The sequence below is a fragment of the uncultured Kocuria sp. genome (assembly GCF_947500125.1).
Taxonomy (GTDB): domain Bacteria; phylum Actinomycetota; class Actinomycetes; order Actinomycetales; family Micrococcaceae; genus Kocuria.
Genome location: NZ_CANMRA010000001.1, coordinates 1 through 56,797 on the forward strand (window position 1 = coordinate 1; position 56,797 = coordinate 56,797).

The 56,797-nt window shown below is 71.7% G+C and carries 49 protein-coding genes, 2 tRNA genes, 2 pseudogenes and 2 riboswitches; of the genes and pseudogenes, 10 read left to right on the top strand and 43 right to left on the bottom strand.

Annotated elements, in window-relative coordinates; all coding sequences use genetic code 11:
* Nucleotides 1-515, top strand: a 515-nt coding sequence (locus Q0817_RS00005) for a hypothetical protein (RefSeq protein ID WP_298582362.1), incomplete at its 5' end; no start/stop codon positions are given.
* Nucleotides 516-536: 21 nt separating this feature from the next.
* On the opposite strand, the gene Q0817_RS00010 is transcribed toward Q0817_RS00005, so the two are convergent.
* The 9 genes from Q0817_RS00010 to Q0817_RS00050 form a co-directional block, all read right to left on the bottom strand.
* Nucleotides 537-1,304 (bottom strand): TSUP family transporter, encoded by a 768-nt coding sequence (locus Q0817_RS00010; RefSeq protein WP_298583033.1) that lies wholly within the window; start codon nucleotides 1,302-1,304, stop codon nucleotides 537-539.
* A 49-nt stretch (nucleotides 1,305-1,353) separates the two neighbouring features.
* Entirely contained in the window at nucleotides 1,354-3,153 is a 1,800-nt protein-coding gene (locus Q0817_RS00015; protein WP_298583034.1) for a proline--tRNA ligase, read from the bottom strand.
* Nucleotides 3,154-3,301: 148 nt separating this feature from the next.
* Complete coding sequence (locus Q0817_RS00020) at nucleotides 3,302-4,156, bottom strand: DUF4081 domain-containing GNAT family N-acetyltransferase (protein WP_298582365.1); 855 nt, start codon at nucleotides 4,154-4,156, stop codon at nucleotides 3,302-3,304.
* A gap of 18 nt (nucleotides 4,157-4,174) precedes the next feature.
* Complete coding sequence (ispG, locus tag Q0817_RS00025) at nucleotides 4,175-5,341, bottom strand: flavodoxin-dependent (E)-4-hydroxy-3-methylbut-2-enyl-diphosphate synthase (protein ID WP_298582367.1); 1,167 nt, start codon at nucleotides 5,339-5,341, stop codon at nucleotides 4,175-4,177.
* Between the two features lie 203 nt (nucleotides 5,342-5,544).
* A complete protein-coding gene (locus Q0817_RS00030; RefSeq protein WP_298582370.1) occupies nucleotides 5,545-6,879 on the bottom strand; it encodes an RIP metalloprotease in 1,335 nt (444 codons plus the stop codon).
* A 196-nt stretch (nucleotides 6,880-7,075) separates the two neighbouring features.
* Entirely contained in the window at nucleotides 7,076-7,735 is a 660-nt protein-coding gene (locus tag Q0817_RS00035) for a methionine ABC transporter permease (protein WP_298582373.1), read from the bottom strand.
* Nucleotides 7,732-8,811, bottom strand: coding sequence for a methionine ABC transporter ATP-binding protein (locus Q0817_RS00040; RefSeq protein WP_298582376.1), 1,080 nt, complete (start codon nucleotides 8,809-8,811; stop codon nucleotides 7,732-7,734). Before Q0817_RS00040 ends, Q0817_RS00035 begins: the two co-directional genes overlap by 4 nt.
* Nucleotides 8,808-9,701: a MetQ/NlpA family ABC transporter substrate-binding protein gene (locus Q0817_RS00045; RefSeq protein WP_298582379.1), complete on the bottom strand. Its 894-nt coding sequence runs from the start codon at nucleotides 9,699-9,701 to the stop codon at nucleotides 8,808-8,810. Before Q0817_RS00045 ends, Q0817_RS00040 begins: the two co-directional genes overlap by 4 nt.
* A gap of 99 nt (nucleotides 9,702-9,800) precedes the next feature.
* Nucleotides 9,801-9,916: riboswitch (SAM riboswitch) on the bottom strand.
* Between the two features lie 220 nt (nucleotides 9,917-10,136).
* Nucleotides 10,137-10,487 (bottom strand): hypothetical protein, encoded by a 351-nt coding sequence (locus Q0817_RS00050; RefSeq protein ID WP_298582382.1) that lies wholly within the window; start codon nucleotides 10,485-10,487, stop codon nucleotides 10,137-10,139.
* 523 nt (nucleotides 10,488-11,010) lie between these two features.
* Between Q0817_RS00050 and Q0817_RS00055 the strand changes: the two are divergent.
* Nucleotides 11,011-12,325, top strand: a pseudogene (locus tag Q0817_RS00055) (IS1380 family transposase); the annotation flags it as partial.
* A 235-nt stretch (nucleotides 12,326-12,560) separates the two neighbouring features.
* Here the strand turns inward: Q0817_RS00055 and dxr are convergent.
* The 10 genes from dxr to rpsB all read right to left on the bottom strand — a co-directional run bounded on the left by dxr (nucleotide 12,561) and on the right by rpsB (nucleotide 21,773).
* Nucleotides 12,561-13,835 carry a 1-deoxy-D-xylulose-5-phosphate reductoisomerase gene (gene dxr, locus Q0817_RS00060; RefSeq protein ID WP_298582385.1) on the bottom strand — a complete coding sequence of 425 codons (1,275 nt, stop codon included), beginning with the start codon at nucleotides 13,833-13,835 and terminating at the stop codon, nucleotides 12,561-12,563.
* Between the two features lie 128 nt (nucleotides 13,836-13,963).
* Complete coding sequence (locus Q0817_RS00065; RefSeq protein WP_298582388.1) at nucleotides 13,964-14,236, bottom strand: GlsB/YeaQ/YmgE family stress response membrane protein; 273 nt, start codon at nucleotides 14,234-14,236, stop codon at nucleotides 13,964-13,966.
* 222 nt (nucleotides 14,237-14,458) lie between these two features.
* The gene (locus Q0817_RS00070) at nucleotides 14,459-16,090 is read right to left on the bottom strand and encodes a cation acetate symporter (protein WP_298582391.1); all 1,632 of its coding nucleotides are present in this window, start codon (nucleotides 16,088-16,090) and stop codon (nucleotides 14,459-14,461) included.
* Between the two features lie 3 nt (nucleotides 16,091-16,093).
* Nucleotides 16,094-16,474: a DUF485 domain-containing protein gene (locus Q0817_RS00075; RefSeq protein WP_298582394.1), complete on the bottom strand. Its 381-nt coding sequence runs from the start codon at nucleotides 16,472-16,474 to the stop codon at nucleotides 16,094-16,096.
* A gap of 164 nt (nucleotides 16,475-16,638) precedes the next feature.
* Nucleotides 16,639-17,247, bottom strand: a complete 609-nt coding sequence (locus Q0817_RS00080; RefSeq protein ID WP_298582397.1) for a DivIVA domain-containing protein — start codon at nucleotides 17,245-17,247, stop codon at nucleotides 16,639-16,641.
* A 25-nt stretch (nucleotides 17,248-17,272) separates the two neighbouring features.
* Nucleotides 17,273-18,229 (bottom strand): phosphatidate cytidylyltransferase, encoded by a 957-nt coding sequence (locus Q0817_RS00085; protein WP_298582400.1) that lies wholly within the window; start codon nucleotides 18,227-18,229, stop codon nucleotides 17,273-17,275.
* Nucleotides 18,229-18,786, bottom strand: coding sequence for a ribosome recycling factor (frr, locus tag Q0817_RS00090; RefSeq protein WP_298582402.1), 558 nt, complete (start codon nucleotides 18,784-18,786; stop codon nucleotides 18,229-18,231). The genes Q0817_RS00085 and frr overlap by 1 nt, the downstream gene beginning before the upstream one ends.
* A 126-nt stretch (nucleotides 18,787-18,912) precedes the next feature.
* Complete coding sequence (gene pyrH / locus Q0817_RS00095) at nucleotides 18,913-19,686, bottom strand: UMP kinase (RefSeq protein WP_298582405.1); 774 nt, start codon at nucleotides 19,684-19,686, stop codon at nucleotides 18,913-18,915.
* Between the two features lie 230 nt (nucleotides 19,687-19,916).
* Nucleotides 19,917-20,747, bottom strand: a complete 831-nt coding sequence (tsf, locus tag Q0817_RS00100; protein ID WP_298582408.1) for a translation elongation factor Ts — start codon at nucleotides 20,745-20,747, stop codon at nucleotides 19,917-19,919.
* A gap of 111 nt (nucleotides 20,748-20,858) precedes the next feature.
* Nucleotides 20,859-21,773: a 30S ribosomal protein S2 gene (gene rpsB, locus Q0817_RS00105; protein WP_298582411.1), complete on the bottom strand. Its 915-nt coding sequence runs from the start codon at nucleotides 21,771-21,773 to the stop codon at nucleotides 20,859-20,861.
* A gap of 436 nt (nucleotides 21,774-22,209) precedes the next feature.
* Here rpsB and Q0817_RS00110 point away from each other — a divergent pair, with 436 nt between their 5' ends.
* The gene (locus tag Q0817_RS00110; protein ID WP_298582414.1) at nucleotides 22,210-22,785 is read left to right on the top strand and encodes a M23 family metallopeptidase; all 576 of its coding nucleotides are present in this window, start codon (nucleotides 22,210-22,212) and stop codon (nucleotides 22,783-22,785) included.
* Here Q0817_RS00110 and Q0817_RS00115 read toward each other — a convergent pair.
* The 8 genes and pseudogenes from Q0817_RS00115 to Q0817_RS00150 form a co-directional block, all read right to left on the bottom strand.
* Complete coding sequence (locus tag Q0817_RS00115) at nucleotides 22,767-23,003, bottom strand: hypothetical protein (protein WP_298582416.1); 237 nt, start codon at nucleotides 23,001-23,003, stop codon at nucleotides 22,767-22,769. The genes Q0817_RS00110 and Q0817_RS00115 overlap by 19 nt on opposite strands.
* A gap of 139 nt (nucleotides 23,004-23,142) precedes the next feature.
* Nucleotides 23,143-23,216, bottom strand: a tRNA-Ile gene (locus Q0817_RS00120).
* Nucleotides 23,217-23,249: 33 nt separating this feature from the next.
* Nucleotides 23,250-24,503: a glycosyltransferase gene (locus Q0817_RS00125; protein WP_298582419.1), complete on the bottom strand. Its 1,254-nt coding sequence runs from the start codon at nucleotides 24,501-24,503 to the stop codon at nucleotides 23,250-23,252.
* A complete protein-coding gene (locus tag Q0817_RS00130) occupies nucleotides 24,500-25,495 on the bottom strand; it encodes a DMT family transporter (RefSeq protein WP_298582422.1) in 996 nt (331 codons plus the stop codon). The genes Q0817_RS00125 and Q0817_RS00130 overlap by 4 nt, the downstream gene beginning before the upstream one ends.
* Nucleotides 25,496-25,661: 166 nt before the next feature.
* On the bottom strand, nucleotides 25,662-26,516 hold the full coding sequence (locus tag Q0817_RS00135; protein WP_298582425.1) for a phage holin family protein: 855 nt from the start codon (nucleotides 26,514-26,516) through the stop codon (nucleotides 25,662-25,664).
* 180 nt (nucleotides 26,517-26,696) lie between these two features.
* Nucleotides 26,697-27,131 (bottom strand): hypothetical protein, encoded by a 435-nt coding sequence (locus Q0817_RS00140; protein ID WP_298582427.1) that lies wholly within the window; start codon nucleotides 27,129-27,131, stop codon nucleotides 26,697-26,699.
* Between the two features lie 316 nt (nucleotides 27,132-27,447).
* On the bottom strand, nucleotides 27,448-29,595 hold the full coding sequence (locus Q0817_RS00145; protein ID WP_298582430.1) for a Pls/PosA family non-ribosomal peptide synthetase: 2,148 nt from the start codon (nucleotides 29,593-29,595) through the stop codon (nucleotides 27,448-27,450).
* Nucleotides 29,596-29,857: 262 nt separating this feature from the next.
* Nucleotides 29,858-32,218: pseudogene (locus Q0817_RS00150) on the bottom strand (amino acid adenylation domain-containing protein); the annotation flags it as partial.
* 18 nt (nucleotides 32,219-32,236) lie between these two features.
* On the opposite strand from Q0817_RS00150, the gene ectB reads away from it, so the two are divergent.
* Nucleotides 32,237-33,556 carry a diaminobutyrate--2-oxoglutarate transaminase gene (gene ectB, locus Q0817_RS00155; RefSeq protein ID WP_298582433.1) on the top strand — a complete coding sequence of 440 codons (1,320 nt, stop codon included), beginning with the start codon at nucleotides 32,237-32,239 and terminating at the stop codon, nucleotides 33,554-33,556.
* Between the two features lie 59 nt (nucleotides 33,557-33,615).
* Here the strand turns inward: ectB and Q0817_RS00160 are convergent, their stop codons facing one another.
* Nucleotides 33,616-34,767 (bottom strand): heparan-alpha-glucosaminide N-acetyltransferase domain-containing protein, encoded by a 1,152-nt coding sequence (locus Q0817_RS00160; RefSeq protein WP_298582435.1) that lies wholly within the window; start codon nucleotides 34,765-34,767, stop codon nucleotides 33,616-33,618.
* Between the two features lie 461 nt (nucleotides 34,768-35,228).
* Here Q0817_RS00160 and Q0817_RS00165 point away from each other — a divergent pair, with 461 nt between their 5' ends.
* On the top strand, nucleotides 35,229-35,492 hold the full coding sequence (locus Q0817_RS00165; protein WP_298582438.1) for a hypothetical protein: 264 nt from the start codon (nucleotides 35,229-35,231) through the stop codon (nucleotides 35,490-35,492).
* A gap of 84 nt (nucleotides 35,493-35,576) precedes the next feature.
* On the opposite strand, the gene Q0817_RS00170 is transcribed toward Q0817_RS00165, so the two are convergent.
* From Q0817_RS00170 to Q0817_RS00220, 11 genes are all read right to left on the bottom strand, one after another.
* Nucleotides 35,577-35,649, bottom strand: a tRNA-Asn gene (locus Q0817_RS00170).
* A 79-nt stretch (nucleotides 35,650-35,728) separates the two neighbouring features.
* Nucleotides 35,729-37,609, bottom strand: a complete 1,881-nt coding sequence (gene dnaG, locus Q0817_RS00175; RefSeq protein ID WP_298582440.1) for a DNA primase — start codon at nucleotides 37,607-37,609, stop codon at nucleotides 35,729-35,731.
* A gap of 105 nt (nucleotides 37,610-37,714) precedes the next feature.
* Complete coding sequence (locus Q0817_RS00180) at nucleotides 37,715-39,043, bottom strand: aromatic acid/H+ symport family MFS transporter (protein ID WP_298582443.1); 1,329 nt, start codon at nucleotides 39,041-39,043, stop codon at nucleotides 37,715-37,717.
* 116 nt (nucleotides 39,044-39,159) lie between these two features.
* Entirely contained in the window at nucleotides 39,160-40,491 is a 1,332-nt protein-coding gene (locus Q0817_RS00185) for a deoxyguanosinetriphosphate triphosphohydrolase (protein WP_298582446.1), read from the bottom strand.
* A gap of 31 nt (nucleotides 40,492-40,522) precedes the next feature.
* Complete coding sequence (gene dusB / locus Q0817_RS00190; protein ID WP_298582449.1) at nucleotides 40,523-41,701, bottom strand: tRNA dihydrouridine synthase DusB; 1,179 nt, start codon at nucleotides 41,699-41,701, stop codon at nucleotides 40,523-40,525.
* 79 nt (nucleotides 41,702-41,780) lie between these two features.
* Complete coding sequence (locus Q0817_RS00195; RefSeq protein WP_298582452.1) at nucleotides 41,781-42,521, bottom strand: maleylpyruvate isomerase family mycothiol-dependent enzyme; 741 nt, start codon at nucleotides 42,519-42,521, stop codon at nucleotides 41,781-41,783.
* Between the two features lie 10 nt (nucleotides 42,522-42,531).
* Nucleotides 42,532-43,368: a fumarylacetoacetate hydrolase family protein gene (locus Q0817_RS00200; RefSeq protein ID WP_298582455.1), complete on the bottom strand. Its 837-nt coding sequence runs from the start codon at nucleotides 43,366-43,368 to the stop codon at nucleotides 42,532-42,534.
* A 108-nt stretch (nucleotides 43,369-43,476) separates the two neighbouring features.
* Nucleotides 43,477-43,674: a hypothetical protein gene (locus tag Q0817_RS20040; protein ID WP_366139842.1), complete on the bottom strand. Its 198-nt coding sequence runs from the start codon at nucleotides 43,672-43,674 to the stop codon at nucleotides 43,477-43,479.
* A gap of 16 nt (nucleotides 43,675-43,690) precedes the next feature.
* Nucleotides 43,691-44,671 (bottom strand): GNAT family N-acetyltransferase, encoded by a 981-nt coding sequence (locus Q0817_RS00210; RefSeq protein WP_298582458.1) that lies wholly within the window; start codon nucleotides 44,669-44,671, stop codon nucleotides 43,691-43,693.
* The gene (locus Q0817_RS00215; RefSeq protein WP_298582461.1) at nucleotides 44,671-46,053 is read right to left on the bottom strand and encodes a glycine--tRNA ligase; all 1,383 of its coding nucleotides are present in this window, start codon (nucleotides 46,051-46,053) and stop codon (nucleotides 44,671-44,673) included. The genes Q0817_RS00210 and Q0817_RS00215 overlap by 1 nt, the downstream gene beginning before the upstream one ends.
* 233 nt (nucleotides 46,054-46,286) lie before the next feature.
* Entirely contained in the window at nucleotides 46,287-47,255 is a 969-nt protein-coding gene (locus Q0817_RS00220) for a DMT family transporter (RefSeq protein ID WP_298582464.1), read from the bottom strand.
* A 50-nt stretch (nucleotides 47,256-47,305) separates the two neighbouring features.
* Between Q0817_RS00220 and Q0817_RS00225 the strand changes: the two genes are divergently transcribed.
* Entirely contained in the window at nucleotides 47,306-47,548 is a 243-nt protein-coding gene (locus tag Q0817_RS00225; protein ID WP_298582466.1) for an RNA-binding S4 domain-containing protein, read from the top strand.
* On the opposite strand, the gene Q0817_RS00230 is transcribed toward Q0817_RS00225, so the two are convergent.
* On the bottom strand, nucleotides 47,532-48,218 hold the full coding sequence (locus tag Q0817_RS00230; protein ID WP_298582469.1) for an alpha/beta hydrolase: 687 nt from the start codon (nucleotides 48,216-48,218) through the stop codon (nucleotides 47,532-47,534). The genes Q0817_RS00225 and Q0817_RS00230 overlap by 17 nt on opposite strands.
* Nucleotides 48,219-48,299: 81 nt before the next feature.
* Between Q0817_RS00230 and Q0817_RS00235 the strand changes: the two genes are divergently transcribed.
* Complete coding sequence (locus tag Q0817_RS00235) at nucleotides 48,300-49,151, top strand: SGNH/GDSL hydrolase family protein (RefSeq protein ID WP_298582472.1); 852 nt, start codon at nucleotides 48,300-48,302, stop codon at nucleotides 49,149-49,151.
* Nucleotides 49,152-49,160: 9 nt separating this feature from the next.
* Here Q0817_RS00235 and Q0817_RS00240 read toward each other — a convergent pair whose 3' ends face one another.
* Nucleotides 49,161-50,339, bottom strand: a complete 1,179-nt coding sequence (locus Q0817_RS00240) for a homoserine O-acetyltransferase (protein ID WP_298582475.1) — start codon at nucleotides 50,337-50,339, stop codon at nucleotides 49,161-49,163.
* Nucleotides 50,336-51,748: a bifunctional o-acetylhomoserine/o-acetylserine sulfhydrylase gene (locus Q0817_RS00245; RefSeq protein ID WP_298582477.1), complete on the bottom strand. Its 1,413-nt coding sequence runs from the start codon at nucleotides 51,746-51,748 to the stop codon at nucleotides 50,336-50,338. The genes Q0817_RS00240 and Q0817_RS00245 overlap by 4 nt, the downstream gene beginning before the upstream one ends.
* A 76-nt stretch (nucleotides 51,749-51,824) precedes the next feature.
* Nucleotides 51,825-51,940, bottom strand: a riboswitch (SAM riboswitch).
* 142 nt (nucleotides 51,941-52,082) lie between these two features.
* Here Q0817_RS00245 and Q0817_RS00250 point away from each other — a divergent pair.
* Nucleotides 52,083-52,721 carry a VOC family protein gene (locus tag Q0817_RS00250; protein ID WP_298582481.1) on the top strand — a complete coding sequence of 213 codons (639 nt, stop codon included), beginning with the start codon at nucleotides 52,083-52,085 and terminating at the stop codon, nucleotides 52,719-52,721.
* A 61-nt stretch (nucleotides 52,722-52,782) separates the two neighbouring features.
* Here Q0817_RS00250 and Q0817_RS00255 read toward each other — a convergent pair whose 3' ends face one another.
* Complete coding sequence (locus Q0817_RS00255) at nucleotides 52,783-53,562, bottom strand: CPBP family intramembrane glutamic endopeptidase (RefSeq protein WP_298582484.1); 780 nt, start codon at nucleotides 53,560-53,562, stop codon at nucleotides 52,783-52,785.
* A 144-nt stretch (nucleotides 53,563-53,706) separates the two neighbouring features.
* On the opposite strand from Q0817_RS00255, the gene Q0817_RS00260 reads away from it, so the two are divergent.
* Both Q0817_RS00260 and Q0817_RS00265 read left to right on the top strand, forming a co-directional pair.
* Nucleotides 53,707-55,878, top strand: a complete 2,172-nt coding sequence (locus Q0817_RS00260; protein WP_298582487.1) for a S9 family peptidase — start codon at nucleotides 53,707-53,709, stop codon at nucleotides 55,876-55,878.
* A 95-nt stretch (nucleotides 55,879-55,973) separates the two neighbouring features.
* A complete protein-coding gene (locus tag Q0817_RS00265) occupies nucleotides 55,974-56,780 on the top strand; it encodes an alpha/beta fold hydrolase (protein WP_298582490.1) in 807 nt (268 codons plus the stop codon).
* Nucleotides 56,781-56,797 lie beyond the last annotated feature (17 nt).

Below are 56,797 nucleotides of genomic sequence, written 5' to 3' on the forward strand. Positions count from 1 at the left end.
CGGCGGCCCGGCAGCTGGACGGGCCCGGGCCCCCGGTGCCGGAGGGCACCGGCCTGTGCGACGCGGCCGCGGCATCCGCGCCCGGTGGGACGACCGCGCCCGGCGCCGTCCTGTGGTCGGCGCTGGACCGCGCCGGCTACGCCTTCGAGGCGCTGGCCGCCCGCGCCGGCCCCTCCCCCGGCCACCCCGTCCCCGCCGAGCTGCTGGCCCGGGCCCGGGAGGACGTCGAGGACCTCCTGGCGGTCCCGGCCGCCCGGCAGGTGCTCGCGGGCGACCCGGGGCTGCCGGCGGGCGCCTACGTCCTGCCCGGCGACGTGCGGGAGCACCCCGGCCGGGTCGCGGACACGGCGGCCCGGGACGTCCAGGAGGCGGCCGCGCACCTCCTCGCCCGGGGGGACGCCGGCACGCGGTGCTGGGCGCTCGCGGCGCTCGAGCACGCGACCGGGCTGCGCGCCGGGCTCACCGGGGACGTCGGGGCCCTGCCCGGCGTGGTCCGGAACGACGGCCCGCGGTGACCCCGCGCACCAGCGCGCGGCTCAGGCCCCCCGCAGGACGTCGACGCCCAGTTTGAGGATGAGCAGCGAGACCACGGTGAGGAACACGACGCGGATGAAGCGGCTGCCGCGGGCCACGGCGGTGCGCGCCCCGAGGTATCCGCCGAGCATGTTGGACAGTCCCAGGACGAGGCCCAGCCCCCACAGCACGGAGCCGTGGCCGAAGAAGAAGACGAGCGCGCCCACGTTGGTGGCGAGGTTGACGATCTTCGCCTTGGCGCTCGCGGCCAGGAAGCTGTAGCCCAACAGCGTGATCATGGCGATGACGAGGAACGATCCGGTGCCCGGGCCCATCACGCCGTCGTAGAAGCCGATGACGGCCCCGATGACCATCGCGGTGCCGTAGTGCCTCGTCCCGCTGTGGCGCAGCTCGGTGAGCTGCCCGACGGTCGGGCGCGCCACGGTGAACAGGAGCACCGCCACGAGGGCGGCCAGGATGATGGGCCGGAACACCTCCTCCGGCAGGGACGCCGCGAGCGCCGCCCCGCCGAAGCTGCCGACCAGCGCGACGCCCGCCATGGGCAGGGCCGTGCGCAGGTCGGGGGACGTGCGGCGGTAGAACGTCAGGGCGCTCGTCGCGGTGCCGAACACGGAGCCCATCTTGTTGGTGGCCAGCGCCTGGACGGGGCTGATCCCCGGAACCATCAGCACCACGGGCAGCTGCAGCAGCCCGCCGCCGCCGACCACGGCGTCCACGAAGCCCGCGGCGAGCCCGGCGGCCACCAGCAGGGCGACGACGCCGGGCTCCATCTGCTCCAGGCCCGAGGGCCCGAGCCAGGCGCCGAGCCCCTCCACGGGCTCAGCCGCGCACGGCTGCGGCGACCACCGCGGCGACGCCCTCACGGGCCACGTCCTGGCTGCTCCCGCCGGCGCGGTCCTTGAGCTCGAGGACACCGTCCTTGAGGCCGCGGCCGACCACCAGCACGGTGGGCACGCCGAGCAGCTCGGCGTCCCCGAACTTCACGCCCGGGGAGACCTTGGGCCGGTCGTCGAAGAGCACCTCGAGCCCCTCCGCCTCGAGCTCGGCCACGACCTTCTCGGCCTCCTCCAGCACCTCGGGACCCTTGCCGGTGGCGACCACGTGGACGTCCGCCGGGGCGACCTGGCGGGGCCAGATCAGGCCCTTGTCGTCGTGGTAGGCCTCAGCCAGGGCCGCCACCGCCCGGGTGACGCCGATCCCGTAGGAGCCCATGGTGACGGTGACGAGCTTGCCGTTGCGGTCCAGGACCTTCAGCCCCAGCGCCTCCGCGTACTTGCGGCCCAGCTGGAAGATGTGGCCCATCTCGATGCCGCGGGCCGCCTCGAGGGGTCCGGAGCCGTCCGGCGCGGGGTCGCCCGCCCGGACCTCGGCGCACTCGAGGACGCCGTCCCAGGCGAAGTCGCGCCCGGCGGTGAGGTCGTAGACGTGCTGGCCGGCCACGTTCGCCCCGGTGACCCAGCGGGTGCCGCGGACCACGCGCGGGTCCACGAAGTAGGGGATGCCGGTCGAGGACTCCTCGCCGAGCACCGCCTGGTCGAGGGACAGGCCCGGACCGATGTAGCCCTTGACCAGCAGCGGGCAGGCGCGCAGGTCCTCTTCGCCGGCCTGCTCCACCAGCAGCTCGCCGGAGACGTCCAGGGCGGCACCGATGCCGGCCTCGATGCGCTTGAGGTCCACGGCGCGGTCGCCCGGCAGGCCGACGGCCACGAGCCGCCGCGCGCCGTCGGGCAGGACGACCGCGAGGACCACGTTCTTGAGGGTGTCGGCCGCCGTCCAGGGACCCTCGGCACGCGGGTGCAGCTCGTTCGAGCGCTCCACGAGCGTGTCGATCGTGGGGCTGTTCGGGGTTTCGAGCACCCGCGCCTCGGGGGCCCCGGCGAGCTCGCGCTCCTCGGGGACCACCGTGGTCACCGCCTCGACGTTGGCGGCGTAGCCGCCGGGCGAGCGCACGAACGTGTCCTCGCCGATGACCGTGGGGTGCAGGAACTCCTCGGACCGGGAGCCGCCCATGGCCCCGGACTGGGCCGAGACGGCGACCACGGGCAGGCCGAGGCGCTCGAAGATCCGGATGTAGGCCTCGCGGTGCTTGGCGTAGGACTCGTCGAGACCGGCGTCGTCGACGTCGAAGGAGTAGGAGTCCTTCATGACGAACTCGCGCCCGCGCAGGAGACCGGCGCGGGGACGGGCCTCGTCCCGGTACTTCGCCTGGATCTGGTACAGGGTGACGGGGAGGTCCTTGTAGGACGAGTACAGGTCCTTCACGAGCAGCGTGAACATCTCCTCGTGCGTGGGCGCCAGGAGGTAGTCCGCGTCCTTGCGGTCCTTGAGGCGGAAGAGGTTCTCGCCGTACTCCGTCCAGCGGTCCGTGACCTCGTAGGGCTCGCGCGGCAGCAGCGCCGGGAAGTGCACCTCCTGGGCGCCGATCGCCCCCATCTCCTCGCGCACCACCTGCTCGACCTTCCCGAGCACCCGCAGGCCCATCGGCAGCCAGGTGTAGATGCCCGGGGCGGCGCGGCGGATGTAGCCGGCACGGACGAGCAGCTTGTGGCTGTCCACCTCGGCGTCGACCGGGTCTTCGCGGAGGGTCCGCAGGAACAGGGAGGAGAGGCGCAGCGCCACGTGGGCTCCGTTTCTCCCGGGGAGCGCGGCGAGGTGCGGCCGGGCCCGGGGGTCAAGAGGGTGGGCGGCGCCGACGGCGCCGCTGATTCCGGTCAAATCTACACCCCCCGCCCGGCCCGCCGCGCCGGGATCGACGTCCCCGGGGGCCTCAGAGCAGCACGGTGGCGAAGGTCCCGACCCGCTCGAAGCCGACCCGCCGGTACGTGGCGAGGGCCCGGACGTTGTAGTCGTTGACGTAGAGGCTGACGACCGGCGTGCGCAGGCGGGCCAGACGCACGGCGGCGGCCATGCAGGGCGCCGCCAGCCCGCGGCCGCGGTGCGCCGGGTCGACCCACACGCCCTGCACCTGCGCCACCCCGCGCACCACCGAGCCGAGGTCGGCCTTGAACACCACGCGGCCACGGTCGTCGGTGAGCACGAGGCAGCGCCCCGCCTCGACGAGCGCGGAGACCCGGTCCCGGTACCCGCGGTCACCGCCCGTGTACGGGGAGTAGCCGACCTCCTCCTCGAACATGGCGGCGCTCGCCGGGAGCACGGCCGGGAGGTCCTCGGGGCGTGCGACGCGGACGCCGGGGTGCGGCGCGAGCACCGGGTCGCGGTCGATCGCCAGCAGGGGCTGGACGGGCCGCAGGTCGAAGGGCCGGGGCCAGGAGCGCTCCACCCGGGCCCACAGCCCGAGCACGAGCTCCGCGGGCCCGAACAGCGAGGCGTGCCGGGACCCGCCCCGCCGCAGGTGCCCGCCGACGAGGTCCAGGCCCTGGGCGTCCAGGGCCACGGGCACCACGTTGGTGCCCACCCAGCAGGCGCCGGTCAGCTCCCCGTCCGGTCCGGCGGTGCCGACCACGGGCGGGATCCGCGAGCCCCTGCTGCTGCGGTAGGACTCGACGTGGGCGGCCACGAAGGCGTGGGCGACGGGATCCGCCCCGAGCAGCCGGTCCAGCTGGGCCGGATCGACCTCCCCCGCCGGCACCAGCCGCGGCGCCGTCCTCCGCTGCGTCCTCAACCGCCCGTCACCGGCCCGTCAGCTGACGCTCACGACGGGACTGCCCGCCGTGCTCTCCCCGTCCTCGTCGAGATCCATCTCGGCGGCGATGCGGTTGGCCTCCTCGATCAGGGTCTCCACGATGAGGTCCTCGGGGACGGTCTTCACGACCTCGCCCTTGACGAAGATCTGGCCCTTGCCGTTGCCGGAGGCCACGCCGAGGTCGGCCTCGCGGGCCTCGCCCGGCCCGTTGACCACGCAGCCCATCACGGCCACCCGCAGCGGGACGGTGAGCCCCTCCAGGCCCGCCGTCACCTCGTCCGCGAGGGTGTAGACGTCCACCTGCGCGCGGCCGCACGAGGGGCAGGAGACGATCTCGAGCTTGCGCGGGCGCAGGCCCAGGGACTGCAGGATCTGGTTGCCGACCTTGACCTCCTCGACCGGCGGCGCCGAGAGCGAGACCCGGATGGTGTCCCCGATCCCCTGCGAGAGCAGGGCGCCGAAGGCGGTGGCGGACTTGATGGTCCCCTGGAAGGCGGGGCCCGCCTCGGTCACGCCGAGGTGCAGGGGCCAGTCCCCGCGCTCGGCGAGCAGCTGGTAGGCCCGGACCATGGTGACCGGGTCGTTGTGCTTCACGGAGATCTTGAAGTCGTGGAAGTCGTGCTCCTCGAACAGGGACGCCTCCCACACCGCGGACTCCACGAGCGCCTCCGGGGTGGCCTTGCCGTACTTGTCCATGATCCGCTGGTCCAGCGAGCCCGCGTTCACGCCGATCCGGATGGACACCCCGGCGGCCTTGGCCTCGCGGGCGATCTGCGCGACCTGGTCGTCGAACTTGCGGATGTTGCCGGGGTTCACGCGCACGGCCGCGCAGCCGGCCTCGATGGCGGCGTAGACGTACTTCGGCTGGAAATGGATGTCGGCGATCACCGGGATCGGGGACTTCATGGCGATGATGGGCAGGGCGTCGGCGTCGTCCTGGGACGGGCACGCCACGCGGACGATGTCGCAGCCGGTGGCGTTGAGCTCGGCGATCTGCTGCAGGGTGGCGTTGATGTCCGTGGTGGGGGTGGTCGTCATGGACTGCACGCTCACCGGCGAGTCGGAGCCGACGCCCACGGACCCGACCCGGATCTGCCGGGTCTTCCGGCGCGGGGAGAGGACGGGCTGGGGCGCGGCGGGCATGCCGAGGCTGACCGGGGTCAAGGAGTTCCTCCGAGATATCGAGAACGGGGATCGAGAACAGGTGTCGAGGGCAGGATCTGGAGCGGTGGCGCCGGGACCCGCTCGCCGGGTCCGTCGCCGGTTCCCATTGTGCCCCATGCTCCGGGGCGGACCCCGGCGCACGGGGCGCAATTCCTCCCTCGCCGAACGTCCCGCCGCCGGGTTCCGGGGCCCCGGGACCGGGCTCAGAAGAGCCGGACCGGCTTGACGATGTCCGCGTAGACCAGCAGGACGGACATCCCGATCATCAGCACGGCCACCGCGTAGGTCACGGGCAGCAGCCGGGCGGGGTCGAACGGGCCGGGGTCGCGGCGGCCGAGCAGCCGGGCGCTCCCCCGCCGCAGCCCCTCCCACAGGGCCCCGGCGACGTGCCCGCCGTCGAGCGGGAGCAGCGGGAGCAGGTTGAACACGAACAGGGCCAGGTTCACGGAGCCGACCAGGCCCACCAGGGAGGCGGCCTTGTCCCGCAGCGCGATCTCCTCGTGCGCGGCGATCTCGCCCGAGATCCGGCCGATCCCCACCACGGAGATCGGTCCGTCGGGGTCCCGCGGCGCGTCGGAGAACGCCGCCTCCGCGACCTCGTAGATCCGCTGCGGCAGGTGCAGGACGACCCCGGCGATCTGCTGCAGGCCGTCGAGCACCGCCGCGGGCACCGCGCTCAGCGGCTGCCGGACGGGCTCGGTGGTGGGGCTGATCCCGATGAAGCCGACCTCCTCGTAGCGGGGGGCGTCGTCCTCGCCGGTCACCGCGGCGCCGGAGTCGTCCAGCACGGGGCGCGAGGACAGGATCGGGGTGAGCTGGGTGGACACGGTCCGCCCGTCCCGCTCGACCACCACCGGGATCCGTTCCCCGGCCCGGTCGCGGATGCGGCCGGTGAGCTCGTCCCAGGAGGAGACCGGGGCGCCGTCGACGGCCGTGACGACGTCCCCGGGGCGCAGCCCGGCGGCGTTCGCGGGGGCCTGGGGGTCCTCCGGCCGGCACTCGGTCTGCCCCGCGGTCTGGCGCTCGGCGGCCACCACGCACTCGGAGACCCACGCGACCGTGGTGGTGGGCGTCGCCGTCCCGAAGCCGGAGAGCAGGACGGCGAGGCACAGCGCCCCGAGCAGCAGGTTCATCACCGGGCCGCCGAGCATGATCACGATCCGCTTCCACACGGGCAGGCGGTAGAACACGCGGTCCTCGTCGCCGGGGGCGAGCTGGTCGGCGGAGGCGCCGCGCGCCTCCGCCGCGAGCTGCTGGAACACGCCGGTGCTCGCGGCACGGGCCGTCGCTCCCGCACGCGCCGGCGGGTACATCCCCACCATCGAGATGTAGCCGCCCAGCGGGACCGCCTTGAGCCCGTACTCCGTCTCGCCCCGGCGGCGGGAGAACACGGTGCGCCCGAAGCCGACCATGTACTGCGTGACGCGCACGCCGAAGAGCTTGGCCGGCACCAGGTGACCGATCTCGTGCAGGGCGATGGAGACCGCGATGGCGACCGCGGCCAGCAGCACGCCCACGAGGAACAGCACGACGCCCATCCGTCGGACCTCCCGGGATCGTCGAAGGTCCCCGGCGGGCGCCGGGGACGGCGGGGCCGTGCGCTGGGCACGGCGAGGACCAGTCTGCACCACCATCCTGGACGGTGCGTGGCAGGCGCACCCGGGCACGACGACGGCCGGTGCGCCTCCCGGAGGAGAGGCACCGGCCGTCACGGGGCGCGCGGGGCGGCGGTGCTCAGCGCCGCAGGATCCGGCGGGCCAGTCGGTTGCCCACCACCTGCACGAGCTGGACCAGCACCACGATGACGGCGACCGCCGCCCACGTGACCTCGTCGTTGAACCGCTGGTAGCCCAGCCGCAGGGCGAAGTCGCCCAGGCCGCCGGCGCCGATGGCCCCGGCCATCGCGGACATGTCCGTGATGCCGATGACGAGGAAGGTGTAACCGAGCACCAGGGGGCCCAGCGCCTCGGGCAGGATCACCGTGGTGATGATCCTGCTGCGGGAGACCCCCATCGAACGGGCCGCCTCGACGACTCCGGGGTCCACGCTCATGAGGTTCTGCTCGACGATGCGCGCCACGGCGAACATCGCCCCGATGGTCATCGCGAAGATCGCCGCATTGGGCCCGAGCCGGGTGCCGACGACCTCCTGGGTCACCGGGCCGAGCGCGGCCAGCAGGATGATGAACGGGATCGGGCGGACGAAGTTCACCACGAGGTTGAGGCCCTCGTGGACCGCGCGGTTCTCCAGGATGTTGCCGCGGCGGGTGACGTAGAGGCCCACGCCCACGAGCAGTCCCAGCAGACCGGCGAGCAGCAGGGTGACGGCCACCATGTAGAGGGTCTCCCCGAGCGCGGCCAGCAGCTCGGGTCCCAGGACGGACCAGTCGTTCACGCGGCCACCTCTCTCAGGGTCGTGATGCGGGACATCTCGTCGACCACGGCCTGCACGGCCGTGTCCTCGCCCGTCAGCTCGAAGGTCAGGGACCCGAAGGACTGCTCCTGGAGCACGCTGATCCCGCCGTAGGCGATGGTGAAGCGGACCCCGCGGGCGGCGCCGTCGGAGAGCACCCCGCCGATGTCGACGCCGTCGCCGACGTCCACGATCACCAGGCGCCCGCGGTGGGCGCGGCGCAGCCGTTCCACCTCGCGGGCGTCGGGCTCCGAGTGCAGGACGGAGGAGACGAAGCGGTGGGCGGTCTCGGTGCGGGGCCGGGCGAAGATGTCCACGGTGGAGCCGTGCTCCACGACCTTCCCGTCCTGCATCACGGCCACACGGTCGGCGATCGCCCGGACCACGTCCATCTCGTGGGTGATGATCACGATGGTGATCCCCAGCTCCCGGTTGACCCGCTGCAGGACCTGCAGCACCTCCTGCGTGGTCTCGGGGTCGAGGGCGCTCGTCGACTCGTCGGCCAGCAGCAGCTTCGGGCTGGTCGCCAGGGCACGGGCGATGCCCACGCGCTGCTTCTGCCCGCCGGAGAGCTGCTCCGGGTAGTTGCCGGCGCGCGCGGACAGACCCACGAACTCGAGCAGTTCCGCCACCCGGGCCCGGCGCTTCTCCTTGGGCCAGCCGGCCCGCTTGAGCGGGTACTCGACGTTGCCCGCCACGGTCCGGGAGGTGAAGAGGTTGAACTGCTGGAAGATCATGCCGATCTCCTGCCGCACGGGCGCCAGCTCGGTCTCGCGCCGGCCGGCCACCTCGAAGCCCTCCACGGTCAGGGAGCCCGAGCTCACCGGCTCGAGCCCGTTGATCAGGCGCACGAGGGTGGACTTGCCCGCCCCGGAGTAGCCGATCACGCCGAAGATCTCACCGCGGCGGACGTCGAGGCTGACGTCGTCGACCGCCACGACCTCGCGCGCCGCGCGCCCCGAGCCGGTGCGGAAGGTCTTGGAGACGTTGCTGAAACGGACGAGCACCTCGTCCGGGCGCCCGGGTGAGGGCGGCCCGGCGGGGACCGCCGCGCTCACTGCTCCTGGTCCTTGAGCTCCTGCTGGTAGCGCTCGGTCAGCTCCTGCAGCTCCTGCTGCTCCAGCTGCAGCGGCACGGCGGTGTCCTTCGTCTCCGTCATCTCGGCGTCGAGCACGGGCTGCTCGTGGTAGAGCGCGGCCACCTGCCGGAGGGTCTCGTCGTCGGCGAGCTCCTCGGTCGTGGTGAAGAGGTTGACGTAGGCGCGGGAGCCCTCGGCCTCCGGGTCGTCCTGGGCGAGCGCGGACTTCGGGTCGATGTCCGCCCGCGAGAGGAAGTCGTTGTTGATCACCGAGCCGGCCACCGAGTCGAGCGAGAGCACCGTCTGCTCCGCGGAGACCGGGGTGACCTGCACCGTCGAGGCCTCGGCGTCGACGTCGAGCTCGGTGGGGATGAGGGTGTCGGAGGTCAGCTCGACCAGTCCGGCGGACTCGAGCACGAGCAGGGCGCGGGAGAGGTTCACGGCGTCGTTGGGCACCGCGATCTCGTCGCCCTCCTGGAACTGCTCCACGGAGTCGTACTGGTTGGAGTACAGGCCCAGCGGGTAGATCGAGGTCGAGCCGACCGGGGTGATCGAGCCCCCGGCGGAGTTGTTGTAGTCGGCGAGGAACGGGATGTGCTGGAACCAGGTCATCTCCACGTCGCCGGACTCGTTGGCGGGGTTCGGCTGGTTGTAGTCGGAGAAGTCGACGTACTCGACGGTGATGCCCTGCTCCTCGGCCAGCTGCTGGAGGGCGTCGTGGGTCGGGTCGGTGCCCACCACGCCGATGGTGACCTTGTCGTCGGCGAGGACGCCCTCGCCGGAGGACTCCTGGGAGGAGCCGCCGCAGGCGGTGAGGGCGAGGCCGAGGGTCGTGGCCAGCGCGAGGAAGGGGAGGCGCTGCGTTCGCATGTGGTGCCTTTCCGTGGGTCCGTGGTGTCGGAGGTCTGCACCAGGGCCGGGGTCCGGCGGCGACGGCCGATCGGCGCGCGGAGGGGCGCGGCGGGCGTCGAGCCGTACTTGCCGCCGGCCGTCGTCGGCCGTGGCCGGATGGTCACCTGGGGCACCCCACTACGGGAGAGGGTTGCCGCCCAGCCAGCCAGGGCTTCGTGCTGGGACTCGTCATCCGGCCGACAGACTAGCACGGACAGCGACCCGACTCGGGCGCGGAATTCAGGCGAATAGGGCTTCGCGGGCCCAGCGCAAACAACTCCAGAAAAGACATGGGTCTTGCGACACGGGACTGTTCCAAATCATCACTCTTCACGTCACCGTTCTCCGCAACGGGCGGTGGCCCCGAAATGTGCCAGTGAAGTTCGGGGCCACGCAACATAGGCATAAGCTATTTCAGTAGGCTCCGAGGGCCGCAAAAAACCACAGCAAACCAAGAAGGCCGAATATCAGGCCGATCCAACCGAGGACCTTTCCCGCTGTAGCAGGAACGCCCATAGATTGCGCCTTGTTGGCTTGGGAGATCGCCAAAGGCCCGAGCACAATCCCGAGGACAAACAGTCCAATAACACCCAAAACTGTGGCATTGCTCCGGTGATTCATACCCTGCATAACCATCGGGTGGGGTATTTGACCGTAGCCGAAATACTGTCCGTGCTGCTGATAGTTGTTGGCATTGTGTGCGTACGAGTCTGAATTGTAGGCGTTGTTGTTCGGTGGAACATAGCCATTCTGCTGGGAATCCATCTTTGAGGAGCCTCCATTTGTTATTAGTACAATTTAAAGGTCGCCATCGACCCCTCGTGCGGGCCTACACACTTGAGTGCGCCCACGCCTTCACCAACCATGGCAGCAGAAGAAACAGCAACGGCACGAGCTAGCGACATGCCTCGCAATCGGCCGGTGAGCGCTCTTCTCCCGCCGCGCACTTGACGAGCTGCCACTGCGCCGATCGGGCTGCACAGATTGAACAGTTGATGTCCAAACCCTACCCTGGGGTAATACTGGCACGCCACTCAACATGGCGCGACTGAGAAAGTCTTCCTCCACTTGAGCCCTATCCCATGTCAGAACTTGCCCCTGCCCAATTCACAGCGGATGGAATCGAGTAACAATCCTTCTCGGTCGGCAGTTCTCGACGACGGCTGAGCCTGGATGCGCCGATGTCGAGGCTCGCGGTGGGTGAGACCTGACAAACGAATGCCCTTCTTGCTTGGAACGATGGGAGTTCTTGAAGCTTCCACGTCACCCAGCAGAAGGGCACCCGATACTGCGAGTCTCCCACAGCTTCTCTGCTGATTTCGATGATCCCAATCCCCTGCCCACCGCCGGGCTTCTCACGGTGATGGGCGTGGCCGAGGAGTCCGGGCTGCACGAGCTCGTCGCCGAGCGGCTCACGGTGGACGGCCCGGCAGGGTCCAACGCGGCCGCGAAGATCCCGGCTCTGGTGGCGGGCATGGTCGCCGGGGCGGACAGCATCGCCGACATGGGCCTGCTGCGTCACGGAGGGATGGGGCGACTTTTCACCGCGGGTGGGGCCCCGACCACGGTGCACGCACTTGCGGGTCTACACCTTCGGTCACGTCCGCCAGCTCGACGCGGTCGCCGACCGCCTGCTGGCCGGGCTCTCCGGGAGGGTGTCGAGGCTGGTGGCCGGTGCCGAAACGGTCGCCTACCTCGACGGGAACGAAACGAACCGTGAGACCCATGGCTACGCCAAGCAGGGCAACGGCTATGGGTAATCCGGAGTCAGAGGTTTGAACGCGCAGCTGGCGACCCTGTACACGCCGTCGGCGGCCCCGATGATCACGGCCACCCGCCTGCGCCGTGGCAATGCCTCCGCCCACGGGGCCCCGCGGTTGATCGCCGAGGCGCTGGCCACCGCCCGGCGGGCCGGGGCTACCGGCGCGATCACAGTGCGGGCGGACTCGGCGTACTACAACCGGGACGTGGTCGCCGCCGCCGGTGCGAGCGGGGCACGGTTCTTGATCACCGCGCGGATGGACCCGGCCGTGACCGCCGCGATCAGGCGGACCACCGAAACGAACAGGACGGCGATCCAGTACCCCAACGCGATCTGAGACGAGCAGGAACAGCGGTGGATCTTTGATGCCGAGGTCGCCGCGATCGGCTACACCGCTTTCACTTTCTGCCGGAAGACCGAGCACGTCAGCGTACGGTTGATCGTTCGCCGGGTGAGGCGCCTGAACCTAGCCACGGCCCCGGCCGGGGGTAGGACGAGCTGCTTGTTGCCTACCGGCACCACACGGTGTTCACCAACTCGCCCCTGAGCACGCTCGAAGCGGAGACCTCCCACGGCGACCACATGATCATCGAGCAGGTCATCGCCGATCTGAAAGCCGGGCCGCTGGCGCACCTGCCCTTGGGGTTGTCCACCGTCAAGGCCGCCTGGCTGGTCTGCGCGGTGAGAGCCTTCAATCTCACCGGCGCGGCAGGAGTCATCGCTTCGAGACGGCACGGACGGGCCCGCACGGCCACGATCCGCATCCAGCTCATCAACGCCCCCGGCCCGGATCGCCAACCACACCAGGAAGCGGCGGCTGCACCTGCCCACCGCCTGGCCCTGACAGACCGCCTGGGAGAACCTCTCCCGCCTTGCCCATGTGACCGCTACCTCCATCGCCTGACGCGCTACCCCCTGACCGCACGAGAAGGGACCGAAGTGGAAAAGTCGGGCAGACCGGCCGACCCCTGACACCCAAACCCACAAATCGCCGGCTCATCCAGATCAACTCACCGGAAAATCAACGTCGGCAGATTCAGGCTGAAAGGCAATTTCGACCACCGGGCGAAGCGCTATCAACGCATGAGAATCTCTTGTGTCCGGCGGCGGGCCCGGTGCTCGGCCGCCAGGACCGCCTCTAGCTCGAGTGGGCCGTCCTCGTCGTGCTCGCCCAGCACCGTCTCGACCGTGTCGACGATGGCGGGGAACCGGATGCGGCCGTCGTGGAAGGCGCGCACCGCCTCCTCGTTGGCCGCGTTGAACACGGCAGGGAAGGTCCCGCCCCGCTCCCCCGCCGCCTTGATCAGCTCGACGGCCGGGAACGCCACGGGGTCGAGGGGTTCGAAGGTCCACTCGGTGGCGCGCGTCCAGTCGCACGGCAGGGCGGCCCCGGGGACCCGGTGGGGCCAGGCCAGGCCGAGGGCGATGGGCAGGCGCATGTCCGGGGGCGAGGCCTGGGCGAGGGTGGAGCCGTCCACGAACTGGACCATGGAGTGCACGACCGACTGGGGGTGGACCACCACGTCGATGCGCTCGAGGGGGACGTCGAAGAGCAGGTGGGCCTCGAGCACCTCGAGCGCCTTGTTCACCATGGACGCCGAGTTGGTCGTCACCATCAGGCCCATGTCCCACGTGGGGTGGCGCAGCGCGTCCTGCGGCGTGACGGTCTCGAGCTCCGCCCGGGACCGGCCGCGGAACGGGCCGCCGGAGGCCGTCAGCACGAGCCGGTCCACCTCCCCGGCGGAGCCGCCGCGCAGCGCCTGCGCGAGGGCGGAGTGCTCGGAGTCCACGGGGATCAGGGCGTCCGGGTGCCCGGTGGCCGCCGCGGCGGCCTTGACTAGGGCGCCGCCGGCGATCAGCGACTCCTTGTTCGCCAGCGCGAGCCGGTGCCCGGCCTGCAGCGCCGCGAGCGTGGGGGCGAGACCGATGGAGCCGGTGATCCCGTTGAGCACCAGGTCCGCACCCGGGTGGGCGGCGGCAGCGGACGCCGCGTCGGGGCCGTGCTCGATCTCGGGGCGGTAGTCCCCCGCCCGGGCGGCCGTGGCCCGTTCCGCGATCAGGCGGGCCAACCGGGCGGCGTCGTCGCCGGTGCCGCTGGTGGCGACCACCGCGGCGCGGGTCTCGACGGCCTGGTCGGCCAGCAGCTCGAGGTGGTTCCGTCCGGCGGCGAGGGCGACCACGGTGAACGGGGCCGGCCCCTCCAGCGCCCGGGCGGCCCGGACGACGTCGAGGGCCTGGGTGCCGATCGAGCCGGTCGAGCCGAGCACGCTGATCCTGCGGGGACCTGCGGCGACCAGCGCCTGCAGCTCGGGCGTGTGACGGGTGCGGGGCGAGGAGGCGGGGGGCGTCATGGCCCCAGTATCCCCCGGAACTCCCTGTCCCACCGGTCTTGGGCTGTGCGCCGGCCCGCGGTCCTGACGCGACGAGGCCCCGTCCACCGGGAACGGTGGACGGGGCCTCGTGGACCGCAGGGGTCGGGTCAGTGCGTGGCGCGGCCCTTGCGGCCGGTGATCAGGCCCCAGATCAGCAGCACGATGAGCGCGCCGCCGATGGCGAGGAGCCAGGTGGTCAGCGAGAAGAACGTGCTGATGTCGACGCCGAACAGCGCAGAGCCGATGAAGCCTCCGAGGAGGGCGCCGACGATGCCGAGGATCATGGTGACGATGATTCCGCCACCCTGGTTCCCCGGCATGATGAGCTTCGCGAGGGCGCCGGCGACGAGGCCGAGAACGATCCAACCGATGATTCCCATGATTGCTCCTTATCCGTCCCGGGAGGGACTTTCAGTGTACGCAACCGGCGAGTATCCCTGGAATACCCTGAGCCGGCTTCGTGGCCCACCCTAGCCGACGGTCAGCCCCCTGTCCTTTTACTTCGGCGAACACATCGGGTCTCTTGGGGAAACGGGCCGGCCCGCCGGAAGCCGTGGCTTCGGGCGGGCCGGGGATCGTCCCAGGTGGGAGCGGAGATGGCCTCAGTGGGCGACGGGCTTCTCCGCGCCGATGCCTGTGAGGGAGCGCACCTCCATCTCGGACTGCTTGATCGGGTCCTCGAGACGACGCTCCGTCATGGAACCGATGAAACCGAGCAGGAAGGAGGCCGGGATCGAGACGAGACCCGGATTCTGCAGCGGGAACCACGCGAAGTCGGCCGTCGGGATCATCGACGTCTCCGTGCCGGACATGACCGGGGAGAAGATGATGAGCCCCACCGACATGATCAGGCCGCCGTACATGGACCAGACCGCACCGCGGGTGGTGAAGCGGCGCCAGTACAGGGAGTACAGGATGGTCGGCAGGTTCGCCGAGGCCGCGACCGCGAACGCGAGCGCCACGAGGAACGCGACGTTCTGGCCCTGCGCGCCGATGCCGCCCGCGATGGAGACGAGGCCGATGACCACCACGGTGGTCTTGGCGACCTTCAGCTCCTTGCGGGGGTCGGAGTCGCCCTTCTTGATGACGCTGGTGTAGATGTCGTGGGCGAAGGACGCCGAGGCGGTGATGGCCAGGCCGGCCACGACCGCGAGGATCGTGGCGAAGGCCACCGCCGCGATGATGCCCATCAGCAGCGAGCCGCCGAGCTCGAACGCCAGGAGCGGGGCCGCGGAGTTCACGCCGCCGGGCGCCGCCTGGATCCGCTCGGCGCCGATGAGGGCCGCCGCGCCGAAGCCCAGGATCAGGGTGAAGAGGTAGAAGAGGCCGATCAGGGAGATGGCCCAGACCACGGAGGTGCGGGCCTCCTTGGCGGTGGGCACCGTGTAGAAGCGCATCAGCACGTGGGGCAGGCCGGCCGCACCGAAGACGAGGGCCAGGCCCAGGGAGATGAAGTCCAGCTTGCTGGTCTCGCTCACGCCGTACTTCAGGCCCGGCTCGAGGATGGCCGGGTTGCCGGAGACGGCGACCGCGTCACCGAGCAGGGACGAGAAGTTGAAGCCGTACAGCGCCAGGATCCAGACGGTCATGACCGCCACGCCCGAGACGAGCAGGACCGCCTTGATGATCTGCACGTAGGTGGTGCCCTTCATGCCGCCCACGAGCACGTAGACGATCATGAGCACGCCCACGACCACGATCACGAGCGACTGGCCGGCCCGCGAGCCGATCCCCAGCAGCAGCGACACCAGCGCACCCGCGCCGGCCATCTGCGCCAGCAGGTAGAACGCGGACACGGCGAGGGTGGAGATGGACGCCGCCACGCGCACGGGGCGCTGGCGCAGGCGGAAGGACAGCACGTCCGCCATGGTGAACTTGCCGGTGTTACGCAGGAGCTCGGCGATGAGCAGCAGCGCCACGAGCCAGGCCACGAGGAAGCCGATCGAGTACAGGAACCCGTCGTAGCCCTGGATGGCGATCGCGCCCACGATGCCCAGGAAGGACGCCGCCGAGAGGTAGTCGCCCGCGATGGCCAGACCGTTCTGGGTGCCGCTGAAGCCGCGGCCACCGGCGTAGTAGTCGGCCGCCGTGGACGTGGACTTCGAGGCCCGGAGAACGATGACCATCGTGACGACGACGAACGCGCCGAAGATGGAGATGTTGATCCAGGGCGTGCCGACCGTCTCCGTGGTGGTGGTCGCCATGGGCGCGAGCGCGAGGTACAGGTGGTTCATCGGTCAGTTCTCCTGTCCGTGGACGCCGCCGGTGGGGCCGAGGCTGGGCTCGAGACGCTCCCGGATGGCCGTGGCTTTCGGGTCCAGCTTGCGGTTGGCGAAGGACACGTAGGCGCCCGTGATCGCGAAGGTCGTGACGAACTGGAGCAGACCCAGGACGACGCCCAGGTTGACGTTGCCGACGACCTGGATGGCGAACAGCTGCGGCACGTACATGGCGAGCACCACGTACAGCAGGTACCAGACCAGGAAGGCGACGGCGAGCGGGAAGACGAAGCCGCGGTGGGTCTTCCGCAGCTCCTGGAACTCTGGCGACCGCTGGGCCGCGGGGAAGTCGACGTCGGCGACGAGGTCGTCGGCGTCGATGGGTGGCTGGTTGGACATGGGCTACCTCCTCATGTGATGTGGCCCACACTAGGCCGTTGTATGCACAGGAGCAAGGTGCAACACCCAAAAGTTCCTTTTCGGGGGCCGATCGTGACATGGATCGGCGTTTCTGGACGTTGCCTGGTCCAGCATGTATACACAGAGGCGTCGGGACGCCCGGTTCAGCGAGAGGCCAGGAGCAGCTGGACCGCGCGGTCCAGGAAGGCGTCGACCTGCTGCTCCTCGTAGCTGCGCTCGCCCTGCGCGGGCGGGAAGACGGCCCGCCGCAGCTCGGCCGGCCCGAGGGCGGCCGAGCCCTCCAGCCGGGCCCGCAGGTGCTCGCACAGGACGTCCACGTGCGCCGCGGAGTAGCCCTGGGCCCGGGGCCGGGAGGGGCGCCGGAAGCGCTGGGTGCGCGGGCGGTCGAGGCGGTTCCGCAGCAGCCGGGTCAGGGCGTCGCGATGCTCCTGCCAGGCCTCGGGGCCCTGCACGCGCAGGCACCGTTCGTGCTCGGCGGCGGCGAGTGCGTCCTCGGCCGCGTCCAGGAGCTCGTCGACGGCCTCCGGCCGGTAGCCGCCCCGTGCGCCGGCGAACACGACGGCGCGCACCTGCGTGCTGACCAGGCTCCCGGCACGCTCCCCCGCTCCGGGGCCGTGCCGGGTGCTGTCGAGGGCCGCGTGCACGGCGGCCAGGAAGTCGTCCACCTGGGCGACGTCGTAGCCCCGCTCGGCCTGGGGGCACCGGGGGATCCGGGCGGTGGGCGGCCGGGCTCCGGGGTGTTCGGAGGGCATGCGCTGCGGGTCCTGGGCGCCCGGCTCAGGCGCCCGCGGCGAACAGCTCGAAGAGCAGGTACCCGGCGGGGACCGCGAAGAGGATGGAGTCGATCCGGTCCATCACTCCCCCGTGCCCGGGCAGGAGCGTGCCCATGTCCTTGATCCCCAGCTCGCGCTTGACCATGGACTCGGAGAAGTCGCCGAGCGTGGCGGCGAGCACGAGGACGCCGGCCAGGACGGCGCCCTCCCACCAGGCGTGGTCCAGCAGCAGGACGGCGCACAGGACGCCGATGACCACCGAGCCGCCCAGCGAGCCGGCGAAGCCCTCCCAGGACTTCTTGGGGCTGATCCGCGGCGCCATGGGGTGGCGGCCCCAGACCACGCCCACGGCGTAGCCGCACGTGTCCGAGCCGATGGCCAGCAGGATCACGGTGAGCACCTTCAGGGGGCCCGCCTCGGTGTGGTAGAGCAGCAGGGCGATGCTGAGCAGGAAGCCCACCCACACCAGGGCGAAGACGGAGCCCATGATCGACAGGATCATGCCGTCCCGGTCCCCGAGGGCCCGCCACACGATCACGAGCGTCAGCCCGACGATCACGGCCATCATGAGCGCCTCGCCGCCCCCCGCGAACGCGGCGAGGGGCATCAGCACGCCCGCGGTCACGGCCGGCACGCGGGGAATGGCGATGCCGCGGTAGCGCAGCGAGCGCCCGACCTCCCAGACGCCGATCCCGGCGGCCGTCCCGGCGAAGAGCGCCAGGACGAGGGGCTGGACGAACAGCCCGACGAGCAGGGTGCCGATGAGCACCACGGCGACGCCCACGGCGGCCGGCAGGTTCCGGCCGGCGCGCGAGGGCGCGGTGTGCCGGCGCCCCGGCGGACCCGGGGTCGGCGCCGCGCCGGCCGGGGCGGGCGCGGGCCGGGCCCGTGAGGAGAAGGCCCCCCCGGCGGTGCCGGGGGAAGCCTTCGTCTCCTGGTGCGGTCGTCGCTGGTGCGGCATCAGACCTGCAGCAGCTCCGCTTCCTTGTTCTTGAGCATCTCGTCGATCTGGTCGATGTGCTTCTTGGTCGAGGCGTCGAGGTCCTTCTCGGCGCGCTTGCCCTCGTCCTCGCCGATGTCGCCGTCCTTGACGGCCTTCTCGATCAGGTCCTTGGCGTGCCGGCGGATGTTGCGCACGGAGACGCGGGCCTCCTCGGCCTTGTGACCGACGACCTTGACGTACTCCTTGCGCCGCTCCTGCGTGAGCTCCGGCATGACCACACGGATGACGTTGCCGTCGTTGGCGGGGTTGGCCCCAATGTCCGAGTTGCGCAGGGCCTTCTCGATGTCGGTCAGGGCGGAGCGGTCGTACGGCGTGATGAGCAGGGTGCGCGCCTCGGGGTTCTGGAAGGAGGCGAGCTGCTGGAGCGGGGTGGGAGTGCCGTAGTACTCGACCAGCACGCCCGAGAAGAGGGACGGGTTGGCCCGGCCGGTGCGGATCGCGGCGAAGTCCTCCTTGGCGCCGTCCACGGCCTTGCCCATCTTGGTCTTCGCTTCGGACATGGTCTCTGAGATCACGTAGGGGCTCCTTCGTCGTGTCGCACGGAGTCCTCCGCGCGGGGTGGGTCCGGCCGGTCGCTGCGCGGGGACCGCACGGCCCGGCCTTGCTGGCCCCAGTCTAACCGGGGGCCGTCCCGCACCGGCTCACGCGGTGACGAGGGTGCCGATCTGCTCCCCGAGGATCGCGCGGGTGACGTTGCCCTCGCCCTCCATGCCGAACACGCGCATCGTCACGTCGTTGTCGCGGCACAGGCTGAAGGCCGTCTGGTCCATGACCCGGATGTCGCGGGCCAGGGCTTCTCCGTAGGTGAGGGTGGACAGCCGCTGGGCGTCCGGGTTGGTGCGGGGGTCGGCCGTGTAGACGCCGTCCACCCCGTTCTTCGCCATGAGCACCTCGTCCGCGTGGACCTCGAGGGCGCGCTGGGCCGCGACGGTGTCGGTCGAGAAGTAGGGCAGCCCGGCGCCGGCGCCGAAGATCACGACGCGGTCCTTCTCCATGTGGCGGATGGCCCGGCGCGGGATGTAGACCTCGGCCACCTGCTCCATCTTGATCGCGGACTGCACGCGGGTGTCGACCCCGCACTGCTCGAGGAAGTCCTGCAGCGCGAGGCAGTTCATGACGGTGCCGAGCATCCCCATGTAGTCCGCCCGGGACCGGTCCATGCCGGCCTGGGAGAGCTCCGCACCGCGGAAGAAGTTGCCGCCGCCCACCACGATGGCGGTCTCGACCTGGCCCACGGTGGCCGCGATCTGCTCGGCGATGTCACGGACCACGCGCGTGTCCACGCCGATGGAGCCGCCGCCGAAGACCTCGCCCGAGAGCTTGAGCAGCACTCGGCGGCGGGTGGGGGCGACCCGCGGGTCCCTGCTCAGGCGCAGGGCCTCGTCCTTGATCTCGGAGGCAGAAGTGGTGGGCATGGTTCCTCCCGGCGACGACGGAGCAGCGTGGACGGCTCGACCCCGCGAGGGTGCAGCTGGCTCGGGGCCGGGCCTCCCTCAGCATACAGAACACGCCCACCCGCCGACGCCGGCCCCCGGGGCCCTGGGAGCGTCGCCCCAGGTCAGGGCGGGAACGACGCAGGAGGCGCCCCTGCGGTGCAGAGGCGCCTCCTGCGCGGAGCGGACGCTGGGCGCCCGGACGGGACCGGTCAGGCGCCGACGCGGAAGCGGGCGAAGGCCGTGGCGGTCGCGCCGGCCTCCTCGAGCACCTTGCCGACGGTCTTCTTGGAGTCCTTGGCGAAGTCCTGGTCGAGCAGGACGACGTCCTTGAAGTAGCCCTTGAGGCGGCCGTTGATGATGTTCGGGAGGATCTTCTCCGGCTTGCCCTCGGCGCGGGCCGTCTCCTCGGCGACGCGCTTCTCCGACTCGACGGTCTCGGCGGGCACGTCCTCCTGGGAGAGGAACGTCGGGGACATCGCGGCGATGTGCACGGCGACGTCGTGGGCGACCTGGCCCGCGTCGGCGCCGGCGACAGCGAGCAGCACGCCGACCTGCGCCGGGAGGTCCTTGGAGGTCTTGTGGAGGTAGACGGCCACGTTGTCGCCCTCGACGCGGGCGATGCGGCGGACGACGACCTTCTCGCCGAGCAGGGCACCGGTCTCGGTGACGAGCTCGGAGACGGCCTTGCCGTCGACCTGGGCGTCCATGAGGGCCTCGAGCGTGGTGGCGTCGGCGGCCACGGCGGCGTCAAGCACCTTGTTGCCGAACTCGACGAACGGGGCGGACTTCGCCACGAAGTCGGTCTCGGAGTTGACCTCGACCATGTACCCGACAGTGCCCTCGACGCGCGCGGCGACGAGACCCTCGGCCGTGGCCCGGCCCTCGCGCTTGGTGACGCCCTTGAGGCCCTTGACGCGGATGATCTCCTGGGCCTTCTGGAGGTCGCCGTCGGCCTCGTCGAGCGCCTTCTTGACGTCGAGCATGCCCGCGCCGGTGCGCTCGCGCAGGGCCTTGATCTCAGTGGCGGTGTAGTTCGCCATGGAAACTCCTCACGTAGTCGGTGGTGCCGGCCGGGGCGGGCGCGAGCCCGCCCCGGCCGACCTCGGACGGGGACGGTGCCCCGGCCGAGGGGAACGAACGGTGGACGGAGACTACTCGGCGGCGGTCTCGGTCTCGGCCGGGGCGGCGGTCTCGGCCTCGGCCGGGGCCTCGGTCGCGGCGGCGGTCTCGGTCTCGGCCGGAGCCTGGGTCGCGGCGGCGGTCTCGGCCGGGGCCTCGGCCGCGGCGGTCTGCTCGGCGGCGTGCTGCTCGAGCAGCTCGCGCTCCCACTCGGCCATCGGCTCGGCGGCCTGGTCGGCGCCGCCGGACTTCTTGTTGTGGCGCTCCATGAGGCCCTCGGCCACGGCGTCGGCGATCACGCGGGTCAGCAGGTTGACGGAGCGGATGGCGTCGTCGTTGCCGGGGATCGGGAAGGCGACCTCGTCGGGGTCGCAGTTGGTGTCGAGGATCGCGACGACGGGGATGCCCAGCTTCTGGGCCTCGTCCACCGCGAGGTGCTCCTTCTTGGTGTCCACGATCCAGATCAGGGACGGGGCCTTGGTCAGGTTGCGGATGCCGCCGAGGGTGCGCTCCAGCTTCTCCTTCTCGCGGCGCAGGAGCAGGAGCTCCTTCTTGGTGTACTGCGAGCCGGCGACGTCGTCGAAGTCGATCTCCTCGAGCTCCTTCATGCGCTCGATGCGCTTGGAGACCGTGGCGAAGTTGGTGAGCATGCCGCCGAGCCAGCGGTGGTTCACGTAGGGCATGCCCACGCGGGTGGCCTGCTCGGCGATGGCCTCCTGGGCCTGCTTCTTGGTGCCGACGAAGAGGATGGTGCCGCCGTGGGCCACGGTGGTCTTGACGGCCTCGTAGGCGCGGTCGATGAAGGACAGCGACTGCTGGAGGTCGATGATGTAGATGCCGTTGCGCTCGGTGAAGATGAAGCGCTTCATCTTCGGGTTCCAGCGGCGGGTCTGGTGGCCGAAGTGCACGCCGCTGTCGAGGAGCTGGCGCATGGTAACGACAGACATGTCGTCTCCTTGTTCTCGTGCGGGAGGGCGCGCGACGGCGCCCGGCCCGCGGGTACGGTTCTCGGCTGCGTCCGGCGGACGAGCCCCTGGCGCAGCGGTGGGCGGACCCTGCGGGTCCGTCTCCCGACCGCCGTGCCGCACCCCGCCGGGACGGGGAACGCGGACCGGGGCGGCCGGGCCGGGACGGGAGGTCCCGGCGGCGCTGCGCGCGAAGTCAGCTGCTCGCCACCGCGCCGTCGGCTCCGGCGTCGGGGCCGGGTCCGGGGAGGTCGCGAGGGCATGCCGTGGAGGCACAGAGAGCACACTGCGGGGTCAAGTGTACTACAGGGGCCCATCCGCCCTGCACACGGCCGGGGGCCGCCGACCGGGCTCCGGATCCGTCCACAGCACGGTCCCGGGCGGCCCGCTGCCCCGCACGGGGACCGACCGTGGGGGGATGCTCATCCGATCCGCCCGGCCCCGCCGGGTCCGCCGCCCGCGGCGTCCCCGGGCGGGCCGGGCCGCGGCGCTGGTGCTCTCGTTCGCCCTCGGGGCCGCCGCCCTCTCCCCCGGTTCAGCGGCGCAGCAGTGGGCGTGGCCGCTGGCGCCGCGACCGGCCGTGGTGGGCGACTGGGTCCCGCCCGCCCAGCGGTGGGCGCGGGGGCACCGGGGCGTGGACCTCGAGGCGGCTCCGGGCGCGACCGTGCGCGCCCCGGCGGCGGGGACGGTGAGCTTCGTGGGGTTCGTGGTGGACCGCCCGGTGCTGACGCTCGACCACGGCCGGGGTCTGCGCTCGAGCTTCGAGCCCGTCGAGTCGGCCCTGGTCGCCGGGGACCGGGTGCACCGCGGGCAGGTCGTGGGCGTGCTGCGCGGCCGCGACCACTGCGGTCCGGGGAGCTGTCTGCACTGGGGCGTGCGCCGGGACGGCGACTACGTCAATCCGCTCGGGTTCGTCGGCGCGCTCGACCCGTCGGTGCTGCTGCCCGTGCCCGGGGAGCGGCTGCGGGCGCGCGCTCAGCCTTCGTCGTCCTGAGCGTCCTCGACGCCCTGCTCGACCTCCTGCTGGAGCTCCTCGGCACCTTCCTGGAGCTCGCCGGCGCCCTCCTCGACCTCCTGCTGGACCTGGTCGGCGCCCTCCTGGACCTGGTCGACGCCTCCCTCGACCTCCTCGGCGCTGGTGTCGCAGCCGGTCAGCGCGGCGAGCGCCAGGGCGGCGACGGACAGGAGGCTCCACGACGTGCGGCGGCTCATCTCGGGGTCCTTACGGTGGGTGGTGCGCGGATCGGACCACCAGTGCACCACATCCACGGCGGCCGCGCACCCGGTGGAGCGGACGGGCCGACAGGAGCACCCCTCCCACCGTCAGGGGCACGGTGAAAGGGGTGACGGGTAGGGCCGGTGGGGCTTGAACCCACGACCGAAGGATTATGAGTCCTCTGCTCTGACCAGCTGAGCTACGGCCCCGCGCCGGAACGGGCCCGGCGGCGCAGCACCACGTTACCGCACGAGCGAGGCCAGCCTGCTCCGGATCCGCCCCGGGCCCGGGGCACGGGCGCGCGCGGGTTCCGGGTGCCCGCCGCGGTAGAGCCGCAGGAACGTCTCCAGGGTCCGCGGGAAGCTGTGCTGGGCGACCTTGCGCCGGCTCTCGCGGCCCATCCGTTCGCGCTCCTCGGGCGGGGCGCCCAGGACGAGGGCGAGCTTGCGCGCCAGATCCTGGGCGTCGCCGGGGGCGAAGAGCCAGCCGTTGACGCCGTCCTCTGCCAGGTGCGGCAGGGCCCGCGCATCGGCCAGGACGACGGGCCGGGACGCCGCCATCGCCTCGAGCGTCACCAGGGACTGCAGCTCCGCGGTTCCCGGCTGGCAGAACACGTCCGCCCGGAGGTAGGCCGCGCGCAGCTCCTCGTCCGGGACGTACCCCAGGAAGCGCACCCGCTGGGCGACGCCGAGGGCCCTCGCCAGTTTCTCGAGCGCGGACCGCTGCTCGCCGTCGCCCACGAGCTCCAGGTGGGCGTCGAGCTCGGCGGGCAGCAGCGAGAGGGCCTCGATGAGCACGTCGACGTTCTTCTCGACCGCCAGCCGGCCGGTGAACAGGACGGTCGGGTGTCCGGCCCGCCGCCGCCCCTCGTCGTCGTGGGCCTCGTAGTCGGCGATCCGGATCCCGTTGGACACGGCGAGCACGGTGTCGGGGAAGCCGTGGCGGCGCATGGTCTCCACCGCGAGCGGGGTGGGGGCGGTCACCACGTCGCAGGCGCCGAACACCCGCACCATGTCCCGCCACGACACGGCGCGGTACCGGTCCAGCACCCACGCCGGGAACGGCAGGAACGGCTCCAGGTTCTCGGGCACGAAGTGGTTGGTGGCCACCGTGCGGATGCCCCGCCGCCGGGCCTCCCGCACCAGCATCCGGCCCAGGATGTAGTGGTTCTGGACGTGGACGATGTCGGGGCGGACCTCGTCGAGCACGCGGCGGATCTCCCCGGCGACCTGCCACGGGAAGCACAGCCGGAAGTACGGGTGGGTGAACGCCCGGTGGGAGCGCAGGCGGTGCTCGACCACGCCGTCGTCCTCCGCCCGGCACGACGGCCCCGGTCCGGGGCGGGCGCACAGCACGTGCACCCGGTGACCCTGCTCGTGCAGGCCGCGGGCGAGACGGTGCCCGAACTGGGCGGCCCCGTTGACGTCCGGCGGATAGGTCTCGGCGCCCAGGAGGACGGTCAGGTGGCGGTCGGAGGACGTGGTGTCGGCGCTCAAGCGTGTCTTCCCGGTGGTCGGTCGTGTGCTGGGCGGTCGGGTGCTGAGGACTGCGGGGCCGCGGGACGCGGTGCCGAGGATCCCGGGGCTGGTCGCGTCCGGTCATGCCGTGCGAGCTCGGCGCGGCGTTCGAGCACCTCCGGGTGGTGCTGCGAGAGCACGGCGACCCCGACTATAGCAACGCCACCGGCCGCGGCCATGAGGACCCCGACCGGGACGGAGAAGCCCGGTGCCGCCTCGCCCAGGACCAGCATCCCCAGGAGCACGCCCACCATGGGGTCGATCACGGTCAGTCCGGCGATCACGAGGTCCGGCGGCCCGGCCGCGAACGCCGTCTGCACGAACCACCCGCCCAGCACGGCCGCGACCACTGCCGCGCCCACCGCCAGCCAGTTGACGTCGTCCAGGGGCGTTCCGGCGCTGCCCTGGATGCGGATGAGCGTCAGCCGCACGAGCACCGCCACGAAGCCGTAGAGGATGCCGGCCCCCACCACGTAGAAGGTCCCGCCCAGACTGCGGCCGAACATGGCCGCGGAGACCGCCAGGACGCAGGTCAGCACCACGAGCATGACCACCACGGTGTGCTCGGCCCACCGCGAGATGCCCCGGGCAGGATCGGTCGCCGCCACGGCGCACGTCACGAAGACCGCGCCGCCCGCGGTGCACAGCCCGATCGCCGTCCAGGTGCGCCGGTTGATCCGCAGCCGGCGGTGCCGAGCGTGCAGCAGCGTGGTGATGACGAGGGCCACGACGCCGATCGGCTGGACCACCGTCACGGTGGCCAGGCCGAGCGCGGTGACGTTGAGCGCGGTGCCGGCGCCCAGCAGCGTCAGCCCCAGCAACCAGCGGGGACGGCGCAGCAGGACCGCGAGACTGCGCAGGCCCAGCCGTCCGTGCGCGACGTCCGCCACGGCGCTGCCCTGCTGCTGCGTCCCCACCGCCAGGCACACGGCCGAGAGCAGCGCCAGGGCGACGGCCAGCCACTGGCTCATCGCGCCCTCCGATCTGTCGTCACGCCCGGGAGTCTATCGACCCGGCCCACCCCTCCGGCCCGGGGCGCATGGACACCCGGTGAACGCACGGGGAAGGCCCGGAAGCCTGTGGCTTCCGGGCCTTCGACCGGTGCGCTCGTCCACGGGCGGGCCATGGACGGCGACGTCACCGGAACAGCTTGCGCAGGAAGACGACGAACGCGCTCCCCGCCACGGCCAGCACCGTGAGCGGCTGCCACCGCTCGCCGATTCCGGCCTGCCCCGTGCCGGACCGGGAGCCGGACTTCGCGCCGCCCTGGGCGAGCAGACCCTTGACGTCCTTCGGGGTGGTCTTCACGGTGCGGCTGGTGCGGTCCATGAAGCCCTTGGTGGTGGACTGGATGGTCTCCGCACGGCCCTGGACGTCGTCGCGCAGCGTCTTGAGGTGCTCGCGGCGCAGCTTGAGCCGGTGCCGCAGCTGCTCCTCGGTGGGCGCCGGGGGCTTCTGCCGCGCCGGGTCCTGGGCGGCTTCGCGCTTCTCCTGCTCCTTGCGCTCGCGGGCCAGCTGCTCCTCGCGCTGGACGCGGCTCTCGGTGTAGGCGGAGCCCTCCTTGACCACGCCGAGGTCGTACTTCGTCCCGAAGACCGCCTTGCGCGGCACGAGCGGAAGGGCCTTCTTGATGGTCGACACCCCGATGAGCGCCGCGACGGCCAGGATGATGAGGAACAGCACGGCGAGCAGCAGGGCCGCCAGCCAGGCCGGCATGACCTGCGCCAGACCGGCGATCGCCGCACCGACGAGAGCGATCGTGGCCAGCAGCAGGAAGACCAGGCCGACGACAACGAAGGCCGCCCCCTTGCCCAGCGTCTTCGCCTTCTCCGTGAGCTCGAGCTTGGCGAGCTGCGCCTCGTCCTTGAGCTGCTTGGGCAGCAGCCGGGCGAAGACCTTGACGACGTCGAGGATCGACGCCGATCCGGGGTCGGAGTGCTCCGACCCCGTTCCCGACGTCCCGCCCGTGCTGGGGCCTACCGAATGACTCATGCCCGCCTCCGTTGATGATGAGAAAAGTACGTGGACTGAGCACCAAGCTACCATCGGGGACGCCGACGGCGGGCGAGCACCGGGCCGTGACGTGGCCTGCCGCGACGTGCGGAGGGGCCCGTCCGGTGTCCCGGACGGGCCCCTCCCGTCAGTGCGTCAGGGTCGGACTCAGCGTCGGTCCTACTTGTCCCGGCCCTTGCCCTTGTCCTTGCCGTTGTCCTTGTCCCAGTGCCGGTCCTTGTCCTCGTCCTGCTCGAAGTAGACCTTCACGTACCGCTTGTTGCAGACCTTGTCCGTCTTGCCGGTCCGGTCCACCTTGCGGGCGTCCCTGTAGTACTCCCGCCAGTCGCCGCCGTGGCACTTCTCCTTCGCGATGGAGGCCGCCCTCTCGAGGCTCTTGTCCTCGAAGGTCTTCGTCCTCCAGTGGCCCTTGTGCCGGTAGTTGACGACGACATCCACTTCGCCGTTCTTCCGCTCGTCGTACCTGCTGTGCCTCTTGTCCTTGTCCTTGTCCTTCTCGCGGTCGCCGCCGCCATCGGCGAGCGCCGGTCCTGCTCCCCCGAACAGCAGTCCCGCCACGGCGACGCTTGCTACCAGCTTTTCCAGAGTTTTCACTGTGCTCCCCCTTGGTGTATCAGGTGAGATGAGCTTAATTCGCTTCTGACAAGGGACTCAATAGCAAACGGTGACGATCGGGGTGCGTTCCGGTCACGCTTCGGCACTACCGCTCGGTGGACCCGCTGGTAGTCACGGAGTGAGTTCGGTCCGGGATCCCGGCAGTCCGGCGCTCCGGGCTCCCGCCCCCGCTCGGGCACCCCGGCGCTGCGGGCGGCGCCGTGCTCGCTCCGCGGCTCTGCCGAGGTATCCCGCCCGGGAACGGACCGCTGCTGCGACCGACCCCGGTGATGGGAACGGCACTCGAGGCAGCCGTTCACTGCCGAGGCCCCGAGAGCGGGGACAACGCTCCCCGGCGGACGCGAGACGCATGACGGCCGTGACCGGCTCGGCGAAGCGTGCGTGCAGAGTGTCTCCGCCTGGAGAGATCGGCATGGCGGCCGGCCGTTGCGGGCAGGACGACGGACGCGACGGAGAGCTCGCAGGCGGGATTGCCGCCGAACGTCGTCTGCGCCGGGACCTCGGCCCCCTTCATCAGGAAGGAATCGGCCTCGATGCACGCTCCATCGCCGATCGTGACGCCGTAGTGGATGAAGGCGTTCACCCCGACGGTGCACCCCTTGCCGAGGGTGATGCCTTCGAGCTTGAAGGCGCCGTCCTCCATGGAGTGGCACTGGACGAGAGCCCGGGCGTTCAGCGTGCACCCGTCACCGACCGTGACGATGGTCTTCTCGGGGAAGAAGCATCCGTCGTCGAAGACCCGCTTGCCCATCCGCACACCGAGCAGCCGCCAGACCACGGGCTTGAACGGTGTGCCGTTGAAAACCTCGACGACTCCCTCGATGATGAACTTCCAGAAGCGTTCGTGCCGCCAGAATCGGGCGTCGTAGATGGAGCAGAACAGTGGGTCGAGCCGACGGAATCCGAGGGAGGCACGCTCGATCAGGATGAGGAAGCCGAGGGTGAAGACGAACAGGACGATGAATGCCCCGCTGACCGCCAGGACGTCGTACAGGGAGTGCAGCGCGACGGCGTAGGAAGCGACCAGCAGCGCGACGGCGACGAGGATCCACCGGCTGAGCATGAAGAGCAGCAGCGTCACGGCGTTGTGCTTGTTCTTGCCCCGGAGCCCGGCCCGCAGATCCGCACCGCTCGTCCTGTCCCGAATCTCGATGTCCCGGCGCACGGAGCGCGGAATCTCGAAGGACGGGGAGCCCAGGAGACCGACACCCTGGCGGACCGGACCGTCCACCGGGACCATGGCCTTGGTGCCGAGCAGACAGTTGTCGCCGGTCCTACCGCCGGAGGGATAGTGGATGTTGTTCCCGAAATAGTTCTTCGAACCCACCGACGCGGGCGCGATCCTGAACGAGCTGCTGGAGTACTCCGCGTTCATGACGGAGAGCCCGTCGGCGATCATCGTGCCGCTGCCGATGGTGACCAGGAACGGGTTCTCGTGCTTCTGCGCCACACCGAAGTTGGAACCGGTCTGCACGAGCCCTGGTTGTTTGTACCCCAGTAGACGCAGGTAGTGCACGATCAGCGAGCTGTCCCCGGTCAGCAGCATGTAGAAGCGCACATTGGTGAGCCGGGCGACGGCGCGCTGGAGGACGTAGTGCACCCCGTACAGCGGATAGACCCGGTCCGGCTCGAGGAACAGATTCAGCACCCGGGGCACGACGGCGACAGCGACGAGGCCGGTCACGGTCGTCCCGAAGAACAGGACGAACGACACCAAGATCAGATGCAGGAAGAAGGCCGGCTCCGTGTGGTCGAGGTGGCCGGTCGACAGGTAGCTCGGCAGTAGCAGGGCGAGAAGGCCCAGACCGATGACAGAGACGAAGAAGACCCGGTTGATGACGGTGAAGACGCTGTACGCAATGCGCCGGAGGGTGCTACAGACCGCGGGCTCGGCGGCGCGGTAGTCCGTGTCGGTCGGCTCGGCCGGCGACCCGTGCCAGCGCTGCCCTGGGGGCACGGCCTGGTGGGCATGCAGGGCCGAGACGTGGCCGAGCTGGGCGTCGTCGCCGATGGACGTGCCGATGTCCAGAACGGAGGCCTCGCCGACCAGGACGTTGCGGCCGATCGTCACGGGGCCGGTCTGGATCATCCCGCGGTGCGCCCGGTAGCAGTTGAAGACCGTGTCCTTGCGGATGACGGTGTCGTCACCGATGGACAGGAGGTCCGTGCAGGCCGGCACGACGGGCGACAGGATGACGGTACGCTTTCCGACCTTCGCCCCCAGGGCCCTCAGGTACAGGGGGTAGACGGGCGTACCCACGAACATGCCCATGGGATTGGCGCGTATCAGGGTCTTGACCACCCAGAACCTGAGATAGCGCGCTGTCCAGAGGGGAAACTCCTCGGTCTTCCACCGGCCGATCAACAACCACTTGGCCACGACGGGCAGCAGGATCGTCAGAAGAAGGATCAGGAAGCCGAAGAGGAACGAACGCCACAGCACGCCGAGGATTCCCTGGCCGCTCGACGCGAAGAGATAGCCCTCCAACAGGAGGGAAGGAGGCCCAGAGCGTCGACAGGAGGAAGAACAGCGCCTGCACCGCCCCGCACACGGCGTACCGGAGGGCGCTCACCTGCGCGGGCAGCTCCGCGGCATCGGACGGGGGCGCGACCGCGCTCGAACCGCTGGCACTGCCCTCCCCGACGACTGCGGCCAGGGCAGCGACGGTCGGGTTGAGATAGATGTCACGCATCGCCACGCTCGGCACGCGCTCGTCCTTGCGTAGGCGTCCGCAGAACTGCGCCATCAGCATGGAGTTGGCGCCGAGGTCGTTGAAGAAGTGCGCCGCCGAGGAGACCTTCTCCACCCGGAGGGTCGCCGACAGTGTCTCGGCGAGAATCTGCTCCATCCCGGAGACAGGGGCGATGTACTCGTCACCGCTGCTCGTGGTCCGGGGTCCGCGCGGAGCCGGGAGGTTCTTGCGGTCCACCTTGTCGCTGGGCAACGTGGGCATCCGGTCCAGCCGCTCCAGGTAGGCCGGCACCATGTATCCGGGCAGTCGTTCCCGGAGGTGCTCGCGGATCCTCTGCGCCTGCAGCTCGTCGACGTCGTGGCGAACGGTGTAGTAGCCGACGAGCTCCGGGCACCCTGGCTCCGGCTCATAGGTGTTGACCACGGCCTGGACTATGCCGGGCACGCGGAGGAGCACGGACTCGATCTCGCTCAACTCGATGCGGTAGCCCCGCACCTTGACCTGGGTGTCGATGCGGCCGTGGTACTCGATCTCCCCGTCCTCGTTGAGCCTGCCCAGGTCCCCCGTCCGGTAGATCCGGCCGGACGGGTTGTCGGGGATGCCGAGGAAGTCGGGGATGAACGCCTTGGCCGTGAGATCGTCCCTGTTGACGTACCCTCTGGCGAGTCCGATGCCCGCCAGTCCGATCTCCCCGAGATCACCACGAGGAAGGACCCGTGCGCTCTCAGGATCCAGGATGACGGCGGAGTACGTCGGCAGGGGTTCCCCCAGTGTGACCGCGCGATCCGGGCGGGCCACCGCCATGGTGGCTGTGACCGTCGCTTCGGTGGGACCGTAGACGTTGAGGAAGCGACGCCCGGGCCGGTGCCACCGGACGATCAGATCCCGGGGGCAGGCCTCGCCGGAGACCAGGAGGAAGCTCAGGTCGGGAAGGTCGTCCTCGATGGTCGACAGCAGCGTCGGGACGCAGCACATCGCCGTCACCCGCTTCTCGGTCAGGAACTCGGCCAGCTCGGCACCGAGCAGCGCGATACCACGGGGCTTCGGCACGAGCGTCGCCCCGACCATCCACGGAACCCAGATCTCTTCGACGGAGAAGTCGAAGGCGATGGTCATGCCCTGGTACACGCGGTGGTGTGGCTGGATCCCGTAGACGTCGGCGGCGACACGGACGAAGTTGCAGATGCTGGCGTGCTCGATGGCCACCCCCTTGGGGCGGCCCGTGGAGCCGGAGGTGTAGATGATGTAGGCGAGGTCGTCCTGGCCCGCCGTGCTCTGCAGGGGAGGCACGCGCGCGGAATCCTGGCCGTCGATCCAAGCCTGCTCGCGGTCCAGGCACAGAAGAGGTGCGGTGGCCTCCGGAAGAACGGCCTCCAGGCTCGCCAGCGTGAGCACTCGTGAGACCTCGGCGTCCTCGATGATGTACGCGATCCGGTCCGGGGGAAAGCCAGGATCGAGGGGCACGTAGGCTGCATGGATTTTCAGCACTGCGAGCATGGCCGTGTAGGCGGGTACGGCATGGTCGAAGAGCAGGGCGATCCGGTCACCCGGGCCTGCACCGAGTGCCAGGAGGTGGCGGGCCAGGCGGTTCGCCCGGGCGTCGAGCTCGGCGTAGCTCAGACGCGCCTCGTCCGTGACCACGGCGAGGCGGCCCTCCCGACCTTCGTCCTTGACACGGTCGCAGACGGCCTCGAAGAGCTGCTCAAGTCGAGTCCCCCGTCGCCCGATGACGTGTTCGTCGCCCAGGAGGGACGTGTGCACCGGACCGACATGCTTCGACGGCAGGGCCGACGGCGCCAGGTCGTACCGCTGCGATGTGCTGTCAACACTCGAACTCATGTGGCTCCCCCAACGCATTTCAAAGAAAGCCGTGACGTCAACGTGACAATGCCCTGGCATCACGGCTTCAATCGACCTTCTGGAGCCTCCGGAATCCCCTTGCCGGAGTGGTCGGACAGAAATCAGCGTAACCCCGCGAATGCAAACGTTGGAGACTGTGCGGCGATGTTTCTGCAGGTCAGATAGGTGCCAACGCAAATACGACATGCAGATGCAGGTATTTTGCATGGTGACAACGAAATGCCGGTAATGTTCGGAAATTCCTGGGCAGTAGCATTTGCAAGTGACTAAGGTCTGTGCCATGTCGAGGGAATTCAATAACCGGCCGGTAAATACAGAACGAGGTCCTGGGGCATCGCGCGGTCCGGCCGACCGGAGCGCCGTTCGGCCGTGGCCGGCTCCCCGAATTCCTGTCTCGACCGGACACGTTCGCCTGAGGCAGTATCCGCCAGGACAGGCACGCAGCAGCACGCGACCGACGAGCGTCCGACCTGAACACGGATCGACTCGATGACCGTCTCGCTCATTTCTCATCCATCGGGAGTCGTCACCATGTCCACCAGCATCTTCGAGGACCTCGAGTCCGACGTCCGCAGCTACTGCCGCAGCTGGCCGGTGGTCTTCGAGACCGCTCGCGGCTCGCGGCTGCACGCCGAGGACGACGAGGTCTACCTCGACTTCTTCTCCGGCGCCGGGGCGCTGAACTACGGGCACAACGATCCGGATCTGAAACGTGCGCTGCTCGAATACCTGGCCGCCGACGGCGTCGTCCACTCCCTGGACACCTACACCACCGCCAAGCGCCGCTTCCTCACCGCCTTCGAGCACCATGTCCTCCGGCCGCGCGGCCTCGACCACAAGGTCCAGTTCACCGGACCCACAGGAACCAACAGCGTGGAGGCCGCCCTCAAACTCGCACGGCTGAACACCGGGCGCACCGGCGTCACCGCCTTCACGAACGCCTTCCACGGCATGACCCTGGGGTCCCTGTCGGTCACCGGCAACGCCATGAAGCGCAACGGCGCGGGGGTGCCACTGCCGTTCGCCACCACCGCACCGTACGACGGCTATCTCGACGACCCGTCGTGGGGGCTGTCCTGGCTGGCCAGGACGTGGGCGGACTCCAGCTCCGGGGTGGAACGTCCCGCCGCCGTCATCGTCGAGACCGTCCAGGGCGAGGGCGGCCTGAACGCCGCCCGTGCCGGGTGGCTGCGGGAACTCGAGGCGCTCTGCCGGGCGCACGAGGTCCTGCTGATCGTCGACGACGTCCAGGCGGGCTGCGGGCGCACCGGCACCTTCTTCAGCTTCGAGGACGCCGGAATCACCCCGGACATCGTGTGCCTGTCGAAGTCCATCTCGGGCTACGGACTGCCCATGGCGCTGGTCCTCCTGCGCCCCGAGCTGGACATCTGGCAGCCCGGCCAGCACAACGGGACGTTCCGCGGCAACAACGCCGCATTCGTCACCGGCACCGCCGCGCTGGAGAAGTACTGGGCGGACGGCGGCACCTTCCAGCGATCCGTCGTCGAGCGCGGGAGGCAGCTCGGGGAAGGCCTCTTGCGGATCGCGGCGCTGGTGGAGGGAGCGACCTGTCGCGGACGGGGCCTGCTCGCCGGGGTCCACTTCCCCGACCCGGAACTGGCGGAGCGGATCGCCGGCGCCGCCTTCGAACGGCATCTGCTCGTCGAGACCTCGGGCGCGCGGTCCGAGGTCCTCAAGGCCATGCCCGCGCTGAACATCACCCGAGAAGACCTCGACAAAGGCCTCGAGGTGCTGATGGACGCCACGAGGGCCGTGCTCGCCGATCGCTACCCGATCGACTCCTCGCACGTGGAAGCCAGGGAGACGATGCCCAGCACCAGCGGCCGCTGAGCTCCGGGCGGCACCGCGGTGCCGCCCGGGGAGCCCCGGTTCCGGTGCGGTCCCGGCTCTCAGCCGGGATCCGCTCCGGCGGAGGCAGCCAGCGAGCGCCGGCGAGCGCCCTTCGCCACGGCGCCGACCACCCGCTCCAGCGGCCCCTGGCCCAGTGCTCGCTGCCACGCCACGGCGAACAGGACCGCCGTGATCAGCTGGATCGTGAACCACAGGTAGGGCCGGTCGTAGTGGACCTCGAAGGACAGTGCGACCAGGTGGGCGGTGTACAGGGACAGGGTCATCGACCCCATCGCCGAGAGCGGCAGCAACCAGGCGCCGAGCGCCCTCGAGATCAGCAGGAAGAAGCCCAGGACCGCCAGGCCCGTCCCCAAACTCGCAGCAAGGGCCAAGGGAGTATTCGTGTGCGGCGACGCGATTGCCAGCCACCACCAGGTGTCCGTGGGCAAGGACTCCGACCAGATCAGCACTTCGGCCACGTCCTGTTCATCCATCGACGAGGCCTCCAGCAGCTGCTCATAGCCCCCGGCGACGTAGAGGAGGACGGACGAGACGCCTCTTGCGCAGGCTGCCATGGCCACGCCGGCCGCCAGCAGGCGGACCTGGATCGTTCTGCTCCTGAGGTCGACTCGACCCAGCCCCAGGCCGACCAGCAGATAGGACAGATAGGCCAGGGCCGGGTAGGTGCCGGTCAGCAACAACTGGGTGGTCGTCGCCACGGGTTGCGTCAGCAGATCCCCGAACGTGGGGTTGCCGGCGACGAACCCGGGCAGGTCGTCGCCCAACAACTGCATGAGCACCGGAGCCATGACCAGGAAGACTGCCGCCGAGCCGAACAGCATCCTCGGACCCACGTGGAGGAAGGGAGCGGCCAGCAGGAAGAAAACGCCGTAGTAGATCAGGATGTTGTCCACCGGCAGAGCGTCGGACATCAAGGAGCCGATTGCCAGTCCCAGCACGGCGATCAGCACGGCCCGCACCACGAGCGCCACCCGGTCCGCGGTCAGCTCCCTGCCCCCGTGCGGTCGGGTCCCGCCGGAGGCCAGGGCCAGGCCGACGCCGGCCAGCAGCGCGAACAGCGCCGCCGAGTCCCCGTAGAAGAGGATGTAGGACCAGGTCGGCTCGAGGGTCTCGTCGTCTGCGTACGGCAGGACGTGCACCGACATCAGGCCGATGAGTGCCAGTCCGCGGGCCGCGTCAACTCCTACCAAGCGTCTCGTCTGCTTCCGCGCGGTACTCCGTGCCCGGGGAGCGGGAGGTCCGACTGTCCTGGCCATCCAACGCATGGTTCCCCCTGTGTGCCGGACGCCGCCCGGGATCTCGGCGCATCCGGAGCCGCCCTCGACCAAGGATGCGGCCCGGACTTCTGCTCCCGCTAGGAGGAACCTGAGGATTCCATAAGACTCCCGCCAGGGCCGACGGCTCGCACCCCGGCGCTTCCTCCCCGGCAGGGGCCGTCATCGTCGCGGCCGGTCCCGTCACAGGCGGTCGGCGAGCGGATGGCGGGTCCACGTGGCGCCCGGCCGGACCCGCACGGGCCTTCCCCCAGCAGCGGGCCGGATCCGGCGCCCTGGGCCGGGATGTCCGCCGAAGAGCGGGCATTACTTTCGCGACTGGATGCGAGTCAATGGAAGGGAGCTTGATCCGAGCTCCCGCCGGAAGGACGAACACCATGACCGCCATCCCCCACGCCCATCCCGCCGAGTCCCTCGTCCGCACCGGCGTCGTCGGCGCGCTCGCCGCCCGGGGCGTCACCGTCACGTCCGTGGAGATGCTGTCCGACGGCCAGGAGTGGGCGGTGACCGTGTCCTCCCACCCCGAGGGGATGTCGGAGACCGAGGTCCGTGTGGCGGTCTGGACCGCCGTCCTCAACTACACGGCCGTCTTCGACGTGCCCGCCCCCGCGGACGGGGTCCGGATCAGCGTCACGGGGTGAGGCACGCCCCGCGCCGGGACGACGCCGGGGCGGCACGACGAAGGCCCCCACGAGCGTCTCCGCTGGTGAGGGCCTTCTGCTGGGCTCCCCCGACTGGACTCGAACCAGTAACCCTTCGATTAACAGTCGAATGCTCTGCCAATTGAGCTACGGGGGACCGTGCACGCACGCGTGCAACGAGCCATCACTTTACCGCCCCCGCCGGGCTTCGACAAATCCGGACCCGCCCGGGCGGGTCAGTCCTGGCGGAGGCCGCGCCGCTGCATCTCCAGCTCCAGCAGCTCGCGCTGGAGCTGCTGGTAGCGCTCGCGCTGCCCCGTGGGGTCCGTGCGCTGGAGCTCCGCCAGCCGGTCCGACTTCCGCCGGTTGATCTGCAGCTCGAAGAGCCGGTTGAGGATGTCCGCGGTGTAGCGTTCCAGCTGCTGCTGGGTGGTGGCCGGCAGCGGCGTCACGGCGAGCTCGGCGAGATAGCCGTGCAGGGGCTCAGGCAGGTGCGCGCGCACCGCGTCCACCCAGACCTGACCGTTGGGCACGGCGGCCCCGCCCTCGAGGAGCCCGGCGCGGGCGGCCAGGACCGCGTCGTGCACGGCCCCGTGCACGGGGTAGCGGAAGGCGCTGAGACCGAACTCCTCCCAGTGCCGCTCGAGCATGAGGTCCGGGCACTGGATCACGGTCTCGAGCGCCTCGCGCTCCATCCGCGCCACGGGCTCGCGGGCGTCGGGCAGCTCGACCGGGGCGGCCCCGGACGCCTCGGGCTCCGCCGGTCGGTTCGGCGCGGGGCGCTCCTCGTGCTGGGCGCGGCCCGCCGAGTCGACGGCGCGCTGGACCTCCGCCGGCTCGAGGCCGAGCCAGCCCGCCAGCTGCCGCGCGTAGGCGGGGCGCAGGGAGCGGTCCCGGATCCGCGCCACGATGGGGGCGCAGGCCCGCATCGCCCGGATGCGGCCCTCGATGGTGTCCAGGTCGAAGTTCTTCAGCGTCGCCCGGATCGCGAACTCGAACAGGGGGCGGCGGTTCTCCACGAGCTCGGCCACGGCGGCGTCCCCGCGGGCGAGCCGGAGGTCGCACGGGTCCATCCCGTGGGGCTCGACCGCCACGTAGGTCTGCGCCACGAACTTCTGGTCCTCCTCGAACGCGCGCAGGGCGGCCTTCTGCCCGGCGGCGTCGCCGTCGAAGGTGAACACCACCTCTCCCCCGCCGCCGTCGTCGGAGAGGAACCGCCGGACGATCTTGATGTGCTCGGCCCCGAAGGCGGTGCCGCACGTGGCCACGGCCGTGGTCACGCCCGCGAGGTGGCAGGCCATGACGTCGGTGTAGCCCTCGACGACGACGAGGCGCCGCTGCTTGGCGATCTCCCGCTTCGCGAGGTCGATGCCGTAGAGCACCTGGGACTTCTTGTACAGGGCGGTCTCGGGGGTGTTGAGGTACTTGGGGCCCTGGTCGTCGTCGTGGAGCTTGCGGGCGCCGAAGCCGATGACCTCGCCGGCGACCGCGCGGATGGGCCACACGAGCCGGCCGCGGAACCGGTCGTAGAGACCCCGGTTGCCCTCGGAGAACATGCCGGTGAGCTTGAGCTCCTGGTCCGTGAAGCCGCGCTCCCGCAGGTGCTTGAGCAGGTGGTCCCAGCCGCGGGGCGCGTAGCCCACGCCGTAGCGCCGGGCCGCCTCGCCGTCGAAGCCCCGCTCCCCCAGGAACTGCTGGGCGGGGGCCGCCTGGCGGGTGTAGAGGTTGCGCTGGAAGAACTCCGCGGCGACCTTGTGCGCGTCCAGCAGGCGCTGACGGCGCCCGACCTCCTCCTTGTTCGGCCCGGAGCCCTGCTCGTAGTGCAGCTCGTAGCCCACCCGGGCCGCGAGCTTCTCCACGGTCTCCGAGAAGGTGGTGTGGTCCATGGTCATGAGGAAGGAGATGACGTCCCCGGACTCGTCGCAGCCGAAGCAGTGGTACGTGCCCATCTGCGGCCGCACGTGGAAGGACGGGGTGCGCTCGTCGTGGAACGGGCAGAGCCCCTTCCAGGAGCCGATGCCGGCGCTCTTGAGGGTGACGTAGCCGTCGACGATCTCCTTGATGTCGGTGCGCGCCCGCACCTCGTCGATGTCCTCGCGTCTGATCAGTCCTGCCACAGGGACAGTCTAGGCGCGCGCCCGGACGGCGGAGGGCCGCCCCGGGCCGCGCGGTGGATCACCCTGCGGCCGGGGGCGGCCCGTGGAGCGGGAGCCGCCAGAGGCTCAGCGGGAGCGTTCCCGCAGGTCCTGCCGGGTCCGGGTGCCGGTGAGGGCGAGCCCGCCCAGGGCGCCCACCGCGGCGAAGGCGAAGAAGCCCCACGGATAGGCCAGGCCGGCGGTCAGCAGGGTGCCGCCGACGACGGGGCCCGAGATCGCCCCGAGTCGGCCCACGCCGGCGGACATGCCCAGCGCGGTGGCGCGCACGCGCGGCGGGTGGTTGGCGGCGGTGAACGCGTAGACGAGCACCTGGGAGGAGAACACGAAGCAGCCGGTGACGAAGATCAGCACGTAGATGCCGAGCAGCGGCAGCTTGATCGCCAGGCCCGCGAGCAGCACGGCCGAGCCGAGGAACCAGATGATGCCCGCCACGCGCGGGGTGATCCGGTCGGCCACCCGACCGGCGACCGCCAGCCCCGCGATGGCGCCCACGTTGAGGACCAGCAGGAAGCCGAGGGAGTTGCCGAGGTCGTAGTCGGCGGCGCGCATGATCTGCGGCAGCCAGGTGTTGAGGCCGTAGACGAGCAGCAGGCCCATGAAGGACGCGACCCAGATCGCGATCGAGTTCCGGCGCCAGCCGGCGGAGAGCAGCATCGAAGCGCCGACCGTCTCGGCCTGCTCCTCGGCGGTGTGGTGCTCGAGGTGCACCCCGTAGTGCTCGGCCACGGCACGGGCCTCGGCGGTGCGCCCCTTGGACGCGAGGAACGAGGGCGACTCGGGGAGGAACACCAGCATGAGGGGCACGAGCACCAGCGCGGGCAGGGACCCCAGGACGAACATCTCCTGCCAGCCGAACTGGCGGACGACGACGATGGCGATCGCCGCGGTCAGCACCGCGCCGACGTGGTAGCCGGTCATCACGAGGGTCGTGGCGTTGGAGCCCCGGCCGAGACGGGCGAACTCGGTGACCATCGCGATGGCGGTGGGCAGGCAGCCGCCGAGGCCCAGGCCGGCGAGGAAGCGCAGGAGGCCGAAGACGAGGACGCTCGGGGAGAACGCCGCGGCGAAGGTCAGCAGCGAGAACAGGACCACGGCCCCGATGAGCATCTTGCGGCGCCCCAGCCGGTCGGTCAGGTACCCCATGGTGAGGGCCCCGATCATCATGCCCACGAGGCCGACGGTGGCCACGGCGGTGCCCTGGGCGGTGGTCATGCCCAGCTCGTTGTTCTCGAGCATGGACGGCAGGACCGCCCCGAGCACCACGGCGTCGAAGCCGTCCAGCAGCACCGCGATCCAGCACAGCGGCGCCACCCACGCCCGGGAGCGCAGGACGGGCCGGGCGCCCGAGGAGGAGGGGGACGCCGCCTGCGGGGCGGGTCCGGTGGAGTTTCCCATGACGATCAGACCTTTGTGAGGAGGAGCACAAACGCGCCGATTCTAGGGAGCGGCACCGCGTGCGACCCAGCCCACAGTCATTGAACGGGATCGGGAGCCGCCCCCGGCGGGTCGGGTCACCAGAGCGGCTTGTCCCCCACCCGCCAGTGGGTGCCGCGGATCCGGTCGTGCAGGGACACGGCGGAGAGGTCGGTGAGGGACGCGATCTGGTCCACGACGAGGCGCAGCCGGGCGGCCTCCGTGCCCGGCCCCTCGCCGAGTTCGTGCCAGTCGGCGGCGAAGGCGGGCGAGAGGTAGCGGCCGTCCGAGTCCATCAGCGCGCCCACCAGGATGGAGAGCACCTCCTGCTGGTTGTCGTAGATCGGCTGGGCGTCGCGCACCGTGATGACGTAGGTCGTGGCGATGCCCTTGAGCACCCCGATCTCCTCCGTGGTCTCCCCGGGCACCACGAGCTGGGCGTCGTAGCGGGTCAGCGGGTCCTCGCCGTAGATGTCCCGGGTGGCGCCGACCGCGGACATCGCGAAGCGGCCGATGAGCTGGCTCGTCATGTTCTTGAGCCGGGCGAGGTCCTTGCGGGACCCGTCCATCTCCCGGACCCACAGGGACGAGTCCTCGAGGCGGGTCAGGGCGGCGTCGAGGGACTCGGGCGCGGCCTCGGGCAGGTACCAGCGCCGGGTGAGCTCGAGCACCCGGTCCCGCTGGGTGGTGTCGGCGAGCCAGCCCAGCTGCACGAGTCCGGAGGCGATCGCGTCCTCGACGTCGTGCACGGAGTAGGAGATGTCGTCGGAGAGATCCATGACCTGGGCCTCGAGGCACTTGGTGCGCGCCGGGGCGCCGTCGCGCAGCCACGCGAACACCGGCAGGTCGTCCGTGTAGACCCCGAACTTCGGGGACCGCGTCCCGTCCGGGCGCAGCGGCGCCTCGTGGGCCTCCCACGGGTACTTGCACACCGCGTCCAGCACGGCGCGGGTGAGGTTCAGGCCCGCGGGGCCCCCGTCGTCGTCGAGCACCTTGGGCTCGAGCCGGGTCAGCAGCCGCAGGGTCTGTGCGTTGCCCTCGAAGCCGCCGATGTGCTGGGTCAGCCGGTGCAGGGCCGACTCCCCGTTGTGCCCGAAGGGCGGGTGGCCGAGGTCGTGGGAGAGGCATGCGGCGTCGACGACGTCGGGGTCGCAGCCGAGCATCCGGCCCAGCTCCCGGCCGATCTGGGCGACCTCGAGGGAGTGGGTCAGGCGGTTGCGCACGAAGTCGTCGGTGTCCGGGGAGACGACCTGGGTCTTGGCCGCCAGCCGCCGCAGCCCCGAGGAGTGCAGGATCCGGGCGCGGTCCCGCTCGAAATCGGAGCGGTACTTGTTGTGGTGGTCCTCCGCCACCCAGCGCGCGACGTCGCGGGCCTCGTAGCCCGGGGCGGGTGCGCCGGTGCGGTCGATCTCGATGGACGTGTGGGACATGCCCGGTCCTTTCCGTGTCGTGGGGGCCGGCTCAGCCGCCGGAGACGTCGAGCTCCGCCGCGACCAGCCCGAGGCGCTCGGCGTCCCCCAGCTCGCGGGAGTCGAGCCAGCCGTGCGGGAGCTGGGCCCGCTTCGGCGTTCCGGCCCGGCCCCGGGGGCCCTCGACGGCGTCCCCGGGGTAGCCGAGGGACAGGTCGAGCTCGGCGAGCAGCTCACGCAGGGTCGCGAGGTCGGGCACCTGGGCCATCCGGGCGCGCAGGGCCCCGCCCACGGGATAGCCCTTGAAGTACCAGGCGACGTGCTTGCGGATCTCGCGCAGGCCCTTGGCCTCGTCGCCGAAGGTCTCGACGAGCAGCTCCGCGTGGCGGTAGATCGTGCGGGCGACCTGGTCCACCCCGGGGCGGAAGCGGTCGGGGCGGCCCTCGAAGGCGGCCTGCAGGTCCCCGAAGAGCCAGGGCCGGCCCTGGCAGCCGCGCCCGACGACCACGCCGTCCACGCCGGTCTGCTCGACCATGCGCACGGCGTCCTCGGCGCTCCAGATGTCCCCGTTGCCGAGCACGGGCACGTCCGGCAGGGCCTCCCGCAGCCGGGCGATGGCGTCCCAGTCCGCGGTCCCCGAATAGTGCTGCTCGAGGGTGCGCCCGTGCAGGGCCACGGCCGCGACGCCGCTGTCGCGGGCGATCCGCCCGGCCTCGAGGAAGGTCAGGTGGTCGTCGTCGATGCCCTTGCGCATCTTGACCGTCACGGGGACGTTCCCGCGGGAGGCCTCCTGGACGGCGGTGCGCACGATCGCGGTGAACAGGTCGGTCTTCCAGGGCAGGGCGGAGCCGCCGCCGCGCTTGGTGACCTTGGGCACGGGGCAGCCGAAGTTCAGGTCGATGTGGTCGGCCCGGTCCTCCTCGACGACCATCCGGACGGCCTGGCCGACGTGGACGGCGTCGACGCCGTAGATCTGGATGGAGCGGGGCGTCTCGTCCGGGTCGTGGTCGATGATCCGCATCGACTCGGGCCGGCGTTCCACGAGGGCGCGGGCGGTGACCATCTCCGTGACGTAGAGGCCGCCGCCGTACTCGCGGCACAGCCGGCGGAACGCCTTGTTGGTGACCCCGGCCATGGGGGCCAGCACCACGGGGACGTCGATCGTGAGGTCGCCCAGGTGCAGCGGCGGCAGGTCGAGCCGGGCGGTCTGGTTCTCGGTACGGGTGTCCATCACCGGGGAATTCTCTCACGGACGGGGACGCCGCAGGGCCCCGGGGGTGCGCCCCGGGGCCCTGCGGCGTCCTGCGTGCTCAGATCCAGCGCGGGTTCTCGAGATCGGCTCCGGCCTCGAGGCGGTGACCGCCGCGCCCGGAGGCCCACTGCGCGACCGCGGGCAGGTCCCCGCGCACCGTCCTCGCGGAGTCCTGACCGGCGCCGGCCCCGAGTTCCCCGAGCTCCGGGGCGCCGGTGACCTGGATCCGCAGCCCGGGGTCCGTGTTCTTCGCGGCCCAGTTGCCGACGATGTCGCTCAGCAGCCGGCTCAGGACCTCCCGCGGGACGTCCGAGAAGCGGGCGCCGTTGTCGAGGTCGACCGCGTGGATCCAGACCTCGCGGCTGCGCATCCAGAGGGTCTCCGTGAGCGGCACGGTCCTCCCCTGCGCGGTCCGCACCTCGTGGCCCCACGCCTCGTCCGGGGTGTCCCGCCACTCGACGTTCAGGGACACCGAGGCGTGGTCGTTCAGGTGCCGCAGCGCCCGGGCCGGCAGGGTCGCCCCGTAGGCGATCTCCTGGTTGCGGGCCTGAGGGGAGGAGTACATCGGGGTCTCCACGCCCGTGGTGGCCCACTGCACGAGCCGGGTCAGGGCACGGGCGTTGTAGCCGACGTGGGCGATGACGTGCCGGCGGGACCAGCCGGGCAACAGCGACGGGCCGTCGAGCTCGTCGTCCGTGAGCTCGTTGACCTTGCGGGACCAGAAGGCCGTGCCGCGGCGCACCCGCAGCAACTGGGCCTTGAGGTCCTCGTCGGTGGTGAGGTCCTGTCGGGCAACCATGGGGCCTCCCTTACCGGTGCGGGGCGGGGTCGACGATCTTGTTGGTGAGCACACCCAGACCGTCGATCTCGACCTCGACCACGTCGCCGGACTTGAGGAACACCTGCGGGTTGCGGGCGCGCCCCACGCCGCCGGGGGTGCCGGTGAGGATGATGTCCCCGGGGTTCAGGGGCAGCATGGTGGAGAAGTAGGAGACGAGGTGCTCAGGGGTGAACAGCAGGTCCCCGATCCCGTGCTCCTGCATGGTCTCGCCGTTGACCCGCGTGTGCAGGGTGGCGGTCCTGGGATCGAACTCGTCGGCGGTGACCATGACGGGGCCCACCGGGGTGGACTTCGCCCAGATCTTGCCCTGCAGCCACTCCTTGGTGCGGAACTGCCACTCGCGCATCGAGATGTCGTTGGCGGCGGCGTAGCCGGCGATGTACTGGCCGGCGTCGGCCTCGGAGACCTTGTACGCGCGCTTGCCGACGACGACGACGAGCTCGCCCTCCCAGTCCAGCTGCGGGTCCTCGGCCACGGCCTCGATGTCGTCGTTCGGGCCGGTCAGGGTCTCGGTGAACTTGGCGAAGATCGTGGGGTAGTTCGGCAGGTCACGTCCCATCTCCTGGATGTGGGACTTGTAGTTGAGCCCCACGCACAGGACCTTGCCGGGGTCGGTGACGATCGTCTCGAGCTCGGCGCCGGCGGCCGGGTGGGTCGCTCCGGCGGCGTCGGCGGCGAGCTGCCGCCAGTTCTCCTCGGCCAGCAGGGCGCCGAGGTCCGGGTAGCCCTCGATCTCGGTGTAGACCTCGCCGTCGAGGCGGGCGGCCGTGGTGGTGGCGCCGGTGCGCAGGGTTGCAAGCTTCATCGGGTCTGTTCTCCTGGGTCGGGGTGTGGCGACGCCCGGTCGGGCGTCCCGGTCGTGGTGCGGTGCGCGGCGCGGACCGCGCCGCGCCCCGGTGAGGGGAGGAAGGTGCTACTTCTCCTCGCCCTCCACGAAGGTGCGGTTGAAGTTCAGCTTCTCGACGATCGGCTGGTCGCCGAACGTGAACAGGTCGAACCCGGTCTCGGCCTGGATCTGCCAGGCGGTCCAGGACGGGCACGGCCGGCTGAGACCGGCCCCGCGGCGGGCCCGGACGGGGACGCGGAGGGCCCCGGGGGGCCTGCCCCGCACCGGACGTCCCCGGTGCTCAGTCCCCGGGCTCCGCGAGGACGACGGAGGACTCCACGACTGTGGCGGCACCGGCCGCCAGGAGGTTCTCGACGACGGCGGTCAGCGGCTCCATCGACCCGTCCACCTGGAACTGCACGGGGTGGTGGTGGGCCAGCAGCGCGAGCAGCTGCTCGAGCGCGGGACCCGCCGCGGCGTCCCCGGGCGTCCAGCCGAGCATGACGTGGGCGGGCGCGTCCGGGGCGTCCTCCGGGGCCGGGTCGCCGGGGGCGGCGTCGAGCTCGACGGGCCGGTAGCTCACGGCGAACGCGGAGATCCTCCCCCGCTCCCCCGGGCCCACGCCGTTGCGCAGCACCAGCGCGCCGTAGGCGTGCGCGGCGTCGGAGAGGAACAGCTGGTTGACCCGCCCCACGGGCAGGTCCGCCGGCTCGTCCCACGCGTGCACCGCGCGGTAGAACGCCCACAGCGCCCGGGTGAGCTCCACCGAGCCGGTGGCCAGGTCCTCGACGGTCTGCGCCGGCGTCCCGTCGGGGTGCTCCCGCAGGGGCTGGAGGGGCAGCGCCCCGGCCTCCACGCGGACCACGCGGGAGTCCTGGACGGGGTCCAGCCCGGCGGCCCGCGCGAACCGCTCGCCGGCCGAGCCGGGCGCCGCCTTCGTGCGCAGGGCCTGCACGCCCGAGGGCGAGCCCGCGGCCTCGGTGCGCAGCCGCTCCAGCAGGGCCCGGCCGAGTCCCTCGCCGCGGCGGTCGGGGGCGACCTCGAGGTAGGCCCAGAGCCGGGACGGGTGCAGCGCCGACTCGTAGACCGTGCCGGCGGCGATCGGCACCCCGGAGTCCTCCGCCACGACGGTGCGGGACCACGGGGCGTCGTCGTCCGGACGCAGGGTGGCGCGGAAGGCTGCGGCCTGGGGCGTCTCCGGGTCGGGCCAGACCTCGAGCAGCCGCAGGTCGTCTCCGTCCCGCCAGGGCCGCAGCCCGGGACCGGTCAGCGCGCCGCTCATCAGCGGACGAGCTTCCCGGCGAGGTAGGACTTCACCTGGTCGAGGGCCACGCGCTCCTGGGTCATCGCGTCCCGCTCGCGGATGGTCACCGCCTGGTCCTCGAGGGTGTCGAAGTCCACCGTGATGCAGAACGGGGTGCCGATCTCGTCCTGGCGCCGGTAGCGGCGCCCGATCGCCCCCGAGTCGTCGAAGTCGATGTTCCAGCTCCGGCGCAGCTCGGCGGCCAGGTCCTTCGCCTTGGGCGAGAGGTCCTCGTTGCGGGACAGCGGCAGCACCGCGGCCTTGACCGGGGCCAGGCGCGGGTCCAGCTTGAGGACCGTGCGCTTGTCCACCCCGCCCTTCGAGTTGGGGGCCTCGTCCTCGGTGTACGCGTCCACGAGGAAGGCCATCATCGACCGGGTCAGACCGAAGGACGGCTCGATCACGTACGGGACGTAGCGCTCGTTGGTCTGCTGGTCGAAGTAGCTGAGGTCCGTGTTCGAGTGCTCGTTGTGCACGCCGAGGTCGTAGTCCGTCCGGTTCGCCACGCCCATGAGCTCGCCCCAGGGGTTGCCCTGGAAGCCGAACCGGTACTCGATGTCGATGGTGCCGGCGGAGTAGTGCGCCCGCTCGTCCTCGGGGACGTCGTAGCGGCGCATGTGGTCCGGGTCGATGCCCAGGTCCGTGAACCAGTTCCAGCACGCCTCGACCCACTCGTCGAACCAGTGCCCGGCCTCGGACGGGTGGGTGAAGTACTCGATCTCCATCTGCTCGAACTCGCGCGTGCGGAAGATGAAGTTGCCGGGGGTGATCTCGTTGCGGAAGGCCTTGCCGATCTGGCCGATGCCGAACGGCGGCTTCTTGCGGGCCGCGGTGACCACGTTGTTGAAGTTCACGAAGATGCCCTGCGCGGTCTCGGGCCGCAGGTAGTGCAGGCCCTCCTGGTTGTCGACCGGGCCGAGGAAGGTCTTCAGCAGCCCGGAGAACTGCTGCGGGTCGGTCCACTGGCCCTTGGTGCCGCAGTTGGGGCAGGGGATCTCGGCCATGCCGTTCTCGGGGGCGCGGCCCTTCTTCTCCTCGAAGGCCTCGACCAGGTGGTCCTGGCGGGCGCGCTTGTGGCAGGAGGTGCACTCCACGAGCGGGTCGGTGAAGGTCGCCACGTGCCCCGAGGCCTCCCACACGGCCTTCGGGAGGATGATCGAGGAGTCGAGGCCCACCATGTCCTCGCGCCCGCGCACGAAGGTCTGCCACCACTCGTGCTTGATGTTCTCCTTGAGCTCCGCGCCGAGGGGCCCGTAGTCCCAGGCCGAGCGGGAACCGCCGTAGATCTCACCCGCCTGGAACACGAACCCGCGGCGCTTGGCCAGCGAGATGACGTTGTCCAGCGTGGACTTGGGGGCCATGTGGGTCTCCTCCAGGGTCTCGCCCGACCGCCGGCTGCGGACGCGCGTGGTGTGGCCCGCCCGGTGCGCCGGGCGGGAACCGGCCGTCGTCGGCCGTCACGAACGAGGACGCCGCGTGCGACGTCCTCGACCCAGCGTAGCCAATTCCCGCCGTGCCCGCCGACCGCCCGGGACCGGGGACCGCGCGGGCACGCCCCGCCCACGGGCCGGAGCGGGCAGCGGGCCGGAGCGGCTCAGGGCTCGTCCGTCCCGGACTTCCCCGGCCAGGCGGCGACGGCGAGCCCCACCAGGGTCAGCAGCGTCCCGGCCACGGTCAGTGGCGCGACGACGGCGCCCGGCGCCGGCAGCAGCAGATCGATCGCGAGCCCGCCCAGCAGCATGCCGGTGACCAGGCCGAGACTGGTCTGCAGCACACCGATCGACCGGGCGAGGACGGCGCTCGCTCCCACGACCACCGCGCCCAGCAGACCACCGACCCACAGCCACGACGGCCCCGGCCACGTCCACGGGGGCGGGTCCGCGACAGCGCGGTGGACCGCCGTCGCGACACCGAGACCGGCCGCCGCCGCGAGGAAATTGGTGAGCGCGGGGGTGACGGGCGTACCCGCGGCGGCCCCGATCCGCCCGTTCATGGCTGTCTGCAGCGGCATCAGGGTTCCGGCGAGGAGGGGCAGCAGCACGAGCGCCGTGACACCCCCGGCAGCCTGGCCCAGGCGTGGTGACACCGCCAGCAGGACCGCCGCCACGACCAAGGCCGTGCCCAGCACGCGCAGTCCGGTCACCCGCCGGATCCCGGCCGGGCCGATGCCCCAGCGGTCCACCGCGAGCCCGCCCAGAGACTGCCCCACCACCACCGCGAGAAGCAGCACGGAGACGCCCAGTGTGTCGGCCGTCAGCGTCTGGGCGAAGACGAACACCGCACCGATGAGACCAGCCAGCAGGAACCACCACGACAGGTGACCCTCCCGCAGCTGCCGGACGAGCTTCCGCAGGCCCTGCCGACCCGCGGCGCTGAGCACGCTGACCGCGGTCACCGCTGTCACGCCCACGACGACGGCCGCGAACGCCGCCGCCACGGGATCGCCCAGCTGTGTCCCGAGCGCGCCGTTGATGCGCGACTGAACGGCCAGTGCAGAGCCCGCGAGAACTGCCAGGACGGGGCCGAGCGCACTCGCGACCGATGACGGGGTGGAGTCGGACACGGGACCAGCGTAGGTCGCCGGGGGGTCCGGATGGCTGGGACAATGGGGCCATGACGACTTCCCAGAGGCCCGGCGGCCCCGACGAACTGCCCATCCGTGACGACATGATCCGGCTGGGCCAGGCGCTCAAGCTGGCGAACCTCGCCGAGGACGGGGCGCACGCCCGTGGCCTCGTGGAGGACGGTCAGGTCAGCGTCAACGGCGAGGTCGAGACGCGGCGCGGCCGGCAGCTGCACCCGGGGGACGTCGTCTCCGCCGGCGGGGCCTCGGTCAGGATTACCGCGGGGGGCTGACCGGCCGGTCCGCTCGGCCCAGCACCACCTGGGTGAGGTACTCGCGCACGTGCCCGACCTCCTGCGGGCTGATCCCGTGGCCCACCCCGGTGTAGTGCACCTTCATGACGTCGGCGTGGTCCAGCGCCCACTCGGCCGTCGAGTCCACGAGCCCCTGCGGGATGACCGGGTCCTGCGGGTCCCGGCCCCAGAACATCGGCAGCGGCCGCTCCCGCAGGCGGTCGTCGGCGAAGAGCGGGTGCTCCCCGGGCACCACGAACCCGGAAAGCCCGACCACGGCGGCGATCTCCCCGGGCATGTGGCGGGCGAGGGACGTGGCCATGGCCATGCCCTGCGAGAACCCGAGCAGCGTGATGCTGGGGTGCTCCGCGGCCAGTCCCCGCAGCCACGCCGCGACGGGCTCGACGGCCTCGGCCACGCGGTCGAGGGAGAAGCTGAGGTCCGCGGCGAGCGGGAACCACTGGTAGCCGAACTGGATGGGCTGGGGCGCGCGCAGAGACGCCACGCTGAACTCGTCCGGCAGGGCCGGGACGAGTCCCATGAGGTCGTGCTCGTGCGAGCCGTAGCCGTGCAGGAGCACGAGCAGCGGGGTGCCGGGGCGGGCGTCGGCGTCGTTGCTCCAGACGGCGAAGGGGGTGTCGGTACCGGTCGGGGCGGAGGCGTCGGTCATGGCTCCAGTGTGCCATCCGCGACCGGGCGCCCACGGCGCGCGCCCGTGGACCCGGGCCGGGCCCGGTGGTAGACCGGGGGCATGACCGAGACGACAGCAGGACCTCCGGACTCCGGCCCGTCCGCCCACCCGTGGCGGCGCATGGTGGCGATCGGCGACTCGTTCACGGAGGGCATCGGGGACCCCGACCCCGGCTCCCCGGGCGGGCACCGCGGCTGGGCGGACCGGGTCGCGGAGGAGCTCGACCGCCTCTCCCCGGGTCTGTCCTACGCCAACCTCGCGATCCGCGGCCGGCTCTTCCGCCAGATCGTCGACGAGCAGCTGGAGCCCGCCCTGGAGCTGTCCCCGGACCTCGTGGCGATCTGTGCGGGCGGCAACGACATGCTGCGCCCGGGCGGCGACCCGGACGCGATCGCCGAGGAGATGGACGACGTCGTCGGCCGGCTCGGGGCGGACGGGGCGAGCGTGGTGCTGATCGACGGCCCGGACATCGGGGCCACGCCGGTGCTGCGCGGGATCCGGGGGCGGATCGCGGTCTACAACGAGAACGTGCGCGTGGTCGCGTCCCGGCACGACGCCGTCCTGGTGGACCTGTGGGGGCTGCGGGAGCTCGCGGACCCGGCGATGTGGGACCCCGACCGGCTGCACTTCTCCCCGCTGGGCCACCACCGGATCGCGGTCGAGGTCCTCGACACGCTGGGCCTCGAGCACGGCCTGGTGCCCGAGGTCGTGCCCGACCGCCCGCCGTCGTCCTGGCGGCAGGCCCGCGGGGAGGACCTCGTCTGGGCCCACCGCTACCTGCGGCCGTGGGTGGCCCGCCGCATCCGGCGCACGAGCTCCGGGGCGCAGGTCCGGCCGAAGCGCCCGCACTTCGGCACCGCCACCGTGCCCGGGGGCGGGCTCGCACCCGGCGGCGGGACCGCGGACGGCTGAGGCGCCGGCTCAGGGCTGGCGCAGCACGGTCTCCACGAGCAGCCTGCCGAGCTGGGGCGCCTCGATGAGGAAGCCGTCGTGGCCCGAGGGCGAGGTGAGGGTGTGCCGCCGGACGTGCCCGGGCAGCGCGGCGGCCAGGACGTCGGACTCGCGGGGCAGGTAGAGCCGGTCGGAGTCCACCGCCGCCACGAGCCACTCGCACGAGGTCACGGACAGCGCCTCCTCGAGCGTGCCGCGGCCCCGGGCGACGTCGTGGGACATGAGCGTCTCGTTGACGGCCAGGTAGCTGTTGGCGTCGAAGCGCCCGGCGAGCTTGGACGCCTGGTGGTCGAGGTAGCTCTCCACCTGGTAGCGCCCCCGCCCGTCGGGGTGCGTGCCGATGACGCCCTCCTCGGCCTGCGGCGAGCGCCCGAACCGGTGGTGCAGCTCGTCGGCCGAGCGGTAGGTGATGTGGGCGATCCGCCGTGCCAGGCCCAGGCCCGTGACCGGCGGCGGCCCGTCGTAGTAGTCCCCGCCGCTGAAGTGGGGGTCCTGGCGGATCGCGAGGTTCTGCGCCTGGCCCCACGCGAGCTGCTCGGCGCTGGACTGCGCGCACGCGGCGACCACCGCGCACGCCCGGACCCGGTCCGGGTAGGTCACGGCCCACTCCAGGGCCCGGGCACCGCCCATGGAGCCGCCGATGACCAGGCGCCAGGAGTCGATGCCGAGGGCGTCGGCCAGCGCCGCCTCGGCGTGCACGGAGTCCCGGACGGTGATGAGCGGGAAGCGGGAGCCCCAGGGGCGGCCCTCGGGGTCCACGCTCGGCGGCGCGGGGGTCGCCGGGCCCGTGGACCCGTAGCAGCCGCCCACGATGTTGGTGCAGACCACGAACCAGCGGTCGGTGTCGATGGCGGCGCCGGGGCCGACCAGGCCCTCCCACCAGCCGCCGCTCTCCGCGGCGCGCCGCTCCGCCTCGGGGGCCCCGGGCCGGGCCCGGCCGGCCGCCACGTGGGTGTCCCCGGTGAGGGCGTGCTCCACGAGCACCGCGTTGGACCCGTCCGGGGCGAGCGTCCCCCAGGTCTCGTAGGCGATCCGGACGTCGGGCAGCCGGAAACCGGACTCCAGCTCCAGCTCCCCGATCCCGGCCACCCGCGGCACGCCGTCCTCGCGGACGGCGGTCCCGGCGCCCCCGACGACGGTCACGGTCACTCCTGTCCTCCGGGCGCGGCGGCGGCCGCGGCGAAGCCCTGCTCCAGGTCCGCGAGGATGTCGTCGATGTTCTCCAGGCCCACGGACAGGCGCACGAAGCCGGGCTCCACGCCGGAGGCCAGCTGCTCCTCGGGCAGGAGCTGGCTGTGCGTGGTGGACGCCGGGTGGATCACGAGGGAGCGGACGTCGCCGATGTTCGCGACGTTCGAGTGCAGGGTCAGGGCGTCCACGAAGGCGGCCCCGGCCTCCCGTCCGCCGTCGAGGACGAAGCCCAGGATCGACCCGGCGCCCCGGGGCGCGTACTTCAGCGCCCGCTCGTGCCACGGGGAGGACTCCAGCCCGGCCCAGGACACCGAGCGCACGTCCTCGCGCGCCTCGAGCCAGCGGGCCACCTTCTCGGCGTTGGCCACGTGCCGCTCCATCCGCAGGGAGAGCGTCTCGATGCCCTGCTCGATGAGGAACGCGTTGAACGGGGAGATCGCCGAGCCGAGGTCGCGCAGCAGCTGCACCCGGGCCTTGAGGATGTAGGACAGGTTGACGCCGAAGGGGCCGTCCGCCCCCAGGGCCTGGGCGTAGACGAGCCCGCCGTAGGACTCGTCCGGCTGGTTGAAGCCGGGGAAGCGCTCCGGGTAGCGGCCGAAGTCGAAGGCGCCGGAGTCCACGATCACGCCGCCGATCGCCGTGCCGTGCCCGCCCAGGAACTTGGTGGCCGAGTGCACCACGACGTCGGCGCCCCAGCGGAAGGGCTGGACCAGGTACGGGGTCGCCACGGTGTTGTCCACGATGAGCGGCACCTCGTGGTCGTGCGCGATCCCGGAGACCGTCTCGATGTCGAGGACGTCGTTGCGCGGGTTCGGGATCGTCTCCGCGAAGAAGGCCTTGGTGTTCGGCCGCACCGCCCGCCGCCAGGCCTCGGGGTCGTCCGGGTCCGTCACGAAGGTCGTCTCGACGCCGAGCTTGGGCAGCGTGTACTTGAACAGGTTGTAGGTCCCGCCGTAGAGACTGGGGCTGGCCACGATGTGGTCGCCCGCGCCGGCGACGTTGAGCACCGCGAACGTCGTCGCCGACTGCCCCGCGCTGAGCATCAGGGCGCCCACGCCGCCCTCGAGGGCGGCGATCCGGTTCTCCACGACCTCCGTGGTCGGGTTGCCGATCCGCGTGTAGATCGGGCCGAGCTCCGCGAGCGCGAAGCGGTCGGCCGCGGCCCGGGCGTCCGGGAAGACGAAGGACGTGGTCTGGTGGATCGGCAGGGCCCGGGAGCCCGTGACCGGGTCGGGGCTCTGCCCCGCGTGGATCTGCCGGGTCTCGAAGGCCCAGCCCCCCGGGTTCTCGGGGGTGGGCCGTTCGGTCGCGGCGGCGTCGGTGCCGGCCGTGGGGACGTCGGTGCTGGAAGCGGGGGACTCGGACATGCCGTGGGACTCCTTGCGGGGGTCAGGGGTCCCGTCCCGGCCGAGGCGGTGCGGCCGGGAGCGGCCGGGCACCGGGAACCCGCGCTTGCTCGCTCGCCGGTCGCGAGGAGCCTGGTCTTCACCCAGGGCACCCCACCGCGGTGGAGGGTTGCCGGCCAGCTAGCTGGGGCTTGGACGCTGGCGCTCATGACCTGGACAGCATTCTCCGGATTCGGGCGACACGGCGTCAAGCCGGGCCCGGTCGTGACGCCCGGCACCGGGCGCCGGGCGCACTGTGCCGGGCGCGTCACGGACCGATTTGGAGACGAAACTCACAGGGTGCCACGATGTGCCCATGAGAGTCGACCACGTGTCCTACGCCTGCCGCCCGGAGGGCCTGGCGGCCACCACCGAGCGCATCGCGGACCAGCTCGGGATCGAGCCGGTCAAGGGTGGGGTGCACCCCCGTTTCGGCACCCGCAACATGATCCTGCCCCTGACGAACCACCAGTACGTCGAGGTCGTCGAGGTCCTCGAGCACCCGGCCGCGGTGAAGGCGCCGTTCGGCCAGGCCGTGCGCGCCCGCTCCGAGGCCGGCGGCGGCTGGCTGGGCTGGGTCGTGGAGGTCGACGACCTCGCCCCCTTCGAGCAGCGCTTGGGCCGGTCCTCCGTCCCCGGCTGCCGGGTGTTCCCGGACGGCCGGTGCCTCGAGTGGCGTCAGATCGGCGTCAAGGGCCTGATCGCCGACCCGCAGCTGCCGTTCATGGTGCACTTCGAGTCCGGCCCGGAGATGCACCCCTCCCAGGCGCGGATCACAGACGTGGGCCTGGCGGGGATGTGCATCGCCGGGGCCCCGGAGCGGGTCGCCGAGTGGCTGGGCGCGCCCGTGGAGACCGCACTCGAGAACCTGGAGGTCGACTGGCGCTATCCGGAGGGCACCCCCGGGGTACTCTCCGTCACCTTCAGCACCCCGGACGGCCCCGTCACCATCTGAGTCCGCCCGGCCCCGTCACCATCCGGGGCCGGGCGGGCCCGCCCGGCGCCCGGGCGGTGCCTCAGCCCAGCAGCCGAGCGGCGCCGAGGAAGCCCACGGCGTCCAGCAGGAAGTGCGCGACGACGAGGGGCATCACCCGGCCGGTGCGCCGGTAGAGCTCCGCGAAGACCAGGCCCATCACCACGTTGCCGAGGAACGGCCCGATCCCCTGGTAGAGGTGGTAGCTGCCGCGGAACAGGGCCGTGACCACCAGCACCACGGGCCAGCTCCAGCCGATCCGGGTCAGCCGGTCGGTGAGGAACACGACCACCACGACCTCCTCGACCAGGGCGTGGCGCACGGCCGAGAGCAGCAGCACGGGAACCGTCCACCAGTGCTCGGCGAGCCCGGACGTGGTGACCTCCGCGGTCACGCCCAGAGCCCGGCCCGCGCCGTAGAGCACCAGCGTCCCCAGCCCCATGAGCAGGAAGAGCACGGTCCCCAGGCCGAGGTCCGGGACGGGCATCCGGGCGTCGAGGCCGATCCGCCGGCGGACGGTGCCCAGCGCGCCGGCGGAGCCGGCCAGCAGGTAGAGGGCCAGCAGCACAGGCACCAGGTCCAGGGCGATGCCGGTGAGCTGGCGCAGCAGGTCGAAGAGGGGCTGCAGGCTCAGCGGCGGGTTCATCGTGGCCTGCGCCTCGGACAGCGGCCCCCGGGCGAGGTGCTCGGCGAGGGAGAGCACCGCGTAGAGGGCCGAGGCGCCCAGGGACACCCCCAGCACCAGGATCACCTGCAGCCACAGGTCGGCGCGGGTGGAGCCGAAGGCGGGCGGTCGGGGGGCGCAGTGGGCGGGGGTGCTCATCCGGCCATTCTGGCACCGGCCCGCCGGCCCGCGCCGCGCACCCGGCGCGGGCGGCCCCCGGACCGCCCTGCCCGGACTGCCCTCCCCGGCCCGGTCACTCCCGAGACCTCTCCCCTATCGGGCGTCTTCCCTAGGATGGGAGCCATGACAGTCCTTCCCCCGCAGATCCGCCAGCAGCCCGTCGAGCGCACCTTCCACGGCCACGTGTTCTCCGACCCGTACGAGTGGATGCGGGACAAGGACTCCCCCGAGGTGCTCGCCCACCTCGCCGCCGAGAACGAGTACGCGGAGTCCGCCACCGCCCACCTCACGGGGCTGCGCGAGACGATCTTCGGGGAGATCAAGGACCGCACCCAGGAGACCGACCTGTCCGTGCCCAGCCGGCGCGGGGCCTGGTGGTACTTCGCCCGCACGGTGGAGGGAGGCGCGCACCAGGTGTTCTGCCGGGTCCCGGCGGTCACCACCGGCGACCTCCTCGCCGACTGGACCCCGCCCGTCGTGGAGGCCGGCACCCCCATGACCGGGGAGCAGGTGCTCCTCGACGCCAACGCGGAGGCCGCGAAGCACGAGTTCTACTCCCTCGGCAGCTTCGACGTCTCCGAGGACGGGGAGCTGCTGGCCTGGGCCGAGGACGTCACCGGCGACGAGCGCTTCACGCTGCGGGTCCGGGACCTCACCACGGGGGCGATGCTCGCCGACGAGATTCCCGGGACCTTCTACGGCTCCTTCCTCACCCCGGACGCCCGCGCCGTGTACTACACCGTGGTGGACGAGTCCTGGCGCCCCCACCAGCTGCGCCGGCACGAGCTGGGCACCCCGGTGGCCGAGGACGTCGTCGTGCACGAGGAGACGGACCCCGGTCTCTGGCTCGGGGCCGGGCTGTCCGCGGACCGGCGCTGGATCGTCGTGGAGGCCATGTGCTCCGAGTTCTCCGAGCAGCTCATCCAGCCGGTCGCGGACCCGGCGGCGCCGCTGCGGGTGGTGCTGCCCCGCACCGACCGGGTGCTCTACGAGGCGGAGCCCCTGCTGCTGGACGGGCGCGAGCAGATCCTGCTGACCCACGACCACGACGCCCCGAACTCCCGGATCTCCCTCATGGACCCGGCCGACCTGGGCCGCCCGGTCGCCGAGGTGGCCCTGCGCGACGTCGTGCCGGCCTCCGAGACCGTCCGCGTCAACGGCTGCGCCGTCACGGCCACCCACCTGGTGGTCTCCGTGCGGGCGGACACCACGCTGCGCGTCCGGCTGCTCCCGCTCACCGGTCTCGGCACCGCCGCCCAAGCCGCCCCCGTGGAGCCGGCGTTCGCCGAGGAGCTCTACACCGCGAGCGTCTCCGCCGCGGAGCACGACGCCCCCGTGGTGCGGCTCTCCTACACGTCCTTCACGACGCCCCCGCGCGTCTACGACGTCTTCGTGGCGGGCGCCACCGGGGACGACGACGCCCTGCCCGCCGAGCCGCTGCTGCGCCGCGAGGCCACGGTGCTCGGCGGCTACGACCCCGCCGACTACGCGGTCGAGCGGGACTGGGCCACCGCGGCGGACGGCACCCGCATCCCCGTGTCCCTGATCCGCCGCGCGGACCTCGACCCCACCGTGCCGGCACCGGTGCTGCAGTACGCCTACGGCTCCTACGAGCACAGCACCGACCCCGCGTTCTCGGTCTCCCGGCTGTCCCTGCTGGACCGCGGCGTGGTGTGGGCCGTGGCGCACGTGCGCGGCGGCGGAGAGCTCGGCCGGACCTGGTACGAGCACGGCAAGAAGCTGCACAAGACCAACACGTTCACCGACTACGTGGCGGTCACCGAGCACCTGGCCGCCCGGCCGGACGTCGACGAGCGGCGGATCCTGGTGATGGGAGGCTCCGCGGGCGGCCTGCTGGTGGGCGCGGTGCTCAACCTCGCCCCGGAGCGGTACTGCGGCGCACTCGCCGCGGTGCCGTTCGTGGACCCGCTGACGTCCATCCTCGACCCGACCCTGCCGCTCACGGCGCTCGAGTGGGAGGAGTGGGGCAACCCCATCGAGGACGCGCACGTCTACCGGTACATGCGCGACTACTCCCCCTACGAGAACGTCCGCGAGCTCCCCTATCCCCCGGTGCTCGCGGTGACGAGCCTCAACGACACCCGGGTGCTCTACGTGGAGCCGGCCAAGTGGGTCGCCGCGCTGCGGGGTGCCTCGACGTCCGGCGAGCCGGTGCTGCTGCGCTGCGAGATGGCCGGGGGCCACGGCGGCGCCTCGGGGCGGTACTCGCAGTGGAAGGACACGGCCTGGGAGTACGCCTGGGTGCTGGACCGGCTGGGCCTCTCCGGGGCCTGACCGCGCCGTTCCGCCCCGCCCCTGGCAGCGGTGGCGGGAGCGCGGACCGCCCGTCCCGCACGGACGGTGGCTCGTCGCGGAATAGACTGCGGGGCATGGGGAACGACCTGCCCGTCCACCGCACCGCCCTCGCCACGGGCGTCACAGTGTCCTGGGTCGCCACGGGTCCCACCGGCGCGACACCGGTCGTCCTGCTCCACGGCTGGGGAGAGACCCACCGGGAGTTCTCCCGACTGCTCCCGCTGCTGCCCGCCACCGTGCGCGCCATCGCCCCGGACCAGCGCGGCCACGGGGAGGCCGACCGGCCGCAGGAAGGCTACGCGCTGCAGGACCTCGCGGCGGACGTGGTGGCGCTCCTGGACGCTCTCGGCCTGGCGTCGGCCGTCCTGCTGGGCTCGTCCAGCGGCGGGTACGTCGCCCAGCAGGTCGCCCTTCACCATCCGCACCGGGTGCTCGGCCTCGTCCTGGTGGGCTCGCCTCGCTCCCTGCAGGGCCGTGCGCCGTTCGCCGACGAGGTGGAGGGGCTGAGCGATCCCGTCGACCCCGCCTGGGTCCGGGAGTTCCTGGGCTGGTTCCCGACCGTCCAGCCGGTCCCGCAGTGGTACGTCGAGGAGAGCGTCAGGCACGGCGCGGCCATCCCCGCCCGCGTGCGGCAGCGATCCCTCGAGGGCCTGTCCACCGCCCGTCCTCCGACCGATGCCGGGACGATCGCCGCCCCCACCCTGGTCCTCTGGGGAGCGTGCGACGGTCTGCTCCCCCGTGACCACACGGATGCGCTGGTCGCGGCGATCCCGGGAGCACGACTCGTCGTCTACGAGGACACCGGTCACCTGGTGACGTGGGAGCGACCGGAGCGCGTCGCCGCCGACCTCGTGGCGTTCCTGGACGACCTCGGGCGCTGACGCCGGGCGGCGTGCAC

Coding starts and splice junctions, on each gene's coding strand:
- Q0817_RS00010 (WP_298583033.1), bottom strand. CDS start 1,304: ATGGAGCCCGGCGTCGTCGCCCTGCTGGTGGCCGCCGGGCTCGCCGCG.
- Q0817_RS00030 (WP_298582370.1), bottom strand. CDS start 6,879: ATGGGCGTCGTGCTGTTCCTCGTGGGCGTGCTGCTGGCCGCGGTCGCC.
- Q0817_RS00045 (WP_298582379.1), bottom strand. CDS start 9,701: ATGCGAACGCAGCGCCTCCCCTTCCTCGCGCTGGCCACGACCCTCGGC.
- Q0817_RS00050 (WP_298582382.1), bottom strand. CDS start 10,487: ATGGATTCCCAGCAGAATGGCTATGTTCCACCGAACAACAACGCCTAC.
- dxr (WP_298582385.1), bottom strand. CDS start 13,835: ATGACGCCCCCCGCCTCCTCGCCCCGCACCCGTCACACGCCCGAGCTG.
- Q0817_RS00065 (WP_298582388.1), bottom strand. CDS start 14,236: ATGGGAATCATCGGTTGGATCGTTCTCGGCCTCGTCGCCGGCGCCCTC.
- Q0817_RS00070 (WP_298582391.1), bottom strand. CDS start 16,090: ATGAACCACCTGTACCTCGCGCTCGCGCCCATGGCGACCACCACCACG.
- Q0817_RS00075 (WP_298582394.1), bottom strand. CDS start 16,474: ATGTCCAACCAGCCACCCATCGACGCCGACGACCTCGTCGCCGACGTC.
- Q0817_RS00080 (WP_298582397.1), bottom strand. CDS start 17,247: ATGCCCTCCGAACACCCCGGAGCCCGGCCGCCCACCGCCCGGATCCCC.
- Q0817_RS00085 (WP_298582400.1), bottom strand. CDS start 18,229: ATGCCGCACCAGCGACGACCGCACCAGGAGACGAAGGCTTCCCCCGGC.
- pyrH (WP_298582405.1), bottom strand. CDS start 19,686: ATGCCCACCACTTCTGCCTCCGAGATCAAGGACGAGGCCCTGCGCCTG.
- tsf (WP_298582408.1), bottom strand. CDS start 20,747: ATGGCGAACTACACCGCCACTGAGATCAAGGCCCTGCGCGAGCGCACC.
- rpsB (WP_298582411.1), bottom strand. CDS start 21,773: ATGTCTGTCGTTACCATGCGCCAGCTCCTCGACAGCGGCGTGCACTTC.
- Q0817_RS00110 (WP_298582414.1), top strand. CDS start 22,210: ATGCTCATCCGATCCGCCCGGCCCCGCCGGGTCCGCCGCCCGCGGCGT.
- Q0817_RS00115 (WP_298582416.1), bottom strand. CDS start 23,003: ATGAGCCGCCGCACGTCGTGGAGCCTCCTGTCCGTCGCCGCCCTGGCG.
- Q0817_RS00130 (WP_298582422.1), bottom strand. CDS start 25,495: ATGAGCCAGTGGCTGGCCGTCGCCCTGGCGCTGCTCTCGGCCGTGTGC.
- Q0817_RS00135 (WP_298582425.1), bottom strand. CDS start 26,516: ATGAGTCATTCGGTAGGCCCCAGCACGGGCGGGACGTCGGGAACGGGG.
- ectB (WP_298582433.1), top strand. CDS start 32,237: ATGTCCACCAGCATCTTCGAGGACCTCGAGTCCGACGTCCGCAGCTAC.
- Q0817_RS00165 (WP_298582438.1), top strand. CDS start 35,229: ATGACCGCCATCCCCCACGCCCATCCCGCCGAGTCCCTCGTCCGCACC.
- Q0817_RS00180 (WP_298582443.1), bottom strand. CDS start 39,043: ATGGGAAACTCCACCGGACCCGCCCCGCAGGCGGCGTCCCCCTCCTCC.
- Q0817_RS00185 (WP_298582446.1), bottom strand. CDS start 40,491: ATGTCCCACACGTCCATCGAGATCGACCGCACCGGCGCACCCGCCCCG.
- dusB (WP_298582449.1), bottom strand. CDS start 41,701: ATGGACACCCGTACCGAGAACCAGACCGCCCGGCTCGACCTGCCGCCG.
- Q0817_RS00195 (WP_298582452.1), bottom strand. CDS start 42,521: ATGGTTGCCCGACAGGACCTCACCACCGACGAGGACCTCAAGGCCCAG.
- Q0817_RS00200 (WP_298582455.1), bottom strand. CDS start 43,368: ATGAAGCTTGCAACCCTGCGCACCGGCGCCACCACCACGGCCGCCCGC.
- Q0817_RS00210 (WP_298582458.1), bottom strand. CDS start 44,671: ATGAGCGGCGCGCTGACCGGTCCCGGGCTGCGGCCCTGGCGGGACGGA.
- Q0817_RS00215 (WP_298582461.1), bottom strand. CDS start 46,053: ATGGCCCCCAAGTCCACGCTGGACAACGTCATCTCGCTGGCCAAGCGC.
- Q0817_RS00225 (WP_298582466.1), top strand. CDS start 47,306: ATGACGACTTCCCAGAGGCCCGGCGGCCCCGACGAACTGCCCATCCGT.
- Q0817_RS00230 (WP_298582469.1), bottom strand. CDS start 48,218: ATGACCGACGCCTCCGCCCCGACCGGTACCGACACCCCCTTCGCCGTC.
- Q0817_RS00235 (WP_298582472.1), top strand. CDS start 48,300: ATGACCGAGACGACAGCAGGACCTCCGGACTCCGGCCCGTCCGCCCAC.
- Q0817_RS00245 (WP_298582477.1), bottom strand. CDS start 51,748: ATGTCCGAGTCCCCCGCTTCCAGCACCGACGTCCCCACGGCCGGCACC.
- Q0817_RS00250 (WP_298582481.1), top strand. CDS start 52,083: ATGAGAGTCGACCACGTGTCCTACGCCTGCCGCCCGGAGGGCCTGGCG.
- Q0817_RS00255 (WP_298582484.1), bottom strand. CDS start 53,562: ATGAGCACCCCCGCCCACTGCGCCCCCCGACCGCCCGCCTTCGGCTCC.
- Q0817_RS00260 (WP_298582487.1), top strand. CDS start 53,707: ATGACAGTCCTTCCCCCGCAGATCCGCCAGCAGCCCGTCGAGCGCACC.
- Q0817_RS00265 (WP_298582490.1), top strand. CDS start 55,974: ATGGGGAACGACCTGCCCGTCCACCGCACCGCCCTCGCCACGGGCGTC.